Below are 47837 nucleotides of genomic sequence, written 5' to 3'. Positions count from 1 at the left end.
CCGGCAACGAACATCAGACTGATGGCCGCGATCGCGACCAGTCCGAACAGCAAGATCACCCCCACCAGCTCCGACTGTGCTCGGCCCCCCGACGGATCTTCCCCATCGAGCACAGCGTCACGAACGGTCATGAGAACTGAATCTCTGTTTAGTCTGATAAACGAACCGGCCGATCTGTTTTGTTTAGACCGTTTATATCGTTCTTTCAGGAGAGATATTACGGACATTTGGGTATGAATATTGGCCCGGGAGGGCTGAAGGACCCTCAAAACGGCCGCTCTACCGAAGCGTCCGCCAGCGCCGCGATGCGTCGGCCGATGATGGGGAACGCACGGCGGACGAACCGGACCAACGTACCGTCCGGGACCAACGTATTTGACGGTGGCTGCCGTATCGCCGCTCATGGAATTCCTCATCGTGGGCTACGGCCGAGTCGGCCGTCGGACCGCCCGCATCCTCGTCGAGGAGGGACACGACGTCGTGATCGTCGACAACGATCCGGACCGGATCGAGCGCGCCGAGGACGACGGCTTCGACGCCGTGGCCGGTAGCGGCGACGACGAGGAGGTCCTGATCGCGGCGGGCGTCGAACGGGCCGACGCGGTCGGCGCGTTCACGCCCGACCTCAACGTCAACTTCGCGGCGTGCATGGTCGGCGACCACTACGACTGCCGGACCGTGATGCGGATCGACGAGGACTACCGGGAGGAGATCTACGAGAAGTACGCCGAGAACGTCGACGAGATCGTCTACCCCGAGCGCCTCGGCGCGGCGGGCGCCAAGACGGCGATGCTCGGCGGCGACTTCAACGTCATCGCGGACCTGGCGGCCAACCTGCAGCTGACGGTCCTCGAGATTCGCGAGGGATCGCCGGCGGTCGGCAAACGGCTGAGCGAGCTCGACCTTCCCTCGGACGCCCGCATCTACGCCCACGGTCGGAGCCGGGAGCCGCTCACGATTCCGCTCCCGGGGACCGAACTCGCTGCCGGCGACGAGGTCGCCATCATCGTCGCCACCGACGCGGCACCGGCTCTCCAGGAACGGCTCCGACCGCCGGTCTGAGCGGCGGCTCCGTTTCACCGCTCTACAACGGCGATGTCGGATGGCGTCGGGGCTGACGGTCGAGACCGTCGCGAAAACGGGACGCCCGGAGTGGGCGGGGAATGGGTCGCAGACGCGCACTGAACTGGGGACGGTGTGTCGGATCGGTGCGCGTCCGGTCGGAGGATGGAACCGTAGCGACAAAAAAGTGCGTCAGACGGGCGCGTGACGTCCTCTCCGTTCGCGTAGGGCGTTCGTTTCACGAAGGAATTATTCGTCGCCCCCTCGAAAGGCGATTTCCACCGTCGGGAGCCTATTCAACGCGCGAAGGGCGCCCGGACGCGGAGATCAATGGCCCCTCACTCGTCGACCCGGAACACGAGGACGTTCTGGTGGACCATTGAGGGAACGAACGAGAACGGGTAGCCGTAGACGTGGAGATCCTTCGTCGGATCGTACCAGATCAGGTTCGCCTTCAGAGTCGCCGGGGCGACGTCTTCGATCGCCCGGGCGAGATCGGCCGAGAGGAACTCGTAGGACTGCTCGCGGTACATGTCGCCGATGAAGACGACGACGTAGCCGTCGGATCTCACCACCTCGGCGAACGCGTCGAACTTCTCGGCCATGTCCGTCAGCCACTCGGCTTTCGTCTCCCACTCGGGGCCGTCGGTCGACGGATCGGGGTCGAACGCGTCGAGCTTGCTCGCTCTGGTCTCGCGCTCGTTGCGCGTCTGTTCGAGTTCGTCCATCCGCCAGTACGGGACGTCGGTAAGCAGGAGGTCGATCGAGTCGGACGCCAGCTCTTCGACGAGCGTCTCGCAGTCGCCGTGACGCATCTCCTGGGCGGCCAGGGACGCCTCGCCGCGGGCGCGTCGCTTCTCGTTCTCGCGCTCGAGAACGGTCTCGTAGATCTCGATCCACCGCTCGGTTCGTTCGAATCCGATCGCCTCCCGGTGCCCGGTCCCTTCGTGCTCGCAGAAACTGGCCCCCAGAAGGGTGCCGCCGACGCCCGCGAACGGGTCCAGCACGGTGTCGCCGGCTTTGCTGAACCGTTCGATCAGCTCCGCGCAGAGCCGCGGCGGCTTCTGTCCGCCGTGCTCGCTCCGCAGGTCGTGCTGGACGTCCGGCGGGTACCCCTCGGGGATCACCGACTTCGTCGCGAACTTCCACTCCCTCCCGGTGAGATCGTTCACCCGATTTCGCTCGTCGTAGATGCCCCGGCCCTCCACGTACGTCTGGTGGTCGGCGAGCTCGTCCGTATCGACGACCGCGCCGTCCTCGACGGGGAGCGACTGCTCGCGCGCCCGCGACTCGTCGTACGACCCGTCCTCGCTCGTGAACAGGCGGCTCTGTCGGTGGCGCTCCCCGTCGGTCATACCCCGGAGTGTCGACCGGCGGCGCATAAACGCTGCGCCGGGGTCCGTCGTTTCTGGTCGACTCGCCGCACTGCTCGCAACCAGGTAACGTCGGTGTCGGTGGGGTGCCTTAGTGCGTCCGGCCCCAACGCGTCGACATGAACATGCTCGTCGACGGCGAGTGGCGGACCGACGTCGATCCGACGGCCGGTGAAGACGGTTCCTTCCAGCGCCAGGAGACATCCTTCCGGAACCGGATCGAGGACGACTCGGGCACCCGGTTTCCACCCGAACCGGGTCGGTACCACCTCTACGTGTCGTACGCCTGCCCGTGGGCTCACCGCACCCTGATCACGCGGAAACTGCTGGACCTCGAGGACGCGATCACCGTCTCGGTCGTCGATCCCTTCCGAGGCGAGGACGGCTGGCAGTTCACGCCCGAGAAGGAGGGCTGCACCCGGGATCACGTCCACGGCGCCGACTACCTCCGGGAACTCTACGTGCGCGCGGCGCCCGACGCGACCGGTCGGGTGACCGTGCCCGTCCTCTGGGACACCCAGGAGAACACGATCGTGAACAACGAGTCCCGGGAGATCATGCGGATGCTCAATACCGAGATGGCGCACCTGGGCGACGGGAACGCGACCGTGCTCCCGAGTGATCTCGTCGACGACGTCGACCGGATCCTCGACGAAATCTACGAACCGATCAACAACGGCGTCTACCGCGCCGGCTTCGCGACCGACCAGGAACCCTACGACGAAGCCGTCGACGACCTCTTCGCGGCCCTCGACCGCTGGGACGGGGTTCTCGCGGATCGGCGGTACCTCGCCGGCGAGCGACTCACCGAGGCGGACGTCGCCATGTTCACCACCCTCGTGCGGTTCGACGAGGTGTACCACACCCACTTCATGTGTAACGTCCGCCGGATCACCGACTACGAGCACCTCTGGCCGTACCTGCGCGACCTGTACCAGACGTCCGGCGTCGCAGAGACGGTCCGAATGGACCACGTCAAGGAACACTACTACACGACCCACCCGGGCGTCAACCCTCACCGGATCGTCGCGAGGGGACCGGATCCGGACTTCGGGGCGCCCCACCAACGGGATCGACTGGCCGAGGGCGGGCCGCTGGCGGCCGCCGAGTAGCGACGGCCGGCGAACGCCGAGCGTCGACGCCTTCGGGCACACCGAGTAGCCACGACGGCCGAACGACGATCGTCGACGCCTGCGGACGCATCGGGACCGGCGTCGCGACCGCCGAGTTCGGCAAGAATTATCACCGCCGGTGGTATTTGTCGCGGTATGCCCTACAGCTACGAGCCGCACTACTTCGAGGACCTCGAGGTCGGACAGACCTTCGAGAGCGCGGGGCGGACGATCACCGAGTCGGACTTCGTCTTCCACTCGATGTTCACCGGCGACTGGACTGAGCTGCACACCAACGCGGAGTACTCCGACGACGGCCCGTTCGGCGCCCGGATCGCCCAGGGACCGATGACGTTCATCGTCGCGACCGGTCTCTTCCAGCGAACCGGCATCGTCGAACGCACGGTCGTCGCGTTCCTCGGGATGAACTACATGGACATTCCGAACCCGGTTTACATCGGGGACACCATCAGCGGCGAGTACGAGGTCGCCACCAAGCGCGAACTCGAGAGCCGGGACGACGCCGCCTACGTCGAGATCGACTCGACGATGACCAACCAGGACGGCGAGTCGGTATTCGAGGGCGACATGAAGTTCCTGTTCAAGCGCCGCGACGCGGAGTAGCGTTTCGTCGGGCGCGACGACGGGGGTAGCGCTACGTCGGGTGCGGCGAGTCAGCGTCGCGTTCGGTGGGTCGCGGCGACGCGGAGTGAACGGGGTCCGCCAACCAGCTCCTCGGCATCGGATCGAGAACCGTCACTCGGCGAACGGACCGAACTCCTCGCAACCGACGTCGATCATCCCGACGAGGACCCCGAAGTTCGAGTCCGACCGGATCGTCCCTCGCTGGCGATCGTAGTCGACGACCGCAGCGTCGTCCAGTTTCGGCAGATGGTTGTGCGAGAGTGCGAGGAGCGCGCTCTGGCGGTCCCGGTCCGTGGGCGCCTCGCACTCGCAGTCCGCGAGGAGCTCGGCGAGTTCCATGGTGGAGAGCGGGTCGTCGAAGTCCGCGAGGATGCGGAGGATCAACCGCCGTCGTCGATGACCCAGGAGCGCGTACGCGCGACTTTCAGGGATCGCCGGGGAGGGCTGTTCGTTCATGGGCAGCGTCGAAACGGTCCTACCCGGCCCCTAATCAACAATCGGGACCTTCCGGTTCGAGGTCAGTCGACGGTCCGACCGTTCACACCGATCGTTACTGTTCGAGGACCGTTCATTCCCCGTTCGACCGTTCAATGCGTGTCGGGGTGGGCCCGTTCGAACGTCCGACGCGATGCGGGACCGCGACGGCTCGGACGCTTCTCGACTCGCACTTCGAGGCGGGGACATCGAGCCGTCCCTCCGAGTGCCGATTCACTCCAGCGCCCGCTGGAGCAGCGTCGCCTCCGCGCGTCGAAGCCGCTCCAGGAAGGCCGACTTCGAAACGCCGAGCGCGTCGGCCACCGCCGCGGCGTCGTTCCGCCGGGGAACCTCGAAGTAGCCCATCTCGTAGGCCGTTTCGAGCGCTTCGGCCTGGCCCGCCGTCAGGTTCCACCGGGAGACGACCGGCGCGTCGTCGTCTTCCCCGAGCGGGGTGAGCCTGACGAGCTGGACGCCGACGGTCTCGCCCGCGGTCTCGAGGACGTCCTGGAGCACCGCCTGGCCCACGACGGCGCCGACGTGACGCTCGGTGCCGTCGCGGTACCGGATCGACTCCACGAGCAGGCCGCGGTCGATGAGGCGGTGGACGACGCAGCGCTCCTTCGAGAGACAGCGGAAGGTGCAGCCGTCGTCGCCGACGGTGCGGTGGAGGTACCGGATCCGGTCGTCGTCGTCCAGCACGTCGCCGACGGCGGGATCGGGCGTCGAGAATCGCAGGAGAGTGTTGCCGTCGGTGCGGGCCAGCGGCGGCGCGGCGTCGATCGGCGCGTCGACCGTCGCGGAGGCGTCCGCGAGCGGGCAGCCGTCGCCCGTGACGCGGAACTCGACGACGAGACACTCCTCGATCATGCGTCGCCTCGGGACGGGTCGGCACTCGACGTCGAACCCGTCGCGGGCCGGTCACCGGCGACCGATTCGAGGGCGTCGACCGCTCCTCGGATTGTGGTCGGCCACCGGTCCGCGGATCGCCCGCTCGCCCCGCGCCGTCGTCGCGGGCGTGGCCCCGTCACGGCGGTCGGCTCCCGGCGGGCCGCTCCCGCTCGCCCCACGAGATCGGCTCGGTTCGGGAGAAGCGCGAGCCGAGGAACCGCCAGAGCAACCAGCCGACGAGCGCGAACGGAAGCAGCGGCAACAGGAGGATCGCGATTCCGATCCCCACGACGTACCCGAGGACCGACATCTCGCGATTCGGTCCGTAGCCGGTGGACTCGGAGACAGGTGTCGTCATGGGTGAGTTTAGGCCCGAACGGCTATTCGGTGTTTCGATATCCTGACTCCGATCGGCGACGGCGACCGGCCGCCGTTTCGGTGCCCCGCCTCCCGGCCGACCTGGACGATCCGGACGGGCCGCGGAGCCGCGAGCGAGCGCTGTCACCTGGTGCGGACGCCCGAAGCCGTACCACGGCGTCTACCCGCTGCCTCCGGAAGCCGCTCAGCAGTTCGCCGAGTGGCCGACCGGGCCGAACGGACCCACCGGTCACGACCTCGTAGCGGGGTATCCCGGGATCGTCGAGGGCGGCTGGTGGCGGCCGTACGGTGTCCTGGCGGCCGTTCGGTGTCCTCGAGGTCGTTCGGAATTTTGGAAGCCGTTCGGTGTCCTCGAGGTCGTTTAGCGTTTTGGAAGCCGTTCGGTTGATCACTGAAGATCGGTTGGAACGGACTCGATCTGCTTCGCCCCACCAGCAGGGCCTGCCGACGACGACAGGCACTTGCTCCTCCAGAGCGACGTGGTAGCATGGAGCAGATCGAGGCGTTCGAGGAGATCGACGCCTCGCCGGAGTCCGTGTGGGCGATCCTGACGGATTTCGAGTCGTATCCGGAGTGGAACCCCTTCGTTCGGTCGATATCCGGGACGCTGGCGGAGGGCGAAGAACTGACCGTCCGAATCGACCCGCCGGACTCGCGGGCCTGGACCTTCGAGCCGGAGGTGGTGGCCGTCGACGATGGGCGCCGGTTCGCCTGGCTCGGCAGACTGCTGGTCCCGTTCGCCTTCGACGGCTACCACGAGTTTCGCCTCGATCCGACCGACGACGGCGGCACCCGCCTCCTCCAGCGGGAGACGTTTCGGGGCGCGCTGGTCCCGTTGCTGCTCGACGAGCCCGAAATCGAGCGCGGGTTCGCCGCGATGAACCGAGCGCTGAAAGAGCGAGCGGAGTCCCGGTCGGTCGAAGTGGCCTGAACCGAGAACCCCGTACCGGACCCCCGGTCCCGGATCGCCACCCGTTGTCCCTTCACTCGCCCGGAGCCCCTCGAGTCGACGTTTCGCCGACCGCTTGGCGTACTCTTCGATCGCTTGCCGTATCCTTCGAGTCGGCGCCCTCACTCGATCGCGACGAGTCCGTTCAGGTCGGCGAGCGTCGAGATCTCGTGGGTCGGCGCGGCGGGCAGCTCGTAGTCCCTGCGGTGGTCACGCCGGAGGAACGCCGAGTCGATGCCGCAGGCGTTCGCCGCGGCGACGTCGACGCGGCTGTCGCCGACGTACAGCGGGTTCCGCGCGTCGATCGCGTCGACGGCGCGCTCGAGGTAGTACGGTTCGGGCTTCTTCCGGCGGACGCCCTCGACGGTGGGCTCTCTTCCGATCCAGGGATCGTAGCCCTGCAGTTCGAAGTGATCGACGATGTTGGCGATCGTCTCGTGCTGATTGTTGCTGACGATCGCCCGGGGGACCTCGAGTGCGTCCAGGGCGGCGACGTCGTCGTACAGCCGCTTGCGCCCCGCGCGGATCTCTTCGAGCTGGGCGTCGATCGCGGCGCGTTCGCGGGCCTCCCAGAGGCGACCGGCGTCCACTCCGTGCGCGTCGGCGGCCGACCGGAGCGAGTCGACGGTCGGGTGGTGGAGCGCGTCGACGTGCTCGGCCGGTGGCGCGGTCACCCCGACGCGATCGAACGCGTCTCGGATCGCCTCCTGGAGGACGTCGCGGTCGGTCGGCGTCGTCAGGACGCCGTCGTTGTCGAACACGAGCGCATCGTAGCCTGGCATTCCCGTCGCGGCGTTCGGTCGCCACGATCATCGGTGTTGCGACCGGCGCGCTCGCCCGCCGGCGGCGGACGAACGCCGCGAGGTCCCGCGAAGGCGGTCACTCGTCCCAGCGGGCGTCCGCCAGCGTCCGCTGGACGACCTCGCGGCCGACCGCCTCGGCGAGCGTCTCGAAACCGGCGCGCTCGGTTCGGTCGCCGGCGTTGGCCACCAACCGGGAGACGATGAACTCCGGCGTCGACCGACCCAGGGTGTCAAAGCGCGGCTGGTAGTCGACCAGCAGCTCCAGCTCGGGGTTCAGGCCCTCGGCGAAGATGCCGTCGACCCGGGCTTCGTCGGGCAGCGGCTCCAGATCCTCCGCGAGGTGGGTGACGAAGACGCCGAGGGCGTCGCGCTCGACGGTGAGGGTGACGAGTCCGTGGAGCAGGTTCGCCGCGCTGCCGGGCTCGGTGATCGCCTCGAACTCGTCGACGAGCATCAGGGTCCGTCCGCCGTCGGAAAGCGGCGGGACGATCGAGCGCAGCGTCGACTCGAGCACGCCCGCGTTGAAGCTGGCGTGCCGGCGGTGGAAGACGAGCGCGTCGACGGGCGTCACCTCGGCCCGCGCGGCGGGCACCGGCAGCCCCATGCTCGCGAGGACGACGACCTGACAGAGGGTCTCGAGCAGCGTCGTCTTCCCGCCGCTGTTGGCGCCGGTGAGCACGGCGACCCGTTCCTCGCCGGGATCGCCCGCGGCCGCGGGCCCGGACGAGACCGAGTGGTCGCCCAGGGCGTACGTGACCGGTTGGACCGACTCCTCGTCGACGGCGGCCAGCCGAAGGTTGCGGGCCTCCACCACCGAGAGCGCCGCCCGCTCGCCGGTGACGTACTCCGGTCGGGTACAGTCGGCGGCGATCGCGAAGCGGGCCAGCGAGAGCTGGAAGGCGATCTCGTCGACGGCCGCGACGGCGCGGTCGACCGCCTCGCGGGACTCCGCGACGGTTTCGGCGAGTTCGGCGGCGACCGTCTCCTCGCGTTCGTCGACGGCGCGCCGGAGCGACGAGCGCAGTTCCCGGAGCGTCTCGGCGACGAAGTCGGACGCGTCGGTCGCGTCGCGGGGCATCGCCTCTCGCACCCGGTCGATCGTGAGGTCGGTCTCCGAGAGGAGTCGATCCTCGAACGCCTCGCGGAAGTCATCGACGTCCCGAACGCCGGCGTTCCGGAGCTCCTCGACGATGCCCTCCGCGTCGGCGGTGACGTCATCGACGGTCCCGAGCCCGGTTCGGAGGCGATCGAGCTCGTCGTCCACGCCGTCGCGGACCCGTCCGTCCGCCGTGGCGCCGAGAGCTCGCGCCGCTTCGTCGAGCGTTTCTCGATCGAGGTCGGCGATCGCGGCGAACGGGCCCGATTCGACGTCGGCGTCGACGAGCGCGATGGCGGTCTCGACGGCCGCCCGCTCGGTCCCGTCTCTTTCGTCGTAGCGCTCGTAGGCGGCCAGAACGGCGCGCCCGGCGTCGTCCTCGATCGACTCCCACGCGTCGCGGGCCGCGAGCACGTCGTCGAGGCGCGCTTCCATCTCATCTCGGCTCGTGAGCGGCGTGAGCACGCGAATGCGGTCGGCCGCGCGCTCGGTGACGGCGTGCTGGACCGCGAGCTCCAGGACGTCCTTGTAGGCGTCCCGGGCGTCCGGCGTGGCCAGCGTCTCCATCCCCGCCCCGCCCGTCGCTCGCCGCAAGATGTGCGTCGCCCGCCCGCGGGCCAACCCGGCGTCGGTCAGCGCCCGGACGTCGCCGCGCTCGATGGCGACGCTCGCCCGCTCGGCGCCGAGTTCGTCGACGAGCCGCTCGCGGGTCTTCGGGCCGACGCCCCAGTACTCCTCGAGTCGCATACTCGGGGGTTCGAGGCGACGGTAATGAAGGGCGTGGTGTCGTCGCGGGGGACGTTGTGTCGTCGCAGAAAGGACGCGGTGTCCTCGTGGGGGCGCGGTGTCCTCGCGGAGGGGGAGTGTCCTCGCGGAGCGGCGCTTCGTGCTCGTAATCGGTTCGCGAACGCGCCGCGCCGCTCGCTGGTCGGTGCGGCGGGGAACGGGCGGGGGAGCACCCCGCCCTGGCGTGAGAGACATGAGCGCACTCGAAGCGGGGGCGAGTCCACTTGAGCGGTCCGGGCACGAACGCACGGCAGGGGCCGGTGGGCGCGTCGTGGGCGGGGCCGAGCGTGCACCCGACGCGGGGCATCCGCCCCGCAGGGGAACCAAGTGCGGACGCACCCTTTGTTAACCGTTTGCTGGCACGCGAAAGGCGCACCCAAACGACGCGCTCGGCGGTACCTACGGTATGGTAGGGGGCGACTATCGCCCGTCTCCGCCCGACTCGATTTCGCTCTCGTCGCCCGTAGCCGAGCATTGACGCGAGATGCGGGAAAACACGGATAGGCCCCGGTCGCGTGAGTGGCGCCATGACCAACGGTCGAACGCCCTCGCTCCGCGTGGGCGTCGTCGGACTCGGCTACATCGGAACGTTCGTCGGCGGTCAGCTCCATCGTCACCCGGGGGCGACGGTGACCGCGGTCTGCGATCTCGACGAGGAGATCCGTGCGGACGTCGGCGCCCGGTTCGGCGTCGACGCCGACCGGCGCTACGCCGCACACGATAGGATGTTCGCCGAAGCGCCACTCGACGCGGTCCTGATCGGGACGCCGCACACGCTGCACTACGAGCAGGTGATCGACGCCCTCGAGGCCGACCTCCACGTCTACTGCGACAAGCCGTTGACGACCGATCTGGAGCAGGCTCGGGACCTCGTCGCCAGGGACGACCGCTCGGATCGCACGCTGATGGTCGGCTACCAGCGACACCTCCAGCGGGCCTTTCAGCGGGCGCGGTCGCGGTGGGACGACGGCGGCGAACCCACCTGGCTCACCGCCTCCATCACCCAGGGCTGGATCGAAGACTCGCTGGAAACCTGGCGGCTCGAACCGTCGTTGAGCGGCGGCGGGTTCCTCTACGATACGGGGAGCCACGTCCTCGACGCGGTCCTGTGGACGACCGGACTCGAACCCGTCTCGGTCGCCGCGAGCATGGACTTTCACGACGACGAGCGCCGGATCGACCGTCGGGCGCACCTCGACGTCGCGTTCGAGAGCGGGGCGACCGGAACGTTCTCCTTCGACGGCGACGCGGCCGCCGTCCGCGAGCACATCCACCTCTGGGACGAAGACGGTGCGGTCTACCTCGAGGGGAAAGAGTGGGGTTCGCGCGAGGTGACGTACGTCGATGCCGACAGCGCCGAGTACGTCCCGTACGACGACCACCGGGCCGAACGCTCCCGCGGCGACGCATTCGTCGAGAGCGTCCGGGACGGACGCGAGCCGCCGGCGACCGCACGCGACGCGCTTCGAGTGACCGCGCTGACCGAGGCCGCCTACGAGGCGGCGCGGACCGGCGATCGCGTCACCGTGGGGTAGGGAGTTTCGGCGATCGGTGAGGCGTTCGACGGCGACGTCGTCCGCCGGGGAGGACCGTCGAGCGATGAGGCGGCCCGACGGGCCTCCGATCCCGTCCCGGTTCCGAACCGCCGCTACGGTTCCGATCCCGAAGATTCGCCGACGCCGCGGTGGGGTACGGACCGGTTACCCGGTCACGGGTCGGCGAGGTCGCCGACACATAAATGTGGTGGGTGTTAACTCGACGCAACCCGACGACGGCGACGGGTAATCGGTCCGTTGTCCCGGGGGCCACCGGAGTACCTGACGGATAACTACATCGGGTAGAGTCGTCGGAGCAGCCATGATCGAGTGCACCAACTGCGAGACCGCCCAGTTCCTCCAGATCACCAAGAGCCGGGTGTACTTCGAGGACGGGGAGATGATCAACGAGATCACCGAGCGATACGAGTGCACGCTCTGTGAGGGGACCGGCACCTACGCGCTCACCGAGGAGGACGAGGTCGAGGTCTCCGGGGAGGTCCAGGTGACGACCGAGCGGCCGCGGTACGCCTGACGGCTGTGCGGGAGTTACTTTCGTCCCCGATTCGGCGTCGCTCCCGTCCCCGATTCGGCGTCTCGACGCCGCTCGGCGCCCGATTCGGTGAAACGATCTCGTCGCATCGGCTGACGACCTGATACGGGCCGACGCCTCCGACGGGCGTGGGGCGCCGTCGGCATCGGAGGCGACGACGCTCGCGGTTCGGTGTCTCGATCGCGCGTCTTCTTCGCCGCCAGTTCGAACCGATCGGCGTCTCTCGCCCGCCTACCGATCCTCCGGGCGCGGTTCCCGTCTATCCGCCGCTTCGGCGCCTTCGGGTCCGTCGTCGGGCGCCGTCGTCACCCGTTCTGTCGCCGGGTTCCGTCGTCACCCGTTTTGTCGCGGCCCGCCCCATCGCCACGTGCTCAGTCGCCCCCTTCTCCGTCGCCGTCACCGTGCGGCCCGTCACCGCCGCCACCGTCACCGTGCGGCCCGTCACCGCCGCCACCGTCACCGTGCGGTCCGCCATCGCTACCGTCTCCGTGCCCTCCGTCGCCGCCGTAGGTAACCGGCACTTCCGCCAGCCCGCGCGGCTGGCCCGCCTCCGTGTACTGGCGGCGAGCGACGGCGGCGGCCCGTCGGTCGGTATCCCACTCCTCGAACAGGCCGTACTCCGTCATCGTCTCCATCCCCGCGATCGCCGCCGAGAGTTTGATCCCCACCAGCGGCACGTCCGCGACGGAGACGATCACGTCCGCGCGGATCACCGCACCGTCCCGCAGGAGCGTGTCGACGAGGTCGACGATCGCGTCGTCGGATTTCTCGGGATCCACGGCGATCACCCGTCCTCCGGCGAGCCCCCGTCGCCGAACGCCGGCGTGAACGTGTAGGGCGGCCAGGGGCCGGTAAATCGGACCGCCACGCCGTCCGTGGCGGCGACCTCGTCGAGGGCGGCCCCGACGTCGTCCTCGTCGTCCTCGTGAGCGAGGACCGTCAGACGACAGACCGTCTCCGCGTCGTCGTCGAACGAAATCGCGTCGCCGTCCGCTCGCCCGTCGCCCGCACGATCGTCGTGGTCGTCGTGCGCTCGCTCGTCGCTCGCACGATCGTCGCCCCCCGATCGATCGCCGTCGGGATGACCGTCGTCGCCGCCCGTCCGGCTCCCGTCGATCGACGTCGTCGGTTCGCGCTCGAGCTCGTGGACCTCACGCACGTGAGGCGTCAGTCGCTCCCTGACCTCCTCGGCCAGCAGCTCCCGACGCTCGCGGCGTCGCTCGCGCAGTCGGTTCTCGTAGCGCTTCTCGAGCAGGTGCGCTCGCCCGCGGTCGGCCGCCTCGATCTCCGCGCCGAGCGCCGCGAGTCGCTCGTCCCCGTCGGCCAGCGCCTCGTCGTCGAGGGATTCGGTTCGGATCACCTCGATCCGGTACTCCCAGTGATCGGCCAGGGCGTCGAGCGCTCTCGAGAGCGTCTCCCGTTCGGTCCGGAGCCACTCGCGGACGACGGCGTCGTCGCCGCGGACGATCGTGTCGAACTGGAACGGCAGCGGCGTGCCGAACGCCTCGGCGGCGGCGTCGACGACGGACTGGTGGCGGACCAGCCAGCCACGGATCTCGGTCGGGTCCGCCGAGTCGTAGAGCCCGTCGCACTCGTGGACGACGGCCCCGATCCCGTCCGTCGCCACGACGGACACCGGTTCGTCGTCGATTCCGGCGATCTCGATCGCGTCCTCGGCGACCGACTCGGCGTCTCCGACTCGAACGGCACAGTAGACGTACCGTCCCTCGTCGATCCGCGGCGGCTCCGCATCGATCGGCTCGGCGGAATCCGCGGCGTGACGGCGCCCCGAGTCGGCGTCCGCGTTCTCGCCGGGGCGTTCCGCGCCACCGTCGCCCGTCTCGGCGGGTTCCGGGTCGCGTCTCACTCCTCTTCACCTCCGAACACGGAGTAGCCGGGTTTTCGATGGACGGCCGGATCCGCGTCCAGCTGCTCGAGCGCGTCGGAGACGAGCCCGTCGAGATCGCCGCGGAGGTCGTCGACGCCCTCCTCGATTCCCTGGTCGGCCTTGATCGCCTCGATCTCGTCTTCGATCCGCGCCAGCTGGCGGCCGAGACGCTCGATCTCCTCGTCCGCGAGCCGGCCGGACTCCATCCGCCGGAGCGCCTCCCGCTCGAGGGCCTCCAGCAGGAGTTCGACGACGGTGACCACCAGCGTCAGCACGCCGTCAGCCGCCTCCTCGCCGTCGACGTCGATCGTCGTCATTCGTCGTCCCCCGCGTCGCTCTCGGTCGTTTCACCGTCGGGCTCGTCGTCGCCCGACGCGTCGTCGGGGAACTGCTCGCCGATGGCGGATCCCTCCTCCCGGTCGTCGCCGATCATGTCGAATCCGTCGTCGGTGGGGACGTTGGGGTCGGGCCGGGCTCCGAGCCGTTCGGTGCCGCGGTCGTCCCCGCCGAAGAGGCCGTCGTCCCCGGACCCGTCGGCCGCTCGATCGTCCCCGGAGCCGTCCCCTCCGCCGGCGCCGCCCTCCGCGATCTGCACTTCCTGGGCCAGCACGTCCGGATCACTCACGGTCTCGTCGCTCTGATCGTGCTGGAAGCAAAAGCCGTCGTCCCCGGCCTCGCGGGAGCAGCGGTCGCCGCTCCCGGTTAGGGCGAGACACCGCTCCACGTCGGACACCTCGGCGATCTCCGTGACGTTGACGCCTCGGGTGGCATCGATCGGGGGGCGGGGCCGTTCTTGCTCCGCCAGCTCGGGTTCGTCGACCGCCTCAGCGACCCGCCGCATGTCCGTTCCTTCGGGGAACTCGAGTCCGTACTTCGCGGCGGTCTCGAAGGAGGCGATGGCCGCCCGGACCTGGATGCCGAGCAGCTGGGTGTCGCCGATGGAGACGGCGATGTCGGCGTTGATCACGACGCCCTTGTCGAGCAGCATCTCGACGACGTCGGCGAGATCGGACTTCCGTCGGCTGGGTTGGAATTCGTTCATCGGTCGTACCCCCGGCGCTCGCGCTCGCGCCTGAATCGATCGCCGTAGATCCGTTTTCGGCCCGGCGCGTTCGAGTGACGCACCTTTTGCGGGACGGTGGAGTGGTTGGCGACCGACGCGACGTCCGAGCGCGGGGTCTCGATCGTCGAGACCGCCGTCGGGTTCCGCGAGCTCGGCTGTCGATCGATGTTCCGGGTTCGCTCCCGGTTCTCCTCGATCACGCGTTCGAATTTTCCGTGGGCTCGCAAGAGGCCGTCGCGGAACTCGTCGACGCCCTCGATCGCCTGCTGCTGGATGATCTCCTCGTACGCGGAGAGGTCGCCGTCGCCGACGTCGAAGTCCGACTTCGCCGCCCGGGCGCCCATCTCCATCACGTCGTCGGCGTCGGTCTCGATCAGTTCGTCGTCATCGTCGCCGACGCGGTCCGTGGCCTCGTCGATTACTCCGTCGTCGTCATCGTCCTCAGTCATCGCCGTCGCCGCCTGGCCGATCATCCCCTCGTCGTCCTCGTCGTCGGTCAGGTCGTCGATCGCGTCCTCGGCGTCGCGCTTCGACGACCACAGCTCCGTCACGTCCACGTCGCCCAGCAGCTTCCGGATGCTGATCGCCCTGAGTAGCTGGCGGAGCCTGACCACTTCTTCGTCCTCGCTATCCCGTAAGGCGTCGGGGACGTCCCCCAGTTCGATGGCCTCGAGAACCTGTTCGCGGTCGACCGCTTCCGGAAGCTCGGCGAAGTCGATCGCCTCCAGGATGTCCTCGGCCTGGTCGAGCACCTCCAGCACGTCGCGCAGATCCCGGGTCAGACCCTCGCCGTCGCGGCCCCCGTCGGTGACGTCGTCTACCTTCTCCGCCGCCGCGTCGGCGGCGTCCCCGGCCGAATCTTTCATCGTCTCCGCGAGGCCACCGTCTTCGTCGTCCGACCCGCCGTCCTCGGCGATCGATTTCAACTTCGATTCCGCCTCGACCAGCTTCGTCTCGAATGTCTCAGTCATTGGTATCGTGTCCGATTCTGACGGTCAGGATTCCGTTGCGGACGCGCGCCGCCGCGGATCGGTCCGGCCAGGGTACGTCGACGCGCGCGAGGTTCCGCCCCGCCGCGCGGACGACGAGTTCGTTCCCGCGGAACCCGGCCGTGAGCTCGTCCTCGCCCGTGCCGGAGACGTCCGCGGCCACGAGCAACTCGTCGTCGCGCCGACGCGTGGTCACGTTGCAGTCGTCCGCGGCCGTTTCGTCGAAGCCGCCTGCGGTGGTTCGTCGTCCGTGCGCGTCGTGTCGGCCGCGGGTCCGGCCGATCGGTGACCACCGCGTCCGGGACCGATCCGGGGTGCGTCCGAGTCCCCGAACCGGACGCGAGCGGTCGGACGGATCGAGCGCGGAGCCGATCGAGACGTGGAGGTCGATCCCGGACCGCCGATCGTCGCGACGCGGTTCGTCCCGGTCGCCGAGCGCCTCGAGGGCGCGGCGGATCGACGAGAACCACTCGGCGGCGCCGGACTGCGGTCGCCGCGGCGTCCCCTCGTCTTCGTCGTCCGATCGATCGCCGTCGCCCGATCGATCGCCGTCGCCCGACCGATCGCCGTCGTCCGATCGGTCGGCGCGATCGTCTCCAGCCTCGCCGGGAGTGGGCGTCACGTTTTCACCTCCACGCGACCGCTCGAGAGCTGTTCGTGTACTTCGCGGGCGATCTCGAGTTCGTCTTCCAGGTCCGCCTTCCTGTCTTCGTACTCCGCCTCGGATCGCTCGCCCAGTTCGTACAGCAGCTGGTTCTCCTTCAGCTCGTCCTGGATCTCCTCGATATCGTACAGCTCGTTCAGAGCGACGGTGTGCAGCGCGTCGACGATGCCGACGATCGGTCGAAACAGGAGGTCGTCGATGATGATCATCGCTGCCCCCCGATCTGTATATCCACGAAGCTGTAGGGCGCGAACGGCCCCGTGTACTGTATCGCGAGGTCTTCGTATTCGTCTTCGAGGCGGGCGACGGCCTCGTCGAACGCCTCGCGGTCGTCTCGCTCGACGAGGTACGACCGGTTCAGCACCAGCCGGTCGCTGAACAGGCCGTTGTCCACCGCGTCCGTCGCGATCGGCTCGAGTTCGTCGGCGATCGCCTCGCGGACGGTCTCGTCGTCGATCGATCCGTCCTCGTCGCGAACGACCTTCACGCCCAGTTCGATCGCCCCGTCGATGGCGCGCATCGCGCGTCTGAAGGCGGGGCGTCCGCCGCGGAGGACGTTCTTCAGCGCGCGCTCGCTCTCGAACGCCATGCCGAACTGCATGGGGACGACCGTCCGCCCGCCGTCGGCCTCCATCACCTCGCGGAGCACCTCGTCGTGGCGCTTGGCGTCCTCGTCGGTGCGCTCCGGATCGGTCGTCTCGACCTCGGACACCATCGCCGCCAGCCGGCCGTTCTCGATCGGGTAGACCCGATCGTCCCCGCCGACGGCGTCGGTCTCGAGTTCGATCGCGTCCTCGGCCTGGACGACGCCGTACACGTACGGGTGGCTCACCGAAGTTCACCTCCGCGACCGCACCGATCATCGGCGAGTGGGTGATGGTCGTCGGTGGCCGACAAGTGGTCGTTGGCGGACGAGAACCGGTCGTCACTCTTCGGCCACTGCGCGCTTGGCGACCGCGGGACCGTTCTCCGTGATCGGATCGATCGATCGTTGCTGGTAGCGTGCATGATTGGTCCGTCGTCGCTCGCACCGATCCGCCCGGATCGGCGATCTGAGACGCTCAGTGGAACGCATTCGGGCGCGACGCCCCCTTACCATGATGCTTGCACGTTCAGCGTGAACGATGATACGTGTCCCAGCGCCATTTCGAGTGCATGGCACAACCACAACGCCGTCCCGATTCGTCGAGTCTCGCGGAGGTCCTCGATCGGATCCTCGACAAAGGTGTCGTCATCGACGTGTGGGCGCGAATCTCCGTCGTGGGGATCGAACTCATCACCGTCGAGGCGCGCGTCGTCGTCGCCTCCGTGGACACGTTCCTCCACTACGCGGAGGAGATAGCGAAGATAGAACGGGCGACCGCGGAAGGCGATCTCGAGGATCTCGAGGAACTCGAGATCGAACAGCGACCCGAATCGTCACCGCAGTCGGCGACGCCGGAGTCCTCGTAACGACGCCGATGGGGAACGGCTCATCGGGACGTTCGCGGACGGTCCGCGGACGGAAGATCAGGAGCGGCCGAGCGGAAAAGGAGCTGCGACGCGCGAGCGACGCGGCCGGCGACGACGGGTCGGGAGGAGACGAGACGGTCCCGCTCCGGTCGCCCGACGAGGTCGGACCCGACCCGTTCGTCGCTACCGACGAGATCGCGACCCTCGAAGGGCGGATCACGAACTGGCTCGACGCCGACCAGCCGGTCCACCTCATCGGCCCGACGGGCTGTGGCAAGACCGCTCTCGCGCTCCACGCGGCCGCGGAGCGGGGTCGACCGGTCGTCTGGATCAACGGCGATTCGGCCGTCGACACGGCCGCGCTCGTCGGCGACCACGCCGGCGGCGCGCGCTACAGCGAGCGCGACGAGTACGTCAGCGGCGTCCGGAAGGAGACCGAGATCGTCCGGGAGCGCTGGGTCGACAACCCGCTCTCGGTCGCCGTGCGGGAGGGTGCGACGCTCGTCTACAACGAGTTCTCGCGGACCGACCCGGCGGCGCACAACGTGCTCCTGTCGGTCTTCGAGGAGGGCGTCCTCGAACGACCGGCCAAACGCGGCGAGGATCGCCAGATCGACGTTCACCCGGAGTTCGGCGCGATCCTCACCTCGAACTCGACCGAGTACGCCGGCGTCCACGAACAGCAGGACGCGCTCCTCGACCGGTTCGTGGGGATCCACGTCGACTACTACGACGAGGCGACCGAGCGCGAGATCGTGGCCGCGCACGTCGACCTCCCCGACGATCGGATCGATCGGATCGTCGCCATCACGCGCGACCTCCGGGAGAAACTCGACGCGACCGTCGGGACCCGGGTCGCGATCACGGCCGCGAAGGGGGTCGCGGCCTTCGAGGACGACTCCGACCGCGATCGGCTGGTCGACGTCTTCACGGACGTGCTCGTCCCGAAAGTCGCTGACGACGGCGACCCGCGCGAACTCCGATCCGCGATCGAATCGACGATCGAGTGACCGAGCGACACCCGACACGAGACCGAAACGACAGGAGCGATCCACCGACCATGGCGAAAGCAGAAGCGACCGGCGAACAGTGTAAGGCCCTCACCGAGAGCGGCGACCGCTGCTCCCGCGAGGCCGACGAAGACGGATTCTGCCACCAACACAACGAGAGTGATGACACCGTGAGCGAAGCAGAACAGGCCGAACAGGAAGAACAGACCGAACAGGAAGAACGGGAAGACGTCGAGACGACCGATCCCGAGGACGTCGACGTTCAGGTCGACGTCGACGACGACCGGATCGAGGCGGTGCTGTCGGTCCGACAGACGGTCCAGTCGACGGCGAGCGAGCTCATCGGACGGCCCTTCGACGGCGTCACGGAGATCACGGCCGTCGAGGACGGCTGGCGCGCGGTCGTCGAGGTCGTCGAGCGGCGCGCCGTCCCCGACACCCAGGACGTGATCGGCCGGTACGAGATCGAGCTCGACGAGGACGGCGTGATCGAGGGCTACCGGCGGATCGACCGCTACCGCCGGGGTGACACGACCGCCTTCGTGGAGGTCGAGTAGTTCCCCTCGACGGAGTCGAACTTCGGGTTCGTCGCCGATCGAACGGACGAAACCTGTCTCGACCCCGACGACGAAACCGATTCCGACCGCAAGGACGAAACCGACTCGGTCCGACGGTCGACCCGTGAGACGCGTCCACGGGTTGCCCGTTCGCGGGGTCGACGTCGACGCCGAGACTCGCTGTGCCCACTACGACGGCGACCGCGACGTCGTCGCGCTGAAGTTCGCTTGCTGTGAGTCCTACCATCCCTGCTTTCGGTGTCACGAATCGGTCGCGGACCACGAGGCCGAGCCGTGGCCGCGCGTCCGGTTCGACGAACCCGCGGTCCTCTGTGGGGTCTGCGGGACGGAGCTGACGCCGCCAGCGTACCTCGACGCAGAGCACCGCTGTCCCGCCTGCGACGCCCCGTTCAACCCGGGCTGTGAGGCCCACGCCGACCGGTACTTCGAACGGTAGCGACCGCTCGGACGGCGCCACCGGCGGCCCGATTTTGACGCGCGAGGTCGTCCCGATCCGGTCGCAACCGTTGCCGGCGCGATCCGGTCGCAACCGGTGTCGGTCACGAGCGGTCGATCGGTCAGTCGTCGCCGACGATCGTCGCCGTCGGCTCCCGCCCAGACTCGTCGCGTCGGCCGGTTTCTGGTTCCGCGGCCAGCGCCGCTTCGACGCCGGGCGCCAGCGAGTTGACGATCGATCGGCCGTCGCGCTCGCGCTCGACGAGCCCGTCCTCGGCGAGCGTGGAGAGGTGGTGGGACGCGGTGCTCGGGTCGACGTCGAGTTCGTCGGCGATCCGACCGTTGTGCGCCCGCTCGACGTCGGCCAGCGTCTCGAGCACGCGGCGCTTGGCGGGCTCCGAGAGCGCGGCGGTCAGTTCCACGTCCTCGGCGGCCGCGGGGAAGTACCGCCGCTTGCCGTCGCGTTTCTCCGTGATGAGGAGTCCCTCCTCTTCCAGGATCCGGACGTGGTGGCGGATCGTCGAGAGGGAGACCTCGCGACGCTCGCCGAGCGCGGAGAGGTACAGCCCCGGCTCCGCCTCGATCGCCTCGTAGATCGTCCGCCGCTCGTCGTGTTCGAGCGGATCCGAGTCGTCGTACCGGCTGTACCGGAGGATCGACAGCGGGAGCGTCTCCCACGGGATCGACGCCGCGCGGCCGGCCAGACGACGAACGCGGTCGACCGTCCGTCTCCCCGTGCTCGACCCGCCGGCGGCGCCTCCTCCGGCGGTGGCCCCGGCGAACGAGGAACCGCCCGCGATCGTCGTCCCGAGGAGCGCGACCAGCGCGGCCTGGACGACGTCACCGGCGTCGGCCGGGGACGGGTCGTCCCCGGCGCCATCGGCCCCGGCCGCGGCGTCGTACTCGTCCGCGGAATCGTCCCCGGTCGCGGTTTCGTTCGTCGGCTCGCTCGCAGACGAACGGTCGTCACCGTCGGCGCCGAGGGGCGCCTCGAGGTCGTCGTCGAGATCGTCCAGCTCGTCGACGATCTCATCGGTGGTATCGTCCAGGTTGCCGTCGAGACCGTCGGTGGTATCGTCCAGGCTGCCGTCGAGACCGTCGGTGGTGTCGTTCAGGTCGTTTTCGGTGTCGTCGGTGGTATCGTCCAGGTCGTCTTTGGTGTCGTCGGTGGTATCGTCCAGATCGTCTTCGGTGTCGTCGGTGGTGTCGTTCAGGTCGTCTTCGGTGTCGTCGGTGGTGTCGTTCAGGTCGTCCTCGAGGTCGACCGTTGCGGCGGTCGCGACGGCGTCGTCGACCGGCGAACCGGCGGCCGAATCGACGGAGCCGGAGGACGCGGCCCCGTCGACGGGGTGGATCGCGAGTGCGCTCCCTCCCGCCGCTCCCGCGAGTAACAGACAGGTCGCGACGATCGCGAGGATCCGCACCGAACGCCGCCGGTTCGACGACGCGAACATGGTCAGTACGTGCGGACTTTCACGCGATCCGTCTTATGTGTTGTTACGTCCGATACGCGGCGTCGGATTCGTCCTCCGACGCCCGTAGCGTCGATCTTCGGCGCCGAGGCGGTTGATCCGTGCCGCCCGAAACCGGTACCTATCGTCACTCGACCGCGAAGGGGCTCTTCCGCTCGGTCCAGGGCCAGCCGGGGAGCCGCTCCTGGAAGCCCGCCGCGAGCGCGGCATCGAGGTCGTCGACGCCGGCGTTCTCGTCGGGACCGCCGTGGACGCGGAGGTCCGCGTAGTGGAAGGTCGCCTCGCCGAGCGTCCGGAGGGGCTGAGTGCCGGCGATCGTCGCGGCGAGCTCGCGGCCGAGTATCTCGTCGACGACGAAACCGGGGTAGTCGTCGGCGACGTCGAGCTCGCGCAAGATCGCGACCATCGCGGCGACGTTCACCGCCAGATCGCCGTCGGCGAACACCTCGTCGACCGAATCGCGGTACGCCGGCTCCGTCACGTGCGCGACGTCGGCCTCGAAAATCTCGCCGAGATCGTCGCGCACGGCGTTGATCAGCGGGACGATCCGCGCCGAGCGCTCGCGCACCCAGTCGCGCTCGGCGGCGACGCGGTCGGGAGTGAACTCCATGAGCGTCCTTCGGCACCTCGCCTCCTTGCTTTTGCGAAGGCTTTTATATCCCGCGTAGAATACCTCCGTGTAAGCGGGTTCTCGCTGGAGTCCTCCCGCGCGGACAGGACCGAACCCTGTGAGCGTACTCGGCAGACGATCGAGGACAGTCACACGATGACTCCCGAAGGTGACAACGACGCGGCACGTATCGCGTCGAACTCTCCGCCTGCCGGTCGGTCGGACCGGTCCGCCCCGTCGATGTCGACCGTGGGCGGACCCCGGGTCGACGGCGGCCGTCGGCCGTGGGCGGGTGCGATCCGGTCCGCGCGACTCCAGCCGAGCGAACTCTCGCGACTATGAGTACCGTAGAGCAGCAACTCGACGATCTGCAAGCAGAGATCACCAGCGAACTCCCGAGCGATATCTCGGTGTCGTCGGTGAAATACGAGGGGCCGGAACTCGTCGTCTACACGCGCGACCCCAAGAAGTTCGCGCGGCAAGGCGACCTCGTCCGGAAGCTGGCGAGCAAGCTTCGCAAGCGAATCACGGTCCGCCCCGATCCGGGCGTCCTCTCGCGACCGGCTGAAGCCCGCGAGAAGATCCTCGAGGTCATCCCCGAGGAGGCGGACGTCGAGGACCTCGACTTCCACGCCGACACCGGCGAGGTCGTGATCGAGGCGGCCAAGCCCGGGATGGTGATCGGTCGACGCGGTTCGACGCTCCGGGAGATCACCGAGACGGTCGGGTGGACGCCCGAGGTCGTTCGGACGCCACCGATCGAGTCCTCGACGGTCTCGAACGTCCGGAACTTCCTCAAGCAAGAGCGCGACGACCGTCGGGACATCCTGGAACGGGTCGGACGCCAGATCCACCGCGAGAAGATGTCGGACGACGAGTACGTCCGCATAACCACGCTGGGGTGCTGTCGCGAGGTCGGACGCGCCTCGTTCATCCTCTCGACGCCCGAAACGCGCGTTCTCATCGATTGCGGCGACAAGCCCGGAGCGGAGGGAGAGGTGCCGTACCTCCACGCGCCGGAAGCGTTCGGCGCCGGCCCGCAGACGATCGACGCGGTCGTCCTCACCCACGCCCACCTGGACCACTCCGCGCTCGTTCCGCTCCTCTTCAAGTACGGTTACGACGGACCGATCTACTGCACCGAGCCGACGCGGGACCTCATGGGCCTGCTCACCCTCGATTATCTCGACGTCGCCGCCAAGGAGGGTCGCGCGCCGCCCTACGAGTCCGAACAGGTGCGCGAAGCGATCAAACACTGCATCCCGCTCGAGTACGGGGACGTCACCGACATCGCGCCCGACCTCAAACTCACCTTCCACAACGCGGGCCACATCCTCGGCTCCGCGGTCAGCCACTTCCACGTCGGCGACGGCCTCTACAACGTCTGCTTCTCCGGCGACATCCACTACACCGACACGCGGCTGTTCAACGGCGCGGTCAACGACTTCCCGCGCGTCGAGACGCTCGTGATGGAGTCCACCTACGGCGGTCGGAACGATTACCAGACCGACCAGGAGGACTCCGAGCGCAAGCTCAAACAGATCATCCAGCGCACGCACGATCGGGGCGGCAAGGTCCTCATTCCGGCGTTCGCCGTCGGTCGGTCCCAGGAGATCATGCTCGTCCTCGAGGAGGCGATGCGCGAGGGCGAGATCCCCTCGATGCCGGTCCACCTCGACGGTATGATCTGGGAGGCGACGGCGATCCACACGACCTACCCCGAGTACCTGCGCGACGATCTCCGGGACCGGATATTCCACGAGGACGAGAATCCGTTCCTCGCCGAGGAGTTCAACCACATCGACGGCGGCGAGGACGAACGCCAGGAGGTCGCCGACGGCGGCCCCTGTATCATCCTCTCGACGTCCGGGATGGTCACGGGCGGGCCGATCATGTCCTGGCTCTCTCACGTCGGTCCCGACCCGAACTCGACGCTCGTGTTCGTCGGCTACCAGGCCCAGGGAACGCTCGGGCGGCGCATCCAGAACGGCTGGGACGAGATCCCCGTCTCGGACATCGGTCGCCACGACCGCGACGGCGACGGCCGCGGGACCCTCTCGCTCGACCTCGACGTCGAGACCGTCGACGGTTTCTCCGGCCACGCCGACCGCGCCGGCCTCGAGAACTTCGTCAAGACGATGAACCCGCGCCCGGAGAAGGTGCTGTGCGTCCACGGCGACGAGCGCTCGGTGCAGGACCTCTCCTCGGCGCTGTACCACGAGTACAACATCCGGACGTTCGCCCCGAAGAACCTGGAGACTTTCCGATTCCTCTGATCGGCGACGCGGCTTCCGATCGGTCGGACGAGTCGGGTGGGCGTTCGACTCCGATCGATCGGACGAGTCGGATGGGCGTTCGACTCCGATCGAAATCCCGGACGTTCACTCGTGCTTGAACGTGTTCAAGGGCCGCCTCCCGCCGTGAAGCGTCGACCGCCTTTTTGTGGGCGGGGTCCGGTTCATCACCTGCACGGGTGAACGCGTCGGTCGGGGGCCGACGCACCGATGAGTGCGTCGATCGGGGGATCGGCGCACCAACCGAGGCGGATCGACGCCTCGACCGGGGGATCGGCGCGGGTGGCGATACCGCCGCGTTCGTGGGGTGCGCGGCGCCCCGATCGACGATCGACCGTCCGGCGCCGTCCAGCACCCGTCCGGCGCCGCACACCGTCGCTCGGACCGATCCCGTTTCCCGTCTCGACGGCGGCCCGTTCCCTGTCACACGCGATCGGGGCCGCCGGACGGACCCTCGGATCGGCGTTCGAAGTCGTTACTACCGTGCCCACGAACCGACGTCCATGAGCACGCACGCCGTGACCTTCGCTCTCGTCGCGATGGTCGCCTGGGGCGTCTGGACCATCCTGGCCAACGAGGCGACCGGGTTCATCAGGCCGGAGCTGGCGATGATCCTCTCCTACGCCGCGAGCGTGATCGTCGCCATTGGCTACGTTCTCGTGCGCGGAGAACCGATCGCGCTCGATCGGACGGGGACGCTGCTGGCGCTCGCGGCGGGCGTTTTCGCCGGTATCGGCGCCGTGGCGTTCTACGTCGGCCTCTCGGCCGGCCGCGCCTCGATCGTCACGACCGTCTCCGCGCTGTACTTCGTCGTCGCGGTCGTCCTGGGAGTCCTGGTGCTCGGGGAGTCCCTGGCGCCGAAGGACGCGCTCGGGATCGCGTTCGCCGTCGCGGCGGTCGTCCTGATCTCCCAGTGAGTCGGCGGCGAGCGACGCGTTCGATTCCCGTCCTCGCGTGGGACGTTCGACCGGCCGAGGGTCAGAAGTCCGCCGGATCGACGACCTCGCCGGTGACCGGATCGACGCCCACGCGCTCGCACTGATCGGACAACGGACACGCCTCCGGCCCGTCGAGACACGCCGGCTTCCTGGCGCGACAGTACTCCCGACCGAACTGGATCATCGCCGTGTGCCCGAAGCCGCACTTCTCGGCCCGAATCTCGGCCTCCAGCGCCTCGCGGACGCCCTCGTGGTCGGCGTCGGGCGGCGCGATTCCCAGCCGCCGGGCGATCCGGTGGACGTGGGTATCGACGGGGAAGACGCCCGCCCGTCCGCCGGCGAACAGCAGGACGCAGTCGGCCGTCTTCGGCCCGACGCCCCGCACCGAGAGGAGCGTCTCGCGGACTTCGGCCGGTTCACCCCCTTTCACGAACTCGTCGAACGCCGCGGCGTCGCCGAACTCCTCGCGGACCCACTCGGCGGCGTCCTGGAGCATCCGGGACTTCTGGTTGTACAGCCCCGCCGAACTGATCGTCTCCGCGAGCGCCTCGCGATCGGCGACGGCGAGCGAGTCGGCGAGGTCGAGCTCGGCTCCGCCGTAGCGATCGATCAGCGCGTCGTGGGCGGGCTGGCTCGCCACGTCGCTGGTGTTCTGGCTCAGGATCGTCCGGACGAGACAGGTGAACGCGTCCCGGCCGCCGTAGGTCTTCCGCCAGTACAGCTCGCCGAGGCGGTCGACGACTCGCTCGGCCCGCGTGTCGGCCGTCGCCGGGTCGAACTCCGCCGCGACGCCGGCCCCGTCGGCGCCGCCGCTGATGTTGACCTCGGGTTCCGGATCCGACGCGGCGTCGGTCGGCTCGTCGCGCTCCTCGCTCATGCCCTCGCGTTACGAGCGAGCGACCAAAACGTGTCCGCCTGGACGCCGGCCGATCGCGACGCATCGCCCCGGGATCGATTCGCCGAGGATTCTGTGGTCGGCGTCGATCGAACCACGCATCAATCGCCGTCGCCGTCCGCGTCGTCCTCCTCGTCGGCGTCGGTCTCCTCTCCCTCGTCGTCCGCGTCGTCCACCACGTCGCTCTCGTCCTCCTCGACGTCTTGTCCGTTGCCGGTTCCCTCCTCCATGTCCGGATCGTCGTCCCCCTCGCCGTCCTCCGGTCCGCCGCAGCCGGCGAGCAGTACGGTCGCCGCGGCGGCGCTCGTGAGACCCGCGAACCGTCGTCTGGTGAGCCGATCGTTCGAGTTCACGATCGGGGGTTCGGACCCGCGGCGGATAACCCGACGCCCGTCACTCGCGGGGATCGCGGGCGGCGAAACGGTCGGATTCGCCGTCCCCGTCGGCGGCGTCTTTCCACTCGCCGATTCCGGAGGGGTCGAGGTGGACGTGGGCGTCGCCAACGGGTTCGAGCGCCCGGGTTCCGCGGACGAGTTCGGTTTCGATCTCGTGGGCTTCGCGAAGGGTGAGGTCGCCGTCGACTTCGACGTGGGCCTCGACCTCGAGGACGGTTCCGTCGTAGTAGACGATGAGGTCGTGGACGCCCTCGACCGCCGGGTGGGCGAGCAGCGTCGCGCGGACGCGTTCGCGGTGATCCTCGGGGGCGGCCGTGCCGACGAGGTAGGAGACGTTCTCGCGACCGATGGAGACCCCCTGGTAGACGACCAGGAGGCTGACGAGTCCGCCGGCGATCGGGTCCAGTAGCGGGTAGCCGAGCATGAGCCCGACGATGCCGACGAGCGCGGCGAAGGAGGTGTAGAGGTCGTTGAGGCAGTCGGTCGCCAGCGCGGCGAGTGCCGTCGAATCCAGGTCGGCGTTCACCCGCTCCGTGTAGCGGTAGACGAGGTACATGTCCGCCATCGCGAACGCGAGCGCGCCGAGCAGGACGTAGCTGAAGGTCCCCTCCTCCCCGCGGACGATTCCCCGCGCGGATTCGTACAGCAGGCTCAGTCCGAGGACGGCGATCACGGCGCCGACGAAGAGCGCGGTCAGGGGTTCGATCCGGGCGTGGCCGTGCGGGTGGCTCGAGTCCGGATCGTCGAAGCGGGTGTCGCCCCAGACGAGGACCACGACGCTGGCGACGAGGTCGCCGATGGAGTGGGCGGCGTCCGCCAGCAGCGCGACGCTCCCGAAGGCGACTCCCGCGGCGCCCTCCACGACGATCTTCGCGGCGTTCCCGACGACGTTCGCCCAGGACGCCAGCGCGAAGCGACGTCGGTCCTCGGGCGCGGCCATGGCTGATTTAGAGCCAATCTAAACTTCAGTGTTCGCATTTGGCGGCCGATTCGCAGCGGCTCCTGGTGCGCTCGCCGGTTCCCGGCTCCGCGCGGACCGTGACCGTTACTCTCACGACATCTCGCTGAACGCGATCGTGGACTCTCACGACTCCTCGCTAACCGTGACCGTCGGCCTCACGGCTCCACGCGAAACGTGATCGTCGCCTCGGCCCCGCTCGCCAGTGCGGCCACGAGCTCGCGGTCGAATCCCTCGGCGGCGAACGCGGCATCGACGACGACCGTGCGATCGTCGACGTACTCGCTCGTCCGGCCCACGGCGCTTCGTTCGCTCTCGAAGGTCAGCTCGGGATCGCCGCGACCCGCGACCGTCTCCTCGAACCCGTCGGCCGCGACCGTCACCGTGATCGTCGCCGCCTCGTCCCGACAGGCCGACGCGAACGCCGGATCGAACTCCGCGGGCGCCCGATCGGCCTCGACGGCGAGGATGCAGTCGCCGGCCGGCGTGAGGTAGTCGTCCGTCGTCACCTCGAACGTGCTCGCGTGTTCGGCCGAGACGTTCTCGTGACCGCGAGCGCGAACGACTTCTTCCATACCGAGGGCCCGGGCCGCACCGGGAAAATGGGTTCGAAACCGATCCGGGACAGAGTCGCCGTATCACCGATCGGTCTGCCGGTTCCGGACCGGCCCACCGCGTCCCCGACCGGGTCCCGATGTCGACGCCGAGTCACGCCCAGCCCTCCGGACCGGCGTCGTGCAATCCCGGGCGGGTAGATCGCCCGACTGATCGCAGATACCGCTCAGAACGTGTGAAATTCAAGATTTTATGGCGTTTAGCACCCGAACAATTAAACCCCGAACCGTGATCCGAAAACGTATGGTGTACGACTCTGCTCGTCACGCGACGCGACGGGACGTCGTCAGGTACGGTGGAAGCGCCGCGATCGTGGTACTCGCCGCAGGGTGTCTGGGCGATGACGATGACGACGCCGCCGACGCCGACGACGACGCCGCGGACGACGAGCCCGCCGACGAGGACGCGGAGGGCGTCGTCGTCGGCACGGAGGCGGGGTTCCCGCCGTTCGAGATGATCGAGGACGGCGAGATCGTCGGGTTCGATATCGACCTGACCGAGGCGGTCCTCGAGGAGGCCGAGGGCTACGAACTCGAGGAGTTCCGCGACATGGAGTTCGGCTCGCTGATCCCGGCGCTACAGGACGGAAGCATCGACGTGATCGCCGCGGCGATGACGATCACCGAGGAGCGCGAGGAGGAGATCGACTTCTCCGACCCGTACTTCAGCGCCGATCAGTCGGTGCTCGTCGCGGAGGGCGCCGACTTCGAGCCCGAGTCGCTCGAGGACTTCGACGGGCAGGCCGTCGGTGCGCAGGTCGGAACCACCGGCGAAGGGGTCGTCGAGGAGGAGCTGATCGAGGAGGGACGCATCGACGACGGCGACTACTCGTCGTACGACAGCTACGTCCTGGCGGTGGAGGACCTCGAGCGCGGGATCGTCGACGCGATCGTCATCGACGAACCGGTCGGCGAAACGTTCGCGGACGATCGGGCGGTCGAGGTCGCGTTCGTTCACGAGACGGGCGAGGAGTTCGGTCTGGGGGTCCGCGAAGACGACGACGACCTCCGCGAAGCGATCAACGAGGGGCTAGAAGCGATCGAGGAGGACGGCACGTACGACGACCTCGTCGCGGAGTGGTTCGGCGAGCCGGAAGACGACGATGACGAGGAGGACGGCGACGAGGACGACGAAGCCGGCGACGACGAAGCCGACGACAACGGGAACGGGGACGACGGGGACGATCAGGAGGGGTGATCGACTTACGTGATCGCGGGTGCGTCGGCGCTCGGGCTAGCGCCAGTCGAGGGAGCGGTCTCGGTGGCGCAGGTCGCCGTCCTCGATACCGCGGCGGTCGAGCCCGTCGCCGTCGCGGACGCGACCGACTGGGAGTTCGTCCTTCGGAACCGGGAGTACCTGCTCCTGGGGGCGCTGATCACGGTCGCGCTGACGGCGACGAGCATCGTCCTCGGGTTCCTGCTCGGGTTCCCGGCGGGCGCGATCGAACTCTACGGCGGCAGATACTCCAGGGGGTTCGTTCGCAAAGCGGGCGTCGCGATCCGCGGGACGCCGATCCTCGTGATCATGGTCTTCACGTTTTTCGTGTTCCCCCTGGAGTGGTTGTTCGTCCTGCCGGTGAGCGAGCCGTTCCAGGCGGCGATGCTGGCCCTGGGCGTCCGGAGCGCCGCCTACCAGTCCCAGATCTTCCGCGGGGCGCTCCAGAGCATCGACGCCGGCCAGTTCGAAGCCGCCCGGTCGATCGGCCTCTCGAAGTGGGCGGCCATCCGCCACGTGCTGGTCCCCCAGGCGCTGCGTCGGAGCGTTCCCGGCTTCCAGAACGAGTTCACGATCGTGCTCAAGGACACGAGCATCGCCTTCGCGATCGGTCTCGGGGAGCTGCTCCGGCGCTCGAACGACCTGATGACCCAGCAGACCTCCGCCGCGCTGGAGCTGTTTCTCTTCGCCAGCCTGATATACTTCGTCCTGACCGTCTCGACGAACCGCACGCTGGATCTCGTCAACGACCGGTACGCCATTCCGGGTGAGGGCTAAGATGACCGGATCACACGCGGACGAGCGCGACGGTACCGCCACCGACGGACGTGCCGACGGCGAGGCGCTCCTCCGGATCGAGGACGTCTGGAAGTCGTACGGGGACGAGGCGGTCTTCCGGGGGATCGACCTCACGATCGACCGGGGCGACGTCGAAGTCCTGGTCGGTCCCTCGGGAAGCGGCAAGTCGACGCTGTTGCGCTGTATCAACCGACTGACGGAGATCGACCGCGGCGCGATCTACCTCGACGGTCTCGAGGTTACGTCTCCCGACGCCGATCCCGACGAGTTGCGCCAGCAGGTCGGGATGGTCTTTCAGGACATCAACCTCTTCGCACATCTCACCGCCCGCCAGAACGTCACGCTCGGACTGCGCCGCGTCCGGGGATTCGGCAAACGAGCGGCCCGCGAGCGCGCGGACGAGGAGCTCGCGAAGGTCGGACTCGGCGACCAGGCCGACTCGTATCCCGCACAGCTCTCGGGAGGACAGAAACAGCGCGTCGGGATCGCCCGGGCGCTCGCGATGGATCCGAAGCTCGTGCTCTTCGACGAGCCGACGAGCGCGCTCGACCCGGAACTGTCGAACAGCGTGCTCGCGGTGATGGAACGCCTCGTCGAGGAGGGGATGACGATGATCGTCGTCACTCACGAGATGCGCTTCGCCAGGTCGGCCGCCGACGGCGTCACGTTCCTCGAGGGGGGACGAGTCGTCGAGCGAGGGCCGCCCGACCGGATGTTCGAGGAACCGGAGCGAGCGCGCACCCGCGAGTTCCTCCAGACGCTCCATGGCTAGTCCGACGGACGTTCGACGGTTGCGAACGCCCGAGATCTCCGCGACGAAACTGCTCGTCGTCATGGCCGGCATCGCCTTCTGGGGGTGGCTGCTGGCCCAGTGGCTCAACGACTGGGTGCTCTCGCGGCTCGGAATCGGCCCCGGCGCCGGCGAACAGCCGGTCGAGCGCGAACCGGTCGACGCGACGGCCGACCGGATCGCCGCCGCAGCCGACGCCTACGGCCCGTTCGCCGGCGTCGTCGACTGGGTCGGCTCGGTCGTCGCCGCCGTCGCCGTGGCGGTCGACATCGCGCCCGCGCTCGCAGCCGGCGCGTGGTACACGATCGTCCTCACGGTCGCGAGCATCCTTCTCGGGCTGCTCATCGCCGTGCCGCTCGCCGTCGTCCGGGTTTACGGCGGCCCGCTCAGGTGGCTCGCGCTGGGCTACATCGAGCTCATTCGGGGGACGCCGCTGCTCGTCCAGCTCTTCGTCCTCTACTTCGGGCTGCCGCTGGCCGTCTGGCTCCACGGCGTCGAGACGATCGGGCAGGGGCCGATCCCGGATCAGGCGTTCATCATCGCGATCGTCGGGTTCACGATCAACAGTTCGGCCTACCAGGCCGAGTACATCAGGGGCGCCCTGGAGAGCGTGGACGCTGGCCAGCTCACGGCCGCCCGCTCGATCGGCCTCTCGACGTTCGAGGGGATCCGGTACGTCGTCCTCCCCCAGACGCTCCGGTACGCGATTCCGGCCTGGACCAACGAGCTGGTCTACCTGATCAAGTACTCCTCGCTGGCCGCGTTCATCACGGTCCCCGAACTCTACTTCCGGGCGTCGCGAATCGCCTCGCGGACGTTCGAGTACACGGCGATTTACGCCAGCCTGGCGGTCGTCTACATCGCGATCGTCCTGACGGCCGCGGCGATCATGAGCCGCGTCGAGACGCGAGTCGCGATTCCCGGGCTCGGCCAGGCGGAGGGTCGTCACCAGGGAAAGACGGAGACCGTGGAGTGAGTCGATTCGGAGAGGACGAGGTGTCGAGCGAGTCGGTCCGGAGAGGACGAGGTGTCGAGCCGTCCGTCCGAGCGCTGGGGCGGTGTCGAGCGATCGAGCGCCGGGAGAGACCGACGACCGCCGCCGATCAGACGAGGCTCGCGCCGTCGAACTCGCCGCGCTTGTACTCCAGGTCCATCAGGTCGAGGATGGTCGGCGCGATGTCGAGGAGGTCGGCGTCTCCGATCGAGGCGTCGGGATCGTCGACGTAGAGCGCGGCGTCGTCGAAGCTGTGCATGCCGTTGCGCGGTCCCGTGTCGAAGACCGCCTCGTCGCCGTTGAACCCGGATTTCAGGTCGAACCCGTCGTTCGGGATGGCGACCAGGTCGGGCGCGATCGCGTCGTGTTCGCCCCGGAACGCGGTCTCCTTCTCGACGACGCGATCGACGACCGGCCGGCCGTCCGGCCCCTCGAGATCGGAGAGCATCCCCGCGAGCTCGTCGCGGACGTCGTCGTACTCGTCTTCGGGGACCGAACCGCGCGGTTCTCGCCCCTCGAGGTTGATGTAGAATCGACCGGGGATGAACGAGTACGCGCGGGTTTCGTCGGCGATGTCGTCGAGCTCTTCGGGCTCGTCGGTCCGGAACTCCAGCCAGCCCTGCTCGCGGAGCCAGCGGTTGCAGTGGACCTCGTAGTCGAGGCTGGTGAACCCGTGATCGGAGGCGACGACCAAGGTCACGTCCTCGGGGAGCAGCCCCCGGATCCGGCCGACGTACTCGTCCACCGCCCGGTAGAACTCGAAGAACTCGTCTTCGTACTCGCCGCCGCGCTCGTAATCTTTGAACAGGAAGTGGTTCACCCGATCGGTCGTCATGAAGACGCCGAAGAAGAGGTCCCAGTCGTCCTCTTCGATGTACCGCTGGAACGCCTCGAAGCGGGCGTCGAGGGTGGCGTGAGCGTCCTCGATGAAGTCGGCCTTGTCCTCCTCGTGACCGAGCTTCGGATCGACGTCGATCCGGTAGTCGATCGACTGGAGGTAATCGCGGACGTCGTCCGGGTAGGCGGCCTTCTCGAGATCCGGCGAGAGGAATCCGGATACCATCCGCTGGACGTTGCGCTGGGGCGGGAACGTGACGGGGACGTTCATCACCGTCGCTCGCCGATTCGCCTCGGTGACGCGGTCCCAGAGGCGCGTCGCCTGCACGTCTCTGGCCATCGGCACGTACGTGTCGTAGGTTCCCGTCTCGCGGTCCTGGAAGCCGTAGACGCCCGTCGAGCCGGGGTTGACGCCGGTCGTGAGCGACGGCCAGCAGGCGCTCGACTCCGGCGGGACGATGCTCGAGATCTCCGCCGCGGATCCTTCCTCGGCGAGCGCGGCGAAATTCGGGAACTCCTCGCGATGCTCGTCGAGCAAACTGTACGGCACCCCGTCGACGCCGATGAAGGCGACCCGGGGATCGTCCTCACCCCGTAACCGGTCGAAGAGACCCATGGGGGGCCGTAGTCCGGACGCGTACAAGAAGGTTCGTCTCCGGACACTGTTTACGAGAATCGCCGACGCGGCGACGTCCGCGGACGTCGATCGGCCGCCGGTGGTCGGGGGCGGCGATCGGCTACCGGGGTATGGGGCGGCGATCGGCTACCGAGGTATGGGGCAGCGACTGGGAAGCGAGGCACGGCGCGGTGATCGACCGCCGGTGGTCGTGGGCGGTGATCGACCACGGCGTTCGAGGCCGTCGAGTGGCGTCGGTCGTGGGCGGTCCGGGAGCCCGGTTCCGGCTCGTGCCTTCCGGCGTCCCTCTCGCCGGCCGTGGTTCGTGGATCGAACCGTCGCGTCGAATCCGCGCAGTCGATCGTGGGACGGATTCGGCACGGGACGGATTCGACGCGGGTGGCGTTACTCGCGCGTCTCGCCGGTTTCGTCCGGATCGAAGTTCGCCGGCACGACGGTCGGATGCGCCATCCCGACGCCGCCGTCGTTCGGAGCCGACGCTCGCGTCCCCGTTTGAGCCGATCCTTCGTTGGCTGCCATACGAGAACATGTACGCTCCGACGGCCCAAAAGATTACTCATGCTCATAACGTATCGGTCCCGCCTCGCAGATAACTGGCGGGTATCCGGCCGCCGCGCCGACGGTCGCCCGTGATTCGGCTCGGCCGATCTCCGCCATCGATTCGGCTCGACCGATCTCCGCCATCGATTCGGCTCGGCTGGCCGGGTTGACTCGGCCGGGGGTCCCCGTCGCCGATCCCGGCAACGCCGGCCGACCCGAGGCGTCGCGAGTGACAACCGATATGAACGCTCGCCGTCTTCCGTCGATCGATGAGGCTGCTGACGGCCGATCGCGTCCCGGCGGCGACGGCGGCGCTGACGCTCGTCTCCCTGACGCTCGTCTTCGGAGCCGCCGGCGGATTCGTCCCGTCGTCCACCGTGCCGACCGCCCCCGAGGTCGTCCTGGGCGCGATCCCCACCGTGAACGTCGCCGTGAGCGCGCTCGCGATCGCGACGATCGCCCACGGTTGGCGGCAGATCCGACGTGGACGCGTCGACCGCCACCGCCGCGCGATGGTCGTCTCCGTCGCGCTCTTCGCGATATTCCTCGTTCTCTACCTCTACCGCCTCGTCGCCATCGGCGGGGCGACCGGCTTCGACGGCCCCGCGGCGATCCACCGCTACGTCTACCTCCCGCTGTTGACCGGCCACGTCGGTCTCGCCGTGGTCTGCATCCCGCTTTTGTACTACGCACTGCTCCTTGCGGGCGCCCACGGCGCGGGGAATCTCGCCGAGACGCACCACGCCCGGGTCGGGCGCATCGCGGCGCCGCTGTGGATCACCTCGTTCGCGCTCGGTATCCTGGTCTACCTGTTGCTCCACGTCGTCTACTGAGCGGGTGCACCCGGTCGAGAAGCCGACGACCGGCGCCGCGTCTCAGTCGTCCGCGGCCGCGGATTCCGGCCCGATGTCCGGTCGGTTCACGTCGCGGTCCGTCTCCTCGCCCTCGATGTCGTAGGGGTACTCGCCGGTGACGCAGCCGAGACAGAGGTCCCCTCGCTCGGCGGTGAGCGCCTCGGCGACGGCGTCCGTCGAGAGGTACGCCAGGCTGTCGGCGGCGATGACGTCGCGGATCTCCTCGACGCTCCTGTCGGCGGCGATCAGCTCCCCGCGGGTGGCCATGTCGATACCCATGTAGCAGGGAGCGACGATCGGCGGCGCACCGATGCGCATGTGGACTTCCGCGGCGCCGCAGTCTTTCAGCAGGTCGACGAGCTGGGTGGAGGTGGTACCGCGGACGATCGAGTCGTCGATCAGCGTGACGCTCTTGCCCTCGACCGTGGACTTGATCGGGTTGAGCTTCAGCCGGACCGCCCGCTCGCGTTCGTCCTGGGTCGGCATGATGAACGTGCGACCCACGTAGCGATTCTTCATCAGCCCCTCCGCGAACTCGGGGCCGCCGTCTTCGTCCTCGCGCGGTTCGCCCGTCGGCGTCGTTTCGGCCGCGGCCTCCGCGTAACCGCTCGCGAACGCGCGACCCGAGTCCGGCACCGGCATCACGACGTCCGACTCCACGCCGCTTTCCGCCCAGAGCTTGCGGCCGAGCTCGCGTCGGACCTCGTAGACGAGGTGTTCGTCGATCACGGAGTCCGGGCGCGCGAAGTAGACGTGCTCGAAGAAGCAGTGGGCGGTGCGATCGGGCTCGACGAGCTGGTAGGAGTCGAACCCGGAGCCGTCCGGTTCCAGCACGACGAGTTCGCCGGGCCTGACGTCGCGAACGAGCTCGCCGTCGAGCGTGTCGATCGCCGCCGACTCCGAGGCGATCACGTAGCCGTCGTCGACCGACCCGATGCACAGCGGCCGGTTGCCCCGCGGGTCTCGGACCCCGAGGACGGTGTCGTCGTGGGAGATCGTCAGCGAGTACGAGCCGTGGATGCGGTTCATGGTCCGCTTGACGGCCCGGACGAGGTCCGCCTCGAGCAGGTTCCGCGCGAGATCGTGCGCGATCACCTCGGTGTCGCCGTCGCTGGTGAACGCGTGGCCGAGTCCCGCGAGTTCGTCCCGGATCTCCTCGGCGTTCACCAGGTTCCCGTTGTGCGAGAGGCCGAGCGAGCCGCTCTTGAACGAGACCGAGAACGGCTGGGCGCAGCAGTCGTCGACGCTGCCGGCGGTCGGGTACCGAACGTGGCCGATGCCGGCGGAGCCGTTCAGCGCGTCGAGGTCGCCCTCGTCGAAGACGTCGCCGACGAGTCCCATCTCGACGTGACTGTGTTGCTGGAAGCCGTCGTGGGTGACGATCCCGGCCGACTCCTGGCCGCGATGCTGGAGCGCGTAGAGCGCGTAGTACAGCGGCCGCGCCGCGTCGCGCCCGTCGAGGGAGACGCCGACGACGCCGCACTTCTCCGTCATTCCCGTCCGGAGGGGTATCTCGCCCCGCCCGTCAGTCATGGAGGTCTCTTGCGCTCGGGACGATAAAAGTCTCCGTATTCGTCGTCGCCAACGGGCTCGCCGTTACGGTCGGAAACCGGCCGACGCGACGGACCCGCGGCGCTCCGAGATCGGACGGTATATCGAAGAGCGGAGAAGGAGAGCGGTCAGTTGTCGCCGGCCTTGCCCTCCCAGGCGTACTCGCGTCGCTTCGCGGATTTGCCGAAGCCGCACGCCGAGCACACCTTCTTCTTCACGTGGTAGGAGGCCTCGCCGCACCGTCGGCACTTGACGTGGATCGTCTTGTTCTTCTTTCCTTGGCTCGGGGTTCCTGCGCCAGTCATGGAGTGATCGAGACGACGTTATCGCCGCGTATAATCGTTGTGTCTTCGATCGGGGCCTCGTCGACGTCGACGCCCGCAGGGGCCGCGACGTCCTCGAGGACGAGGTTCATGTGCTGGTCGTATCCGGTGAGATCGCCGACGTACTCCTCCCCGCTCTTCAGCCGGACGGTCACGCGTTCGCCCAGCGACGCTTCGAGAACGTCCAATGGTCGTCCGCTCATACCGAAGTGGGCAGGGACCGACCACTTAACGATACCGGTCCCCGGGCCCTCGCCGACCCGAGACGGGCGCGCGAGCGTCCGATCGACCTCGCCCGGGCCCGGTCGATTTCGATCGCCGACGATCGTTTTTTCTGGCCGGCACAACGGCTAAGTCCCAGCCTGTTGACGGCCGAGACATGGATTCGAAAAAGTTCACGCTGTTCGAACTGCACATCGACGGCGAGACGCAGGTCGGTCCCGCCGCCCTCCCCGACGCGATACTCGGCGGTCGGCTCGCGACGGCGGGCGCGGCCGAGACGGCGACGAGCGAGCAGGACCAGGAAGCCGACGACGAGGAGGCCGGCGGGCGCGGGGCGATCGCGGTCGTCGTCGGGCTGATCGCCGTCGTCGCCATCGGACTGGCGGTCCGCAAGTTTCGGGGCGGCGAGGAGGAGGCGGCGGAACCGCTGGAGCCGGCGGACGAGCGAGACGTCGTCGTGAGCTGAACCCCTCGGCCGAACGCTTTTGGCCGACCTGCCCCTATCGCTCGACGTGAATCTCTATCGTAGCGCGCGGGCCGTCGCGGGCGCCTCCGGCGACGCGGCCGTCGACTGGGACGCCGCGGCGGAGGCGGCGAAGGCCGCGACGGAACCCGGATCGCTCGCGCTCGACCCGGGCGAGCGGGCGGGATACGCCGACGACGTTCGCGACGCCCGCCGTGAGGTCGGTCGGGTCGCCGACATCGAGTTCGAGCTGCCGGACACCGTCGAGGTGCAAAACCGCCACCACTGGATCGACGCGAACGTGGACACCTTCCGGCGGGTGATGGCGCCGATCGAACACCGCGCCGGTCCGTTCCCGGGGGTCGCCAGGACCGTCAACACGGGGACCATGACCGTGCTCCTCACCTTCCTCGGTCGGCACGTCCTCGGCCAGTACGATCCGCTGTTGCTCGCTGACGCCCCGACCGGGGACCACGCGCTGTACTTCGTTCGCCCGAACATTCGGCGCGTGGCCGGCGAACTCGAAACCGACTACGAGCGGTTCCGTCGGTGGATCGCGTTCCACGAGGTCACCCACGCCGCCGAGTTCGGGGCCGCGCCGTGGCTCTCTGGTCACCTGGAGCGTCACGTCGAGGCCGGCGTCGAGACCCTCTCTGCGGGCTCGTTCGACACCGAGGCGTTCCGCGAACTCGACGCGACGATGACCGTCGTCGAGGGCTACGCCGAGCTGTTGATGGACCACGCCTTCGACGAGGAGTACGCCGACCTCCGGCGCAAGCTCGACGAGCGACGCGGTGGAAAAACTCCGATCCAGCGGCTCCTCCGTCGGCTGCTCGGGCTGGGCCTCAAGCGCCGTCAGTACGAGCGCGGCAAACGCTTCTTCGAGACGGTGACGAGCGAACGCGACCTGGCGTTCGCCGGCCGCGTCTGGCGCGGACCCGAGGCCTTGCCGAGCGCCGAGGAACTCGACGAACCCCGACGCTGGATCCGCCGGATGGAGGCGACCGGTTGACCGGCCGATCGAGTGGATTCGGCGGGGCTTTCGCCGGCGCGTACCGGTGAGACGTTCTCAGCGGTCGTGCGGAACGCTGACGTGCATCGAGACGAACTGCCAGTCGTCGCGCGCCTCGAGCGTCCCGGTTCAGCGGGTGTCGAACCGGCGTCGCTCGCCGTCGGCGTCGGTCCAGGCCAGTTGGACCTCGTCGGCGAACACCGCGAAGGCGCCGCGCTCGTCGACGACGAGCCGCTCGCTCTCGACGCGCCACTCGTCGGTCGTCTCTCGCTGTTCGCGTAACCCGTCGACGATGACGTCCGCCCCGTAGAGCGACTCGTTCACGCCGAACTTGACGACGGCATCGTCGCCGAAATACGGGGCGAGCGGGCGTCCAGATCGCAGCGCGTCGTAGTAGTCTCGGACGACGGTTTCGACCGTCACGTGCGTCCGAACGGTCTGAATCGAGAAGAAACCCGTCCCCGAACTCGATCCGGGAGCAGCTCCGGGCGCGGAACCTCCTCCGGGAGCACCTCCGGCCCTCGAATCTTCTTCGGGAGGATCCTGACCGGCGTGAGCGGTTCGGGTGGACCCGCCCACTGGATCGTGGTGCGACGGGGTTCGATCGGTCGTCGGGCGTGCGGTCCTAAACGATTAGGTCATACTACTACGTAACCGTCCCGAGTACCAGCAACTGGCACCAGTAGTGGGGTGCCTGCCTCTGACATCGGGCGGAACGCGTGTTCCGCCTTTTTGGTACCTACGACGGCTACAGACTGGTACGTGAACCGTACGACGGCCACGGACCGTCACATGAACCCGCGATCGATCTCGTCGGCTTCGAGTAACGTTTCGAGCTCGGCGTCGATGAGCTCGTTCGCCTCTTCGAATCGATCGGAGAGCTCGTCGAGTTCGTCGGGGCGATCGTACTGGTCGTAGGCCATCGGACCGAACGCCGGGCTCTCGAGGGCGTCCATCACGTCGTCGAAGAACGCCTGGGGGGTCGTCGGTGCGTCTTTGTGGGTCTCGACGACCGTCTGGAGCCGGTCGGCGACCGACTCAGCCTGCTCGTCGTCCTCCGGCGGCCGCCTGACGGCGAACCGACCCCCCGACTCTCGACCGGGGAGGAAGGAACCGATCTCGTCGTCCAGACTGCGAGCCACCCGGCTGCCGTAGCCCTGCACCTCGAAGGGGTTCTTCGCGTAGGTCTTCAGGAGGTAGACGCCGGCACGGGGATGTGCGAGGTACATGTCTTCGCCGACGCCGCCCGCGCGGTCGCCCGCGACGGCGCGCCAGGCGTCCGGGTCCGCGTCCGTCTGACTCACGTCTTCGAGCAGGTCCTGCCACTCGCGAATCCGCATGGATCGAGATACCCACGCGACCGGAAAGAACGTACCGGTCGATCGGCCGGCGGGCGCGTCGGCCGAAAAGGCTACCGGTCCGGGCCCGACAGCCAGGGACGATCCAAACGATGTCGACCGTCCCCGTCGAGACGTGCCGCGACCTGCTTCTCGACTCGCCGGTCGAGACGCTCGTGGTGTCGGTGGTGCCGGTCGCGGTCGCGGTCGTGCTCCTCGTCAACGCGATCCGGTTCGGTCGGGCGCTCGTTCCGTCGATCGGGTTCGCGACCGCGCTGGTGGCGTTCGCCGTCGCGGCCACCGGTCACCGCGCCGCGACGACCCGGCGGCGACTCCTCGAGCGGTCCCTCCGGCCGCCGTGACCGGCGGCTCAGGCGGAGCCGGCCCCCGCGTCGCCCTCCGTCGTGACCGCTCGAGTGTCCCTGGCTTCGTAGGTGTTGTAGCCGGCGAGGGCGGCGATCAGGAGTCCGCTGACCAGCGTGCTCCAGAACGCGCCGGTCACCATGCCGAGCGCGGCCGCGGCGACGATCAGCCAGAGGCCGAGCAGGGTCGCGAGTCCGGCGGCGCCGGGCGAGAGCGGGACGTCGTTGTACTGCCGGTAGACGTTGTACCCGGCGACGACGAGGACCGTCGCTCCGACCACCGCGTTGTTCCACAGCGTCGCGCCGCCCTCGCCGTAGACGAACGGGGAGAGGGCAACCCAGGCGCCGATCACGGCGACGATCCCGCTCACGAAGGCCGCGGTCCGTCGGCGCTCCCCGTTCGCGATCTGGTCGGGTTCGTCCCGGGGGTCGCGATCCGGGCCCGGTCCGTCGGAACTGCGCGCCGCGAAGTTCGTATCGCGCATGCGGGTCGGGACCACCGGTCCGCTCAAAAGCGACGATGACCGTTACACTCGGACGGACTCCGACGTTACCGGAGTAAGCGCGCCTTACGCGCGCGGATTCGGTAACCGTTTTACGCGCACGGATCCGGTACCCGTTTCGGGCGGGCGTGCCCCATCGCGACTCGGCGAGCGCAACAGCGGTTATTGCCGCCGGCGGAAACTTCTGGCTCGGTGACGACCAATAGTTTACTAAAATACGTGTAAATATGCCGGGAACCACGGACCTTTTTCGGTGGGTGTCGTAGTTCGGTGGTATGCGACTGCACAACAGGGGCGTCCGGCAGGACGTCAGAGAGCTGGGCGCGCTGCTCGGGGACGTCCTGGAGGACCAGACCTCCCGTCGGGCGTTCGAAACCGTCGAATCCTGCCGGACGACGGCCATCGCCCACCGTGAGGGCGAGCTCGACTCGCGCCGCGAGCTCTGGCACGAGCTCGAGGGTCTCTCACCTCACCGCAAAAGAATCGTCGCTCGGGCGTTCACCACGTACTTCGAGCTCATCAACCTGGCCGAAGAACGCGAACGCGTCCGGGCGATCCGGGCCGGGTCGGCGAACGGAACGCTCGAGGACAGCCTCGCCGCGGCCGCGGAGTCGCTCTCGGAGACCGACCCGGAGACGGTGCGAGCGATTCTGGACGACGTGCTCGTCGAGCCCACGTTCACCGCACACCCCACGGAGGCACGTCGGAAGACGGTGAAAGCCAAGCTCCGAACCGTGGCGACCCACCTGGAGGCCCTCGACGAGCGGTTGTTGACCGACCGGGAGTCCGACGCGATCTGGCGGGCGCTGGAATCGGAGGTCACGAGCCTGTGGCAGACGCCCCAGGTCCGCAACCGACAGCCGGAACCCGCGGACGAGGCCCGAAACGTCCAGTGGTACCTCGAGAACACGCTCTTCGACGTCGTCGGCGGCGTCTACGGCGAACTGGAGCGGACGCTCTCGGCGGCGGTCGACGAGAACCTCGACCTGCCGTCGCTCTTCGAGTTTCGCTCCTGGGCCGGGAGCGACCGCGACGGGAACCCGTACGTGACGCCGGACGTCACCGCGGAGACGCTGGAGCGCCAGCGCTCGGTCGCGCTCGAGCGGTATCGCGAGGAGCTCAAGCGCCTCTCGGGCGTGTGCAGCCAGGACGGTAGCCGGGTCTCCGTGGGCGAGGAGTTCGAGGTCAGCCTGGCGGCCGACCGCGAGCGCCTGCCGGGCGTCGCGACGACGGCCGCCGACCGGTATCCCGGCGAACCCTACCGACAGAAACTCAAGCTGATGCGCGAGCGCGTCGCTCGCGTGGGCGACGTCAGGCCGGGCGGTTACGAGGACGCCGACGAACTCCTCGAGGACCTCGAGCTGATCGCTCGGAGTCTCCGCGAGAACGGCGCGGAGTCGGTCGTTCGGGCCCACGTCGATCCGATCCGTCGTCAGGTGGCGACGTTCGGGTTCTCGCTGGCCAGCCTCGACCTGCGCGATCACCGCCAGCGTCACACCGACGCGATCGCCGCCGCCCTCGAGCGCGAGGGGATCGACTACCGGTCGCGCTCCGAGGACGAGCGCGTCGAATTCCTGACGACGGCGATCCTCCAGGACGAGCACGTCATCGACCTCTCGGACGCGGACGGTCTCGCGGACCGGGACGCGCGCGTCCTCACCCTCTTCGACCGGCTGGCGGACTGGCAGGCCGAATACGGGCCCGACGCCATCGACACGTACTGCATCTCGATGACGGAAGAACCCAGCCACGTCCTCGAGGTGCTGTTTCTCGCCGAACAGGCGGGGATCGTCTCGCTACCCGAACACAGCGGCCTCGACGTCGTGCCGCTGCTCGAAACGGAGTACGCGCTCTCCGGCGCGCGCCGCATCATGGGGACCCTGTTCGAAAACGAAGCCTACGCACGGGCGCTCGACGCGCGGGGACGGACCCAGGAGATCATGCTCGGGTACTCCGACTCGAACAAGGAAAACGGTTTCCTGGCGGCCAACTGGTCGCTGTACACGAACCAGCGTCGACTCGGCCAGATCTGTGACGATCACGACGTCACGATGCGACTGTTTCACGGTCGCGGCGGATCGATCTCTCGCGGCGGCGGGCCGATGAACGAGGCGCTACTGGCGCTGCCGAACTCGACGGTGTCCGGCCAGGTGAAGTTCACCGAGCAGGGCGAGGCGATCGCGGAGAAGTACGGCAATCCCCGCATCGCGGAACGGAACCTCGAACAGATGCTGAACGCCCAGTTGCGGGCCCGAAAGCAGGCCATCGAGCAGCCGAGGGAGGACGTCCCCGACGAGTGGATCGAGGCGATGGAGACCATGGCCGAGGCGGCCCGCGCCGAGTACCGGGATCTCCTCGAGAGCGACGGGTTCGTCCGGTACTTCGAGGAGGCGACCCCGATCACCGTCATCGAGGACCTCGACCTCGGCTCGCGGCCGGCTTCCCGGTCGGGCGAGCGAACCGTCGAGGATCTCCGGGCGATCCCCTGGGTGTTCAGCTGGACGCAGTCGCGGTGCATCCTGCCCGGCTGGTACGCGCTGGCGTCGGGGATCGATGCGTATCTGGACGGCGACGCGGACGGTTCGAGCGGCGACGGCGAGGAGCCGCGAGACGGCGGTTCCGTAGAGACGCTCAGGGAGATGCACGACGAGTGGCCGTTCTTCCGAACCGTGCTCGACAACGCCGCGCTGTCGCTCGCCCGCAGCGACCTCGAGATCGCCTCGGAGTACGCGGACCTGGCCGACGACGAGCGCCGCGAGCGCTTTTTTACGCGGATCGAGGCGGAATACGATCGCTCGGTCGAGCTCGTCACCACCATCGCCGAGCGCGAGGACCTGCACACGCGCGAATGGATGGCCGAGCACCTGGACCGGCGAAACCCCTACGTCGATCCGCTCAACCTGTTACAGACGGACCTCCTCGGTCGCACCCACCGGACGGACGTCGAGGAACGGACCCTGCGCCTCACCGTCAAGGGGATCGCGGCGGGGATGAAGAACACGGGATAGCGACGACGGCGAGACCGGGGCCCACGTCACTCGACGGTGGGGACGGGTTCCGAATCGAGCACCGACTCGATCACCCGGGACTTGGCGACGTCGTTGACGGTCGCGTCCGGCGTGAGCACCAGCCGGTGGGCCATCACCGGCTGGGCGACGCGCTTGATGTCGTCGGGCGTGACGAAGTCGCGGCCGGTGAGCGTCGCGTACGCGCGAGATGCCTCGAACAGCCGCTGGGTGCCCCGCGGTGAGACCCCGACCTCGACGCGGCCGTCGACGCGCGTCTCGCGAGCGAGCGCCGCGATGTACTCGACGAGGTCGTCGTCGACGCGAACGGTCTCCGGGACGCCTCGGAGCGCCTCCACGTGGCCCGTTTCGAACACGCGTTCGACGGACGGACTCAGCGCCTCCCGGCTCGCCCGCCGCTGGAGGAGCTCGACCTCGCCGGCCTCGTCGGGGTAGCCCATCGACGTCTTGACGAGGAACCGGTCGACCTGGGCCTCGGGAAGCGGGAAGGTCCCCTCCTGCTCAACGGGGTTCTGGGTCGCGATCACGAAGAACGGCTGGGGCAGCTCCCGGGTCTCCCCGGCCACCGTCACCTGTCCTTCCTCCATGGCCTCCAGCAGCGCGGCCTGGGTCTTCGGCGGGGCGCGGTTGATCTCGTCGGCCAGCACGACGTTCGCGAAGATGGGACCCTCGGTGAACTCGAACGTCTGGTCGCGCTCGTTGTAGATGTGCGTCCCGGTGACGTCCGAGGGAAGCAAGTCCGGCGTGAACTGGATCCGCGAGAACGACAGTCCCAGCGCGTCGGCGAAGCTCCGCGCCGTGAGCGTCTTGCCCGTCCCGGGTACGTCCTCGAGGAGCACGTGCCCCCGTCCGACGACCCCCACGAGGACGTCCTCGAAGAATCGCCGCTCGGAGATGACCGCCTCGCCGATCGTCTCGAGGACGGCCTCACACTCCTCGTGTGCCTGATTGACGTCCATGTCGGCTCGTCGAAGCGTTCCGGGATATTCCTTCCGGTCCGCGGCGCCGAACGAATCGTCGCGTCACACGGTGTCACGGACCGACCGAACCGAAACCGATAAAATCGGCGCCCGGGTAGGTGACGACGAGCCGAGATAGCCTAGCCCGGCCAAGGCGGCAGATTCGAAATCTGCTGTCCTCACGGACACGGGAGTTCAAATCTCCCTCTCGGCGTTTTCAGCGGCACAACACCGGCGAGGGACGCGTCGCGTCGCGAGCCACTCGTGCCGCTGAAAACCTGTATAGGGAGATGTGATGTAGACGAGTCGCAGCCCGGAACGCCGAGCGAAGCGAGGCGCACGCCCGGATCGTCTCGGCGTAGTTCATATCTCCCTCTCGGCGCTTCTCCGCGAACCACTCGGCGAGGGACGCGTCGCGTCGCGAGTCACGCGTGAGCGGAGAGCGGCTGACCGGCCGACGCCCGACCAACTCGCAATACCCGACGGTGCGCCCGTCGAACGATCGTCGCGATCCGGCAACCGTGAAGTCGTTGTCAGAACCGTATCAGGGGCTGACGTCCGGGAGTAACGATAATAATCACAACAACCACTCTCCGGGCACACGGATGGGAGCCAGCAACGAGCCGACCCACGTCACGGCCGTCTGTACGCGCTGCGGTGCCGTGTACGCGGCTCGCCGCTGGCCGAACGGGGCGATCCGGCGGAAAGGTGGAGCCAGCGACTGTCGGTGCGGATGTCCGAACTTCGTCGACCTGACGCGCGCCACCGACCAGTAATCGGTCAGGAACCAACGATACTCTGTCCGTGGGCGAACTCGACGTGACGGATCCCGAAACCGACTCGCTTTCACGTTCCCGGTGAAATCGTCGCCCATGGATTCCAGCAAACGAGTCGTCGTCGCCGCCATCTGGATCGCCGTGGCGGCGCTGATCGCCGTCACGATCGACCCCGGTGCGATCGCGACGACGGCGGGCATCTTGCGGCTGTTCGTCGTCGGCCTCGCGCTGTTCCTGGCCGGGGTCTACCTGTTCGACCCGTGGGGCGTCGCGAGTCGGGGCCCGTTCGAACGGCCAGAGGAGTAGCGCGGGACCGTCGATCGGCCGGGGATCAGTCGGCCGCCGGCAGCTCGAGGTCCGGTTCGTCGGTCAGGAGCCGGTCGATGGCGTCGACCACCGCGGCGACGCTGGCCCGGGTGATGTCGGCGTCGCTCCGGACGACCGTGACGGCGCGGTCGTTCCGCCGCATCTCCACCTCGACGGTGACGAGGGCGTCGGTGCCGCCGGTGGCGGCGTCGACGCGGTAGGATTCGAGCTCGGCGTCGGCGACGGGCCCGAGCGCCTGCCGGACGGCGGCGACGGCGGCGTCGACGGGTCCGGAACCGGTACCGCTGGCCACCCGCTCCTCGCCGGCCACGTCGAGGCGAACGCTGGCCGCGGGGACGGGGCCTCCGCTCGTAGCGGTGAGATCGAGGAGCGAGACGGTTCGGTCCCGGTCGTCGCCGGTGACCTCGGCGGCGATGGCCAGGAGGTCAGCGTCGGTGACGCGCCGGCCGCGGTCGCCCAGGGACGTGACCCGCTCTGCGATCTCGGCGACGTCGCCCTCGGTCGCCTCGACGTCGTGTTCCGCCAGGGCCGCGCCGACGCCGGCGCGTCCCGCGTGCTTGCCCAGCGCGAGTCGACGCTCGCGGCCGACGGTTTCGGGGGCGTAGGGTTCGTACATCCGGTCGTCCTTCAGCGTGCCGTCGGTGTGGATGCCGCTCTCGTGGGTGAACGCGTTCTCGCCCACGACCGCCTTGTTCGGCGGGAGCGAGATTCCAGTCGTGCGGGAGACGAGCTGTGCCAGTTCGTACAGCGCCGAGAGCTCGACGGTCTCGACGCCGTAGACGTGCGAGAGCGCGATCGCGACCTCTTCGAGGGCGACGTTGCCCGCGCGCTCGCCGATCCCGTTGACGGTGCAGTGGACGAGGTCTGCGCCGGCGGAGACGGCGGCGAGGGCGTTCGTCACCCCGAGGCCGAGGTCGTCGTGGGTGTGAGCGCTGACGGGTCCCCGTTCGGCGAGCCGCGAGACGGCCGCGGCAGTGCGCTCCGGGCCGGCGTGACCGACCGTGTCGGCGTAGCAAAAGCGGTCCGCACCGGCCCGGAGCGCGCGCTCGGCCAGCGCCTCGAGGTACGCGAGTTCGGCGCGGGAACCGTCCTCGCCGATCACTTCGACCCAGAGGCCGTGGTCCGCGGCGTACGCGACGAGTTCGCCGGTCCGATCGAGGTTCGCTTCCCGGGAGGTGCCGACCTTGCCCTCCAGGTGTCGGTCGCTCGCGGGGACGACCAGGTGGACGCCGTCGACGTCGCACTCGAGCGCGAGGTCGATATCGTCGCGAAGGCCGCGACAGAAACTCGTCACACGTGCGTCGAGCGCGAGGCCAGCGACGCGGGAGATGCCTGCGCGCTCGCCCGCACCCGTGCAGGCGCTGCCGGCTTCGACGACGTCGACGCCGGCGCGGTCGAGCGAGCGCGCGATCGCGGCCTTCTCGTCGGGCGACAGCGAAACGCCAGGCGATTGCTCTCCGTCGCGCAGGGTCGTATCGAGCAGCCGAACGCCGTTCGAAGCCTCGAGCTGGCCGGCGTCGTCGTGCGTGAGCGCGGAAGAATCAATCGAAGCGTCGAATTTCTCGGCCAGCCGCCGTGAGGCGACTTCCTCTATCCCCGTCGGCGTGAGTGGTATCTCGTGCCATGTGTACTGCGTACATCTGCCGGAGCGGCTTAACCCCGTCGGTCGGACCGCTTCTTGCGACGGCAGTCGTCGAAGCCGACACAAAGAGCCAACTTCCGTCGGGTGGAACCCGTCAGTATGGACGCGCTCAGGCGGTCCTTGCGCGACGCGCCCGTCGTTCGACGGGACGAGTACTCGTACTTCGTCCACGGGGTGACCGACGGCGTGCCGCCGCTCGAGCCGGCGATCCTCCGGGAAGTCGCCGACGGGATCAGGGAATCGGTCGACCTCGAGGGCGTGGAGAAGATCGTCGCCCCGGAAGCGATGGGCATCCACCACGGGACCGCGCTCTCGCTCGCGACCGGCCTGCCGCTCGTCGTCGTCCGCAAGCGCTCGTACGGGTTCGACGGGGAGATCGCGCTCCACCAGGAGACCGCCTACGGCGAGAGCGAGCTCTACCTGAACGGCGTCGAGCCGGGCGATCGGGTGCTGCTCGTCGACGACGTCCTCTCTTCGGGCGGGACGATCCGGGCCGTCGCGGCCGGGATCGAGGAGGCCGGCGCGGCACTCGTCGACGTCGTCGTCGTCCTCGAACGCGTCGACGCCGACCACGGGGAGCTCCCCCGCGAGGTGACGGCGCTGCTCGACGTCCGCGTCGAGGACGGACGGGTCACGATCGTCGACTGAAGCCAGCGGCATCTGGTCGCGGAATTCGCTCTCTCGTCGCGCGTCCGGGTTCCCAAAGCGCACTCGAACTCTCCTCTCGTGGGCCCAAAGCACGCCCGAATTCCCTCT

General features: G+C 68.6%; 53 protein-coding genes and 1 tRNA gene. 24 read left to right on the top strand and 30 right to left on the bottom strand.

Annotated features, from left to right (window positions below; translation table 11 throughout):
• Nucleotides 1-402: 402 nt before the first annotated feature.
• The gene (locus tag QZT59_RS08305; protein WP_290814077.1) at nt 403-1062 is read left to right on the top strand and encodes a TrkA family potassium uptake protein; all 660 of its coding nucleotides are present in this window, start codon (nt 403-405) and stop codon (nt 1060-1062) included.
• Between the two features lie 338 nt (nt 1063-1400).
• Here QZT59_RS08305 and QZT59_RS08300 read toward each other — a convergent pair whose 3' ends face one another.
• Nucleotides 1401-2417: a DNA methyltransferase gene (locus tag QZT59_RS08300; protein WP_290814074.1), complete on the bottom strand. Its 1017-nt coding sequence runs from the start codon at nt 2415-2417 to the stop codon at nt 1401-1403.
• 137 nt (nt 2418-2554) lie between these two features.
• On the opposite strand from QZT59_RS08300, the gene QZT59_RS08295 reads away from it, so the two are divergent.
• Both QZT59_RS08295 and QZT59_RS08290 read left to right on the top strand, forming a co-directional pair.
• Nucleotides 2555-3547, top strand: a complete 993-nt coding sequence (locus QZT59_RS08295; protein ID WP_290814071.1) for a glutathione S-transferase family protein — start codon at nt 2555-2557, stop codon at nt 3545-3547.
• A gap of 156 nt (nt 3548-3703) precedes the next feature.
• Complete coding sequence (locus QZT59_RS08290; RefSeq protein WP_290814068.1) at nt 3704-4171, top strand: MaoC/PaaZ C-terminal domain-containing protein; 468 nt, start codon at nt 3704-3706, stop codon at nt 4169-4171.
• 132 nt (nt 4172-4303) lie between these two features.
• On the opposite strand, the gene QZT59_RS08285 is transcribed toward QZT59_RS08290, so the two are convergent.
• The 3 genes from QZT59_RS08285 to QZT59_RS08275 all read right to left on the bottom strand — a co-directional run bounded on the left by QZT59_RS08285 (nt 4304) and on the right by QZT59_RS08275 (nt 5915).
• The gene (locus QZT59_RS08285) at nt 4304-4648 is read right to left on the bottom strand and encodes a hypothetical protein (RefSeq protein WP_290814065.1); all 345 of its coding nucleotides are present in this window, start codon (nt 4646-4648) and stop codon (nt 4304-4306) included.
• A 252-nt stretch (nt 4649-4900) separates the two neighbouring features.
• Nucleotides 4901-5536, bottom strand: a complete 636-nt coding sequence (locus QZT59_RS08280) for a helix-turn-helix domain-containing protein (protein WP_290814062.1) — start codon at nt 5534-5536, stop codon at nt 4901-4903.
• Between the two features lie 157 nt (nt 5537-5693).
• Entirely contained in the window at nt 5694-5915 is a 222-nt protein-coding gene (locus QZT59_RS08275) for a hypothetical protein (RefSeq protein ID WP_290814059.1), read from the bottom strand.
• Nucleotides 5916-6422: 507 nt separating this feature from the next.
• Here QZT59_RS08275 and QZT59_RS08270 point away from each other — a divergent pair.
• Complete coding sequence (locus QZT59_RS08270) at nt 6423-6866, top strand: SRPBCC domain-containing protein (protein WP_290814057.1); 444 nt, start codon at nt 6423-6425, stop codon at nt 6864-6866.
• Nucleotides 6867-7006: 140 nt separating this feature from the next.
• Here the strand turns inward: QZT59_RS08270 and QZT59_RS08265 are convergent, their stop codons facing one another.
• Both QZT59_RS08265 and QZT59_RS08260 read right to left on the bottom strand, forming a co-directional pair.
• On the bottom strand, nt 7007-7666 hold the full coding sequence (locus QZT59_RS08265) for an HAD family hydrolase (RefSeq protein ID WP_290814054.1): 660 nt from the start codon (nt 7664-7666) through the stop codon (nt 7007-7009).
• A 97-nt stretch (nt 7667-7763) separates the two neighbouring features.
• Complete coding sequence (locus QZT59_RS08260) at nt 7764-9530, bottom strand: DNA mismatch repair protein (protein WP_290814051.1); 1767 nt, start codon at nt 9528-9530, stop codon at nt 7764-7766.
• 566 nt (nt 9531-10096) lie between these two features.
• Between QZT59_RS08260 and QZT59_RS08255 the strand changes: the two genes are divergently transcribed.
• Together QZT59_RS08255 and QZT59_RS08250 are read left to right on the top strand one after the other, a co-directional pair.
• Nucleotides 10097-11104: a Gfo/Idh/MocA family protein gene (locus tag QZT59_RS08255; protein WP_290814048.1), complete on the top strand. Its 1008-nt coding sequence runs from the start codon at nt 10097-10099 to the stop codon at nt 11102-11104.
• Nucleotides 11105-11426: 322 nt separating this feature from the next.
• Complete coding sequence (locus tag QZT59_RS08250; RefSeq protein ID WP_290814046.1) at nt 11427-11639, top strand: hypothetical protein; 213 nt, start codon at nt 11427-11429, stop codon at nt 11637-11639.
• A 389-nt stretch (nt 11640-12028) separates the two neighbouring features.
• Here the strand turns inward: QZT59_RS08250 and gvpM are convergent, their stop codons facing one another.
• Genes gvpM through QZT59_RS08210 form a run of 8 tightly spaced genes read right to left on the bottom strand, consistent with a single transcriptional unit; the run spans nt 12029 to nt 17093 of the window.
• Nucleotides 12029-12436, bottom strand: coding sequence for a gas vesicle protein GvpM (gene gvpM, locus QZT59_RS08245; protein ID WP_290814043.1), 408 nt, complete (start codon nt 12434-12436; stop codon nt 12029-12031).
• 5 nt (nt 12437-12441) lie between these two features.
• On the bottom strand, nt 12442-13524 hold the full coding sequence (gvpL, locus tag QZT59_RS08240; protein ID WP_394348643.1) for a gas vesicle protein GvpL: 1083 nt from the start codon (nt 13522-13524) through the stop codon (nt 12442-12444).
• Nucleotides 13521-13862, bottom strand: a complete 342-nt coding sequence (gvpK, locus tag QZT59_RS08235; RefSeq protein ID WP_290814040.1) for a gas vesicle protein GvpK — start codon at nt 13860-13862, stop codon at nt 13521-13523. The genes gvpL and gvpK overlap by 4 nt, the downstream gene beginning before the upstream one ends.
• Nucleotides 13859-14587 (bottom strand): gas vesicle protein GvpJ, encoded by a 729-nt coding sequence (gvpJ, locus tag QZT59_RS08230; protein ID WP_290814037.1) that lies wholly within the window; start codon nt 14585-14587, stop codon nt 13859-13861. Before gvpJ ends, gvpK begins: the two co-directional genes overlap by 4 nt.
• A complete protein-coding gene (locus tag QZT59_RS08225; RefSeq protein ID WP_290814035.1) occupies nt 14584-15579 on the bottom strand; it encodes a hypothetical protein in 996 nt (331 codons plus the stop codon). Before QZT59_RS08225 ends, gvpJ begins: the two co-directional genes overlap by 4 nt.
• On the bottom strand, nt 15572-16219 hold the full coding sequence (locus QZT59_RS08220; RefSeq protein ID WP_290814032.1) for an Hsp20/alpha crystallin family protein: 648 nt from the start codon (nt 16217-16219) through the stop codon (nt 15572-15574). Before QZT59_RS08220 ends, QZT59_RS08225 begins: the two co-directional genes overlap by 8 nt.
• Nucleotides 16216-16470 carry a gas vesicle protein GvpF gene (gvpF, locus tag QZT59_RS08215; RefSeq protein WP_290814029.1) on the bottom strand — a complete coding sequence of 85 codons (255 nt, stop codon included), beginning with the start codon at nt 16468-16470 and terminating at the stop codon, nt 16216-16218. The genes QZT59_RS08220 and gvpF overlap by 4 nt, the downstream gene beginning before the upstream one ends.
• Nucleotides 16467-17093 carry a GvpL/GvpF family gas vesicle protein gene (locus QZT59_RS08210; protein WP_290814026.1) on the bottom strand — a complete coding sequence of 209 codons (627 nt, stop codon included), beginning with the start codon at nt 17091-17093 and terminating at the stop codon, nt 16467-16469. Before QZT59_RS08210 ends, gvpF begins: the two co-directional genes overlap by 4 nt.
• Nucleotides 17094-17416: 323 nt before the next feature.
• Between QZT59_RS08210 and gvpA the strand changes: the two genes are divergently transcribed.
• The 4 genes from gvpA to QZT59_RS08190 all read left to right on the top strand — a co-directional run bounded on the left by gvpA (nt 17417) and on the right by QZT59_RS08190 (nt 19737).
• A complete protein-coding gene (gene gvpA, locus QZT59_RS08205; protein ID WP_290814024.1) occupies nt 17417-17713 on the top strand; it encodes a gas vesicle protein GvpA in 297 nt (98 codons plus the stop codon).
• Between the two features lie 8 nt (nt 17714-17721).
• Entirely contained in the window at nt 17722-18723 is a 1002-nt protein-coding gene (gvpN, locus tag QZT59_RS08200; RefSeq protein ID WP_290814021.1) for a gas vesicle protein GvpN, read from the top strand.
• Nucleotides 18724-18773: 50 nt separating this feature from the next.
• A complete protein-coding gene (gene gvpO, locus QZT59_RS08195) occupies nt 18774-19280 on the top strand; it encodes a gas vesicle protein GvpO, halophile-type (RefSeq protein ID WP_290814018.1) in 507 nt (168 codons plus the stop codon).
• A gap of 124 nt (nt 19281-19404) precedes the next feature.
• The gene (locus QZT59_RS08190) at nt 19405-19737 is read left to right on the top strand and encodes a CHY zinc finger protein (RefSeq protein ID WP_290814015.1); all 333 of its coding nucleotides are present in this window, start codon (nt 19405-19407) and stop codon (nt 19735-19737) included.
• Nucleotides 19738-19858: 121 nt separating this feature from the next.
• Here QZT59_RS08190 and QZT59_RS08185 read toward each other — a convergent pair whose 3' ends face one another.
• Complete coding sequence (locus QZT59_RS08185) at nt 19859-21160, bottom strand: metalloregulator ArsR/SmtB family transcription factor (RefSeq protein WP_290814012.1); 1302 nt, start codon at nt 21158-21160, stop codon at nt 19859-19861.
• A 175-nt stretch (nt 21161-21335) separates the two neighbouring features.
• Nucleotides 21336-21818 (bottom strand): hypothetical protein, encoded by a 483-nt coding sequence (locus QZT59_RS08180; RefSeq protein ID WP_290814009.1) that lies wholly within the window; start codon nt 21816-21818, stop codon nt 21336-21338.
• Between the two features lie 338 nt (nt 21819-22156).
• Between QZT59_RS08180 and QZT59_RS08175 the strand changes: the two genes are divergently transcribed.
• Both QZT59_RS08175 and QZT59_RS08170 read left to right on the top strand, forming a co-directional pair.
• Nucleotides 22157-24094 (top strand): beta-CASP ribonuclease aCPSF1, encoded by a 1938-nt coding sequence (locus QZT59_RS08175; RefSeq protein ID WP_290814006.1) that lies wholly within the window; start codon nt 22157-22159, stop codon nt 24092-24094.
• A gap of 521 nt (nt 24095-24615) precedes the next feature.
• Entirely contained in the window at nt 24616-25029 is a 414-nt protein-coding gene (locus QZT59_RS08170) for an EamA family transporter (RefSeq protein WP_290814003.1), read from the top strand.
• A 61-nt stretch (nt 25030-25090) separates the two neighbouring features.
• Here QZT59_RS08170 and nth read toward each other — a convergent pair whose 3' ends face one another.
• From nth to QZT59_RS08150, 4 genes are all read right to left on the bottom strand, one after another.
• The gene (gene nth, locus QZT59_RS08165; protein WP_290814000.1) at nt 25091-25927 is read right to left on the bottom strand and encodes an endonuclease III; all 837 of its coding nucleotides are present in this window, start codon (nt 25925-25927) and stop codon (nt 25091-25093) included.
• Nucleotides 25928-26046: 119 nt separating this feature from the next.
• Entirely contained in the window at nt 26047-26298 is a 252-nt protein-coding gene (locus tag QZT59_RS08160) for a hypothetical protein (RefSeq protein ID WP_290813997.1), read from the bottom strand.
• A 40-nt stretch (nt 26299-26338) separates the two neighbouring features.
• Nucleotides 26339-27280, bottom strand: a complete 942-nt coding sequence (locus QZT59_RS08155; protein ID WP_290813994.1) for a cation diffusion facilitator family transporter — start codon at nt 27278-27280, stop codon at nt 26339-26341.
• Nucleotides 27281-27456: 176 nt separating this feature from the next.
• Complete coding sequence (locus QZT59_RS08150; RefSeq protein ID WP_290813991.1) at nt 27457-27873, bottom strand: DUF371 domain-containing protein; 417 nt, start codon at nt 27871-27873, stop codon at nt 27457-27459.
• 283 nt (nt 27874-28156) lie between these two features.
• Here QZT59_RS08150 and QZT59_RS08145 point away from each other — a divergent pair, with 283 nt between their 5' ends.
• Genes QZT59_RS08145 through QZT59_RS08130 form a run of 4 tightly spaced genes read left to right on the top strand, consistent with a single transcriptional unit; the run spans nt 28157 to nt 31692 of the window.
• Nucleotides 28157-29110 carry a transporter substrate-binding domain-containing protein gene (locus tag QZT59_RS08145; RefSeq protein WP_290813988.1) on the top strand — a complete coding sequence of 318 codons (954 nt, stop codon included), beginning with the start codon at nt 28157-28159 and terminating at the stop codon, nt 29108-29110.
• Nucleotides 29111-29119: 9 nt separating this feature from the next.
• Nucleotides 29120-29905, top strand: coding sequence for an amino acid ABC transporter permease (locus QZT59_RS08140; RefSeq protein WP_290813985.1), 786 nt, complete (start codon nt 29120-29122; stop codon nt 29903-29905).
• Nucleotide 29906: 1 nt separating this feature from the next.
• Nucleotides 29907-30698, top strand: coding sequence for an amino acid ABC transporter ATP-binding protein (locus tag QZT59_RS08135; protein ID WP_290813982.1), 792 nt, complete (start codon nt 29907-29909; stop codon nt 30696-30698).
• Nucleotides 30691-31692 (top strand): amino acid ABC transporter permease, encoded by a 1002-nt coding sequence (locus tag QZT59_RS08130; protein ID WP_290813979.1) that lies wholly within the window; start codon nt 30691-30693, stop codon nt 31690-31692. Before QZT59_RS08135 ends, QZT59_RS08130 begins: the two co-directional genes overlap by 8 nt.
• A gap of 127 nt (nt 31693-31819) precedes the next feature.
• Here QZT59_RS08130 and QZT59_RS08125 read toward each other — a convergent pair whose 3' ends face one another.
• Both QZT59_RS08125 and QZT59_RS08120 read right to left on the bottom strand, forming a co-directional pair.
• Nucleotides 31820-33163: an alkaline phosphatase family protein gene (locus QZT59_RS08125; protein ID WP_290813976.1), complete on the bottom strand. Its 1344-nt coding sequence runs from the start codon at nt 33161-33163 to the stop codon at nt 31820-31822.
• A 405-nt stretch (nt 33164-33568) separates the two neighbouring features.
• Nucleotides 33569-33703 (bottom strand): hypothetical protein, encoded by a 135-nt coding sequence (locus tag QZT59_RS08120; RefSeq protein WP_290813973.1) that lies wholly within the window; start codon nt 33701-33703, stop codon nt 33569-33571.
• 290 nt (nt 33704-33993) lie between these two features.
• Between QZT59_RS08120 and QZT59_RS08115 the strand changes: the two genes are divergently transcribed.
• Nucleotides 33994-34557, top strand: coding sequence for a DUF420 domain-containing protein (locus tag QZT59_RS08115; RefSeq protein ID WP_290813971.1), 564 nt, complete (start codon nt 33994-33996; stop codon nt 34555-34557).
• Nucleotides 34558-34599: 42 nt separating this feature from the next.
• Here the strand turns inward: QZT59_RS08115 and purF are convergent, their stop codons facing one another.
• The 3 genes from purF to QZT59_RS08100 all read right to left on the bottom strand — a co-directional run bounded on the left by purF (nt 34600) and on the right by QZT59_RS08100 (nt 36655).
• Nucleotides 34600-36072 (bottom strand): amidophosphoribosyltransferase, encoded by a 1473-nt coding sequence (gene purF, locus QZT59_RS08110; protein ID WP_290814083.1) that lies wholly within the window; start codon nt 36070-36072, stop codon nt 34600-34602.
• Nucleotides 36073-36257: 185 nt separating this feature from the next.
• Nucleotides 36258-36434 (bottom strand): 50S ribosomal protein L37e, encoded by a 177-nt coding sequence (locus QZT59_RS08105; protein WP_290813968.1) that lies wholly within the window; start codon nt 36432-36434, stop codon nt 36258-36260.
• Nucleotides 36431-36655 carry an LSM domain-containing protein gene (locus tag QZT59_RS08100; RefSeq protein WP_290813965.1) on the bottom strand — a complete coding sequence of 75 codons (225 nt, stop codon included), beginning with the start codon at nt 36653-36655 and terminating at the stop codon, nt 36431-36433. The genes QZT59_RS08105 and QZT59_RS08100 overlap by 4 nt, the downstream gene beginning before the upstream one ends.
• Nucleotides 36656-36831: 176 nt before the next feature.
• Here QZT59_RS08100 and QZT59_RS08095 point away from each other — a divergent pair, with 176 nt between their 5' ends.
• Together QZT59_RS08095 and QZT59_RS08090 are read left to right on the top strand one after the other, a co-directional pair.
• Nucleotides 36832-37140, top strand: a complete 309-nt coding sequence (locus tag QZT59_RS08095; RefSeq protein WP_290813962.1) for a hypothetical protein — start codon at nt 36832-36834, stop codon at nt 37138-37140.
• Between the two features lie 46 nt (nt 37141-37186).
• Nucleotides 37187-38149: a zinc-dependent metalloprotease gene (locus QZT59_RS08090; RefSeq protein WP_290813959.1), complete on the top strand. Its 963-nt coding sequence runs from the start codon at nt 37187-37189 to the stop codon at nt 38147-38149.
• Nucleotides 38150-38278: 129 nt separating this feature from the next.
• On the opposite strand, the gene QZT59_RS08085 is transcribed toward QZT59_RS08090, so the two are convergent.
• Together QZT59_RS08085 and QZT59_RS08080 are read right to left on the bottom strand one after the other, a co-directional pair.
• Nucleotides 38279-38572: a hypothetical protein gene (locus QZT59_RS08085; RefSeq protein ID WP_343195729.1), complete on the bottom strand. Its 294-nt coding sequence runs from the start codon at nt 38570-38572 to the stop codon at nt 38279-38281.
• A 365-nt stretch (nt 38573-38937) separates the two neighbouring features.
• Entirely contained in the window at nt 38938-39489 is a 552-nt protein-coding gene (locus QZT59_RS08080; RefSeq protein WP_290813956.1) for a hypothetical protein, read from the bottom strand.
• A 110-nt stretch (nt 39490-39599) separates the two neighbouring features.
• Between QZT59_RS08080 and QZT59_RS08075 the strand changes: the two genes are divergently transcribed.
• Nucleotides 39600-39848 (top strand): hypothetical protein, encoded by a 249-nt coding sequence (locus tag QZT59_RS08075; protein ID WP_290813954.1) that lies wholly within the window; start codon nt 39600-39602, stop codon nt 39846-39848.
• Between the two features lie 8 nt (nt 39849-39856).
• Here QZT59_RS08075 and QZT59_RS08070 read toward each other — a convergent pair whose 3' ends face one another.
• Complete coding sequence (locus QZT59_RS08070; protein WP_290813951.1) at nt 39857-40333, bottom strand: SPW repeat protein; 477 nt, start codon at nt 40331-40333, stop codon at nt 39857-39859.
• Between the two features lie 293 nt (nt 40334-40626).
• On the opposite strand from QZT59_RS08070, the gene ppc reads away from it, so the two are divergent.
• On the top strand, nt 40627-43359 hold the full coding sequence (gene ppc / locus QZT59_RS08065; protein ID WP_290813948.1) for a phosphoenolpyruvate carboxylase: 2733 nt from the start codon (nt 40627-40629) through the stop codon (nt 43357-43359).
• A gap of 26 nt (nt 43360-43385) precedes the next feature.
• Here the strand turns inward: ppc and QZT59_RS08060 are convergent, their stop codons facing one another.
• Nucleotides 43386-44336 carry a MoxR family ATPase gene (locus QZT59_RS08060; RefSeq protein ID WP_290813945.1) on the bottom strand — a complete coding sequence of 317 codons (951 nt, stop codon included), beginning with the start codon at nt 44334-44336 and terminating at the stop codon, nt 43386-43388.
• Nucleotides 44337-44465: 129 nt separating this feature from the next.
• Between QZT59_RS08060 and QZT59_RS08055 the strand changes: the two genes are divergently transcribed.
• Nucleotides 44466-44550 (top strand) — tRNA-Ser (locus tag QZT59_RS08055).
• A 658-nt stretch (nt 44551-45208) separates the two neighbouring features.
• On the top strand, nt 45209-45418 hold the full coding sequence (locus QZT59_RS08050; protein WP_290813943.1) for a hypothetical protein: 210 nt from the start codon (nt 45209-45211) through the stop codon (nt 45416-45418).
• A gap of 25 nt (nt 45419-45443) precedes the next feature.
• On the opposite strand, the gene QZT59_RS08045 is transcribed toward QZT59_RS08050, so the two are convergent.
• Nucleotides 45444-46985, bottom strand: a complete 1542-nt coding sequence (locus QZT59_RS08045; RefSeq protein ID WP_290814080.1) for an alpha-isopropylmalate synthase regulatory domain-containing protein — start codon at nt 46983-46985, stop codon at nt 45444-45446.
• Nucleotides 46986-47180: 195 nt separating this feature from the next.
• Here QZT59_RS08045 and hpt point away from each other — a divergent pair, with 195 nt between their 5' ends.
• Nucleotides 47181-47729, top strand: a complete 549-nt coding sequence (hpt, locus tag QZT59_RS08040; protein WP_290813941.1) for a hypoxanthine/guanine phosphoribosyltransferase — start codon at nt 47181-47183, stop codon at nt 47727-47729.
• Nucleotides 47730-47837: the final 108 nt, after the last annotated feature.

The organism is Halovivax sp., from assembly GCA_007119345.1.
GTDB lineage: Archaea > Halobacteriota > Halobacteria > Halobacteriales > Natrialbaceae > Halovivax.
The sequence above is the reverse complement of the archived record's forward strand: the minus strand, read 5'-3'. Positions and strand labels throughout refer to the sequence as shown.

Excerpts from the sequence above, each read along its gene's own strand:
- QZT59_RS08070 (WP_290813951.1), bottom strand. The coding sequence starts at position 40,333 with ATGCGCGATACGAACTTCGCGGCGCGCAGTTCCGACGGACCGGGCCCG.
- QZT59_RS08130 (WP_290813979.1), top strand. The coding sequence starts at position 30,691 with ATGGCTAGTCCGACGGACGTTCGACGGTTGCGAACGCCCGAGATCTCC.
- QZT59_RS08285 (WP_290814065.1), bottom strand. The coding sequence starts at position 4,648 with ATGAACGAACAGCCCTCCCCGGCGATCCCTGAAAGTCGCGCGTACGCG.
- QZT59_RS08260 (WP_290814051.1), bottom strand. The coding sequence starts at position 9,530 with ATGCGACTCGAGGAGTACTGGGGCGTCGGCCCGAAGACCCGCGAGCGG.
- QZT59_RS08060 (WP_290813945.1), bottom strand. The coding sequence starts at position 44,336 with ATGGACGTCAATCAGGCACACGAGGAGTGTGAGGCCGTCCTCGAGACG.
- QZT59_RS08280 (WP_290814062.1), bottom strand. The coding sequence starts at position 5,536 with ATGATCGAGGAGTGTCTCGTCGTCGAGTTCCGCGTCACGGGCGACGGC.
- QZT59_RS08290 (WP_290814068.1), top strand. The coding sequence starts at position 3,704 with ATGCCCTACAGCTACGAGCCGCACTACTTCGAGGACCTCGAGGTCGGA.
- QZT59_RS08135 (WP_290813982.1), top strand. The coding sequence starts at position 29,907 with ATGACCGGATCACACGCGGACGAGCGCGACGGTACCGCCACCGACGGA.
- QZT59_RS08145 (WP_290813988.1), top strand. The coding sequence starts at position 28,157 with ATGGTGTACGACTCTGCTCGTCACGCGACGCGACGGGACGTCGTCAGG.
- QZT59_RS08100 (WP_290813965.1), bottom strand. The coding sequence starts at position 36,655 with ATGAGCGGACGACCATTGGACGTTCTCGAAGCGTCGCTGGGCGAACGC.
- gvpA (WP_290814024.1), top strand. The coding sequence starts at position 17,417 with ATGGCACAACCACAACGCCGTCCCGATTCGTCGAGTCTCGCGGAGGTC.
- QZT59_RS08175 (WP_290814006.1), top strand. The coding sequence starts at position 22,157 with ATGAGTACCGTAGAGCAGCAACTCGACGATCTGCAAGCAGAGATCACC.
- QZT59_RS08150 (WP_290813991.1), bottom strand. The coding sequence starts at position 27,873 with ATGGAAGAAGTCGTTCGCGCTCGCGGTCACGAGAACGTCTCGGCCGAA.
- QZT59_RS08275 (WP_290814059.1), bottom strand. The coding sequence starts at position 5,915 with ATGACGACACCTGTCTCCGAGTCCACCGGCTACGGACCGAATCGCGAG.
- QZT59_RS08265 (WP_290814054.1), bottom strand. The coding sequence starts at position 7,666 with ATGCCAGGCTACGATGCGCTCGTGTTCGACAACGACGGCGTCCTGACG.
- QZT59_RS08115 (WP_290813971.1), top strand. The coding sequence starts at position 33,994 with ATGAGGCTGCTGACGGCCGATCGCGTCCCGGCGGCGACGGCGGCGCTG.
- gvpN (WP_290814021.1), top strand. The coding sequence starts at position 17,722 with ATGGGGAACGGCTCATCGGGACGTTCGCGGACGGTCCGCGGACGGAAG.
- QZT59_RS08155 (WP_290813994.1), bottom strand. The coding sequence starts at position 27,280 with ATGGCCGCGCCCGAGGACCGACGTCGCTTCGCGCTGGCGTCCTGGGCG.
- QZT59_RS08120 (WP_290813973.1), bottom strand. The coding sequence starts at position 33,703 with ATGGCAGCCAACGAAGGATCGGCTCAAACGGGGACGCGAGCGTCGGCT.
- purF (WP_290814083.1), bottom strand. The coding sequence starts at position 36,072 with ATGACGGAGAAGTGCGGCGTCGTCGGCGTCTCCCTCGACGGGCGCGAC.
- QZT59_RS08075 (WP_290813954.1), top strand. The coding sequence starts at position 39,600 with ATGTCGACCGTCCCCGTCGAGACGTGCCGCGACCTGCTTCTCGACTCG.
- QZT59_RS08080 (WP_290813956.1), bottom strand. The coding sequence starts at position 39,489 with ATGCGGATTCGCGAGTGGCAGGACCTGCTCGAAGACGTGAGTCAGACG.
- QZT59_RS08300 (WP_290814074.1), bottom strand. The coding sequence starts at position 2,417 with ATGACCGACGGGGAGCGCCACCGACAGAGCCGCCTGTTCACGAGCGAG.
- ppc (WP_290813948.1), top strand. The coding sequence starts at position 40,627 with ATGCGACTGCACAACAGGGGCGTCCGGCAGGACGTCAGAGAGCTGGGC.
- QZT59_RS08305 (WP_290814077.1), top strand. The coding sequence starts at position 403 with ATGGAATTCCTCATCGTGGGCTACGGCCGAGTCGGCCGTCGGACCGCC.
- QZT59_RS08180 (WP_290814009.1), bottom strand. The coding sequence starts at position 21,818 with ATGGAGTTCACTCCCGACCGCGTCGCCGCCGAGCGCGACTGGGTGCGC.
- QZT59_RS08295 (WP_290814071.1), top strand. The coding sequence starts at position 2,555 with ATGAACATGCTCGTCGACGGCGAGTGGCGGACCGACGTCGATCCGACG.
- nth (WP_290814000.1), bottom strand. The coding sequence starts at position 25,927 with ATGAGCGAGGAGCGCGACGAGCCGACCGACGCCGCGTCGGATCCGGAA.
- QZT59_RS08095 (WP_290813962.1), top strand. The coding sequence starts at position 36,832 with ATGGATTCGAAAAAGTTCACGCTGTTCGAACTGCACATCGACGGCGAG.
- gvpJ (WP_290814037.1), bottom strand. The coding sequence starts at position 14,587 with ATGAACGAATTCCAACCCAGCCGACGGAAGTCCGATCTCGCCGACGTC.
- QZT59_RS08050 (WP_290813943.1), top strand. The coding sequence starts at position 45,209 with ATGGATTCCAGCAAACGAGTCGTCGTCGCCGCCATCTGGATCGCCGTG.
- gvpO (WP_290814018.1), top strand. The coding sequence starts at position 18,774 with ATGGCGAAAGCAGAAGCGACCGGCGAACAGTGTAAGGCCCTCACCGAG.
- hpt (WP_290813941.1), top strand. The coding sequence starts at position 47,181 with ATGGACGCGCTCAGGCGGTCCTTGCGCGACGCGCCCGTCGTTCGACGG.
- QZT59_RS08255 (WP_290814048.1), top strand. The coding sequence starts at position 10,097 with ATGACCAACGGTCGAACGCCCTCGCTCCGCGTGGGCGTCGTCGGACTC.
- QZT59_RS08125 (WP_290813976.1), bottom strand. The coding sequence starts at position 33,163 with ATGGGTCTCTTCGACCGGTTACGGGGTGAGGACGATCCCCGGGTCGCC.
- QZT59_RS08225 (WP_290814035.1), bottom strand. The coding sequence starts at position 15,579 with ATGACTGAGACATTCGAGACGAAGCTGGTCGAGGCGGAATCGAAGTTG.
- gvpF (WP_290814029.1), bottom strand. The coding sequence starts at position 16,470 with ATGATCATCATCGACGACCTCCTGTTTCGACCGATCGTCGGCATCGTC.
- gvpK (WP_290814040.1), bottom strand. The coding sequence starts at position 13,862 with ATGACGACGATCGACGTCGACGGCGAGGAGGCGGCTGACGGCGTGCTG.
- QZT59_RS08250 (WP_290814046.1), top strand. The coding sequence starts at position 11,427 with ATGATCGAGTGCACCAACTGCGAGACCGCCCAGTTCCTCCAGATCACC.
- QZT59_RS08105 (WP_290813968.1), bottom strand. The coding sequence starts at position 36,434 with ATGACTGGCGCAGGAACCCCGAGCCAAGGAAAGAAGAACAAGACGATC.
- QZT59_RS08170 (WP_290814003.1), top strand. The coding sequence starts at position 24,616 with ATGAGCACGCACGCCGTGACCTTCGCTCTCGTCGCGATGGTCGCCTGG.
- QZT59_RS08270 (WP_290814057.1), top strand. The coding sequence starts at position 6,423 with ATGGAGCAGATCGAGGCGTTCGAGGAGATCGACGCCTCGCCGGAGTCC.